Genomic DNA, 57,671 nt, shown 5'->3' on the forward strand with positions numbered 1-57,671 from the left:
AGACGCCTTGGTCGCAAGAGCATCACTTGCAACGGCGAGGCTGCGACCAAATGCCCCTTTTCTCAATCAATCCCGCGACCATTGCATCCCAAAACACACCTTGGTCGCAGGGGCATCACTTTCGACGGCGAGGCTGCGACCAAATGCCCCTTTTCTCAATCAACCCCGCGACCATTGCTCTCCGAAAGACGCCTTGGTCGCAGAGGCATCACTCATGGCGGCAAGGCTGCGACCAAGTCCCGGGTTTCCCGACAAATCCCGCGACCATCGCTCCCCCAAATACGCCTTGGTCGCAAACTCTTGACCTACAACAACGATAAAAACCACCTGAGTGCTTCTCCCACAGCAGAAGCACTCAGGCGGTTTCCCTTGTTGTCATTTTAACATCGCTTTTACTTTTTGTCTGGACTGTACCCCGACTGAGGTGCCCACCAATTCTCCGTTTTTGAAAAGGGCCAGAGTGGGGATGCTCATGATACCGAACTGCGCAGCCAGTTGGGGCTGCTCGTCGATATTGACCTTTCCGATCTTGGCGTCCGGCTTGTCGGCGGCCACTTCGTCCAGAATCGGGGCCATCATTCTGCATGGTCCGCACCACGGGGCCCAAAAATCCACCAGTACCGGTTCCTGAGAGTTTGCAACTTCCTGATTGAAGTTATCCTTTGTTATGTTCATTATAGCCATTTTAAATACCTCCTTTGATTTTGTGACTTTAATATACCACGACAGGACACTTTCCTTCTGTGACTTAGTTACATATATGCTTTTTTTCTCAGCCGGGCAGATTTTAGGTTGCCATTGGCAGCCCCGGTATATTATTCTAGTAGGGAAGGAGGGCTTATGCGAAAATTTAAAGGAGAATTATGTCTGCTGCTGGCAGCCCTGATCTGGGGGTCAGCGTTTATTTTTCAAAAGATGGGGATGGATCATGTCGGTCCCTTCACCTTTGGTTTTTTCCGCTTTACTCTGGGTTCGCTGGCTTTGCTGCCGCTCATCTGGGGCTATGGAAAGATCAATGCCAAAAGGCCCGAGCCGAAAGAAATTACGCCCTTTCGGAATCGCGTCCTTTTGCTGGGCGGGCTGCAGTGCGGCATCGCCAGCTTTGTCGCCGGTTCTCTGCAGCAAATCGGCATTGTCTATACGACTGCCGGGAAAGCCGGTTTCATCACTTCGCTGGACATCATCATCGTGCCCATCCTGCTGCTGTTTCTCAAGCGAAGAGTCGGTACTTTCACCTGGATCGGAGTGGCGATCGCCGGATTCGGCCTGTACCTGCTCTGCATTACGGAAGGGTTTACCATTCAGCTGGGAGACGGCCTCGTCATGGCCTGCGCCTTCTGTTATTCCCTGCAGATTCTGCTGATCGACTATTATTCCGATAAGGTGGATGCCATCAAGCTTTCTTTTCTGCAATTTTTGATTTCCGGCCTTTTGTCCGGGGTCTTCATGCTTTTTCTGGAAACCGTGTCCCTGCAGGATATTATCGACTGCGCGGTTCCGATTTTATATACGGCTATCCTGGAGGTAAGCATTGCCTTTACCCTGCAGATCATCGGCCAGAAGGATACGCCGCCGGCCATAGCCGCACTGATTATGAGCCTGGAAGCTTTTTTCTCCGCTGTATGCGGGGCGCTTTTCCTGGGTGAAGTCATGAGCGGGCGGGAAATGCTGGGCTGCGCCCTGATGCTGACCGCTTTCATCATATCGCAGATTCCCGATAAGAAGGAACGGGCGCAGCGGAGAGAGCTGCGTTAGACTGCGAAAAGGAGCCTGCCGCAGTCGTTTTGGTATGCTCCCGTTTGTTTGGATGGGGCCGAAAGTTAAAATCTGGTTTTGCCGGATTCTCCATATTAACGAACCGCAAAGATCATTACAAAATTACCCATATCCTCCTTGAAACAGGGGAATATGGGTAATTTTTATTATATGAGAAGTTTGGGCGGGGAGCTCCTATCTTTTCCGCAGCACCTTTGGTAATTATTTTCCGGTCTGCGCGGATTCGGTCAGCTCCGCCAGCTGCTGGGACAGCTTCATGTTTTCATCGTAGTCCACTCTGCAGTCTACGAGAGTCGGCACATCCTGCGCCAGTGCGTCCTTGAGCATTGGAATCAGGTCCTCCGCCTTTTCCACGCGGTAGCCCTTTCCACCCATGACTTCCGCCAGTTTCACAAAGTCCGGATTGTTAAAGTCCACATAGCAGTGATGATTGAAGTGCTCCATCTGCTTCCATTTAATCAGGCCATAGCTGCTGTCATTGAGAATCAAGGTCGTAAAGTTGCTTCCGATACGGGCCGCGGTCTCCAGCTCCTGCATATTCATCATAAAGCCGCCGTCGCCGGTAACTGCCAGCACTTTTTTATCCGGGTTGACCAGCTTCGCCGCCACAGCGCCCGGAATCGCGATTCCCATGGATGCAAAACCGTTGGAAATGATGCAGGTGTTGGGTTTGTAGCAGTTGTAATGCCTTGCGATCCACATTTTATGCGCACCCACGTCCGAAAGCACAATATCTTCGCGCCCCATGACCTTGCGCACGTCGTGGAGAATCCTCTGAGGCTTCATTGGAAAAGCATCATCGTTTTCATACTGATCGTGGTCAGCCTGAATTTTCGCCTTGATTGCCAGTGCGTAATCCGGCTCCGTTTCCCGCTCCGATCTGCGGAGTATTTCATAAAGGGAGTCGGAAATATCTCCGATGACCTGCACCTCCGGCTGATACCGCTTGTTGATATGAGCCGCCTGATTTCCGATATGCAGGATTTTATGGTTGTTGTCGGGGTTCCACTTTCTCGGGAAACATTCTACGATATCGTAGCCGATTCCGATAATGGTGTCCGCTTCATCGAAGATCTGGTTGATGTAGTCCCGCTGGGGAATTCCGATGGTCCACATGGAGTACGGATTGTCAAAGGGGATGATGCCCTTGGCCATCATGGTATTGGCTACCGGAATGTGAAGCTCGGTGGCAAAGTCGGTGATCGCCTGAGCCGCGCCGCCTCTGACAGCACCGTAGCCTGCCAGGATCAGCGGACGTTTTGCTCTGGATATCCGCCGGGCCGCACGTTCGATGTCCTTGTAGGAAGCGATGCCCTTCTGCGGCGACACTCTGCGCATGGGTACGCCCTGAGCCGGCATCTTGGCTACGTTATCAGGAAGGTCGATATGAACCGCTCCCGGTTTTTCCGATTCCGCATATTTGAAAGCAATCCGCACGATTTCCGGCACAGTGTCCGGCCTGAGAATCTGCTTGGATTTCTTGGTGATCGGTTCAAATACTTTTTCCAGGTTCAAATACTGGTGGGCGGTCAGGTGCAGTCTGTCCGTGGCGATCTGCCCGGTGATAGCCAGCACCGGCGCACCGTCCAGATTGGCATCGGCCACGCCCGTCACCAGATTGGTCGCGCCCGGCCCCAGAGTGGAAAGGCACACGCCCGTCTTGCCGGTAAGTCTGCCGTAGACATCGGCCATAAAAGCCGCGCCCTGTTCGTGCCGGGTAGTAATGAACTGAATCGACGATTTTTCAATCGCATTCATCAGATCCAGCGTTTCCTCACCGGGTATGCCAAAGATGTATTTTACGCCCTCCTGCTCCAGACACTCGATCAGAAGATCCGCAGTCGTCCGTTCGAAATCCGGCGGCGTTCTCGGCGCCGCATCGCTGTCATGCAGGATTTCAAGATAACGGTCGATCTGTTGCTGTCTGTGCAGTTCGTCTTCATTTTTCATTATTCTTGCCTCCTATTTTCATAGTTGGATCGTGCCTGCTCCGAAAAAAGAAAAAGGCACTCGATTCATCCTTAGTATGAAGTACCGGGGCCTTTTACGCAAGATTTATTTTTCTATACCGGTCAAAACTTTCTTTGACACTATCAGGGACGGGTCTTAAACGCAGGCCGGCTTACTTAGCCGCGCTGCTTTTGCCTGTTTTTTCTTCTCCATCCGTTCTTCCCGGTCCCACTTGTCTCTAAGCAGCTTATTGATGATGGCAATGATGAGGATCATTTGCAGCTCCATGATCGCAAAGGGGCTGTGCAGGAAAAGGATGTACCTTCCGATATACGGAATGTGCTGCACATAGGTACCCACCAGGTCGCTCCGATAAGTCTCGTAGTCATCGTACCTCTCGGCGGACGCCCCCTGCGTCCGGTAGCGGGTCTCTCCGTTTTTCCCCTTTTCCTTTGCCCTCAGATAATGCGTGAAAACCGCCTGCTCTCCCAGGCGGTCCGCACGAAATGTAACGATTGTATTCAGTTCAGGTTCCCGGCCTTCCTTCAAGTTCTTCACAAGAACGACAGATCCGGTTGGAATCACTGGTTCCATACTGTCCGTGCGAATGACATAGAGCTGGTATCCCGCCGCATCTTTGATCTGCTGCGGGCACACCTGCATCAGCACGATGTACGCTGCTAAGAGTACGATTATGGAGTTCAGTAATAATTTGCCTGCTGTTTTCATGGTATTATGTTAGTTAAAATTCTACTTAAAACTAGTTAGTTGGTGTAGCTGATGCTGCATCTGTTAACTCTGCTGACAACGTCACTGTCAAATCTTTTCCCGCTAAAGCTTTTGCGGCATCACTATCTTTCGGCGTAATTGTAACCGTATATGTATTCTCACCCGTGCTTACATTGGCATCGGTGTATACACCGCCGGCCGCAGTCAGTTCTGCTGCTCCTTTTGAAATGGCAATGGTGAAATTAGAACTGTCAACTGGGTTTTGACCGTCTTTAACTGATGGCGTTATAGCAACCTTTGGCGTCACACCAGTAGGTACATTCTCTACCTTATAAACCGCAGCGCTTGTATATACCGGTGCATTTTCACTCAAACCCGAGCTACTGGATTTCGTAAAGTCAGGAACCGTCATCGTGGCTGCCACTGGCTTATCAAAGTTCAAAGTTCCGAAGCCATCCACCTTCAGCTGATCCCACGCCGCATACGATCCGGCCATTGTTACCACGACCGCCGCCACTGTTAAAAGCGTTAATAATTTTTTCTTACCTATTTTCTTAACCATAACTTTTCCTCCTAAATGAATTGCTCAAATATTTTTTTCGACAAGTTCATTATAGGCGCGGAGGCGCTGTTTGGCTAATGCTTATAACTGATTGTTCTGTGATAAGTTTTTGTTATCGCTGGGCAGGGTCGCTGTAGCAGTCGAGTATGAGCTTCAGGAATTGTTCTGCCTTATCGGACAGGGTTTCCCGTTTGCGTTTTACCCACAGAAGATAGTGGGAGATATCGCAGTTGTTCAGCCTTATGCTGCAAATCTGTCCCTTTTCCAGCTCGTCCTTCTGCCATTTGTTCCCGAAGATAAAAGCGTCCGTCCTTTTTACCATACTGATAATGGCGTGATAATTATTCATAATGATGCTTTTCTTAAAATCCATCATGTGAATTTTGCCGTCGAGATTCGTGGTATAGTTCATATTGGAAAAATAGTCCTGCGGCACCTGCACATGGCTGTATGGCAGCAGCTCTTCGGCATCAATCCATTCCCTGCCGTACAGGGGATTCTTCTTTCCCACGTGGACATACAGGGGACCGGTTCCGATCTCGTGAAATTCCAGGCCCTTCAGCTCACAGATTTTATGAAAAGCCGCCATTTGAATATGGTTGATCGACACAAGGCCGATATCCGCACCGAGGGCTTCTACAGATTTCAGCACTTCCTCCACGGACGTTTCCACGATATAGATGCCCGTGCGGTTGGCGCGGATCGTCTCATAATATTGCAGCATCATATCGTCGCGGAGGATACAGCCGCCGATGGCAATGCTGATCTTGGCCTCCACGTACTTCTGGTTTTCCAGGCGCATCTTGGAAATTTCATCAACCTGCTTTAAGATGGAATTTGCATAATAATACAAACCTTCCCCTATGCTGGTCAGCTCTACTCCGTGATTGGTCCGCTTCAAAAGCTCGGCTCCCACCTCGTTTTCCAGGTTTTTCATGGATCGGGTCAGATTGGGCTGGGACACGTACAAGCTGGCCGCAGCCTTACGCATGCTTTTCTGGTCCGCAATCTCAACAAAATATTTTAAATCCTTCAGTTCCATACTTTTACCTTACCTCCTATGGAATCAAGTAAAAACCAATCAGCCCGGACGCAATGCCCAAGGCCGCCCCTGCGATAACGTCCCTTGGAAAATGCACGCCGCCCAATACCCGCACAACTGCCATAAAAATTCCCGCGATGCCGATCAGAACGCCGATCCAGGGAATCAGCCACAGAAAGGTCATGGAAATGATAAAAATGGAAAACACATGTCTGCTGGGAAAGGATTTTCCTTTGGTCTGTTTCGGTATGACCGGCGGCATTTCGAAAACCTCGTAGGGCCGGGGCGCACAGTACAGATAGCGGAAAACGCTGATTACGCAAAAGGAGATTCCCGGTACCAGGATCGTCCGCAGAAGATGAGCGTCCTTCTGCACATAGAGCATTGCCAGGAGAATCGGGTAAGCGATATAGGCGATTTTCGTCAGTATCGAATCGGTCACAACAATTGCCTGAAATTTTCTCGGGTTATCGCGGAAAACTCCGGTCATCGTTATATAGGTCTCTTTCTTCACAGTTCTTCTCCTCCTTTTGCGGCGATTTCCCACAGCTTGCGCGTCAGTCGCTCCACGCTTGCCGCCGGCCGGTAAGCCATTGCGGCGAGCCCTGCCAAAGCCATTCCCCAGGGGATATAGGCCCAGAGTCCTTCTTCCATAAGCCAAAGCGCCGTTCCGATTAATAACAATAGTCCGCACCAGATTGCCGCAAGAAGCTTTACAGCCGGAAATTTTGTAATCCGGTATTGAATCCGCAGTCTTCCATCCGGCAGCTCCTCTGTCTTTCCCACCAGCCGCAGGACAAAGCTGTTTCGATACATATACCTGGGCTTATATACAAACCAGAAATGCCCGTCGTTCCACTTTCCCACAAAGAGGTCCCGGCGATGAAGCTCTTCCTTATAGTAGGTTTTTACACCGGCCGGCACGATCTGCGCCGAAAAGCTGCGCTCCAGCTCCTCTCTGTTTAATGATGTATCAACGTGAAATTTCATTCATCCTCCTGTTACAGCTTTTTGAAATACTCGATCAGGATATCCTTCATGTAATTATATCTTCTGGCATAGGAGTTTTCCACCCGGATCAGTTCGAAATTGTATCTCTGGCACAGCTCGTTCTTTTTCTGATCCCGATGGCGGACCGCCTCGTCCTCGATATGCTCCTTTCCGTCCAGCTCGATAGCCAGCACCGGCATCTCTTTTCTGCCCCGGCTGCGCTCGTAGACCACAAAGTCGAAGCTGCCGGTGTAAAAGAGATCGTTGTGCTCCTCGCTGCCATTGAACACATGGGAAATGGGGACTTCTCTGTGAACGGTGTATTTGCTTCCCGATACCAGAATGTTGCTCAGAGCGTGGTTGAGGGTAGTCAGGAAAGCCGCCTCTGTTTGGGTGCTGTAGGGCTTGATTCCCAGCGCTCTGGTAGCTGCCGCTTTGGGCGTCACCTGGGAAGTGCCGTTGGTGCGGATGTATTGAATCAGCTCATAAAGATCGTCGTCCTCTCCTGCTCCGTGGAGGCGGGAAAGGTTCCGGCTGCTGGAAAGAAGCACCAGCTTTTCCTTGGCTCTGGAAGTGGCTACGTTAATCAGCTCTTTATTGTTTTTCAGCCAGTTATAGGTTTTCACATGGGTCTGGTCCGTAACCGCCAGGGAAAAGAGAATCACATCCTTTTCATCCCCCTGGAAAGCGTGCACCGTTCCGCATTGTATGTCGCGGATGCCGTTTTCCTCAAGCCTGCTGTTGATGTATTCTTTTTGGCTGACAAAGGGCGTGATGACGCCGATCTTCTTGTCCCGGTTCTCAAGGATGTATTCCAGAATCTGTTCTGCTTCCGCAGGGGCGGTGTTTTTCCCATCCGCCGATTCATCGGCCAGATCCATGTAAACCAGCGGCTGCGCTTCCGGCACCTGGCTGCGGACCTTCAGCTTATCGTTGTAATACTTTTTGTTGTTGAAACCGATGATCTTTTCATGGCACCGATAATGGTAGCTCAGCAAAATCTCGTCGCTGACCGAATCGCAGGCCAGGTAGGTCTTGTATATGGAATTCTCAATGTAGTCGTATTCCTTGCTGACGCCGTATTTGTTTTTCAGGGTCTGATTGGCTTTCGGATCCAGCACAATGACCGGGCTGAGCTGCTGGGGATCGCCCACCAGCATCAGGTTTTTTCCGCGGATGATCGGTACCAGGGAAACCGCCGAATTGCACTGGCTGGCTTCATCCATGATGACCATGTCAAAGTAAGGCTTCGGTTCTCCCAGCCTGTGGGCGGAAATGCAGGTCGTTATCACGACCGGAAAAATCCGGAGAAACTTTTTCAGGTTTTCTTCCTGGGACAGATGGCGGTTGAACTCTTTTACCTGCTCTGTCTTCGGCCCTTCCATAAGGAGAATATCCAACAGCTCCTCATTTTTAGGCTCGTCCAGCCTCTTGATATATTTTGCGGAAATATAATATAAATATTTAAGAAATTCCTCTTCATTCTGGTTCAGCAGCGGCAAAGCGTCCTCTTCATGGACTTCGCCGATCTCCTGTATCCGTTTTTCCACGGCTTTCAGCTGCCTGCTCTGCAGTTCCACCCGGAAGGTCAGGTTCTGCTCGCTGCTGATCAGGCTTTCAATGGATTCCTTTCGTTCTTTCAGATCCAAAATCTCTTCATATCGCTTCAAAAGCTGGGAAAGCTGCCGGGTCTTTTCGATCTTGTCATCCCGGTTTCTCTCCAATGTACTGGAAAAAACCTTGATCTCCTTGACCTTGAGGTACAGCTCTTTCATCTGATCCAAGGCGTCTTCGACTTTTTCCCGGTTTCCCAGGCGCACGGCCGGGAAAGGAATTTGATTTCCTCTGTATTTGATGTTCTGCAGGGTTTCAAATACGCTGTCAATGGGATGGTTGTTGTAGGAAGCGAACAGCACGGTCTTTTCATTGAAAAAAGCCGTGGTGATGGTATTGATAATGGTGTTGGTCTTGCCGGTTCCCGGGGGTCCCTGGATGTAGGACAGGGGGTACTTGAGACCGTGGTGAATGGCCAGCAGCTGGTCCAGGTTTACCTTTTGGTTGAGCAGCGCCAAAGGATACTGCTTTTTTCGCACCGGCTGTTTCACCAGCTCGCCGAAAAATGCCTTGATGGGCACGGTGACCGTTTCTTCCTGATACATTTCTAAAATCGCGCCGTATTCCCGGTCCAGATCCAGAATCTGCTCCCGGGCAAGAGTCAGAATGTAGGGCATGTCATCGACGCCCTTGATATGCGGATTTGCGCCAGTGATTAAATCTTTGATCTGCTCCTGATTTATCTCAAAATCATCCAAGAGATAGGAATATTCCTCGGGGAGAAAACGGCGGACGCTCTGCTTTTCCCCTTCAATGGTAAATTCCCGGCAAATGGTGGCCTCATCATCTGCGATCAGCCGGCGGCGCACAACGTCAAAATTCATTCTGCGGTAAGCCAGCACGTAAAGCCCCTTGCTCGTGGGCACGCTCATCAGGTTCATACAGATCTGCAGAATTCGTTTGCCCGGACGCTCCCTCCGGTTTCCTTCCTTGACGGTCCTGTACTGGAATTGGTTGATGATGCTCCGGTACTGCTGATCGTCCAGCCGGTACACGCCGTCCTCAACGTCTTCTCCGTCCAGCCCTTCGACCAGAGCGTATTGGCTGCGGTAGGGCGTGGAATCCAGCCGGTTGCAGTCGGCCAGGTAATTGAGAATTTTCATGTTCACCGCATGGTGAAACAGCTCTTTGTATTTCTGCGGATTCAGGTGGATATCTTCTACAAGCTTTTGATTGATCGGGTGATAAGAGCCCTCAACAATATCGGAGGATAGGATGGAGTCGATATAAATTCTGGGGAAATCGCCCAGCGTATGCTTTGACAGGTGAAGCCCTGCCACGCTAAGGGACCGGTCCTTTAGATTGATATCATTGATACCGATCCAGTACCGGGTAGTCTCCTTGTTTTTATTCTTATATTCAATGCTAATCCATTTTCCTTCATGGACTGCTTTAAAAATGTCTCGGCAGACCGTATTCATGACAACCCTCCGGGATTTTTGCCGCAGCGCTTCTTTCTATTTATCCTGTTATGTTGGTCCGGCGGCCCCTCTTATCCGACTATTCTGAGGCGGCCCCTTCTGTCTAATTATTCTGATTCTGTGGCCTCTCCCATCTAATTATTCTGGTCCGGCGGCCCCGCAGCAGCAAAAAATCGGGATTTATGTTCCATTCGGCTCGATTTTAAGCGGATGCCCACATAAAATTTGAGAGAATTTTTACTTGTTACCGTTTTTTGAGGGCGTCGGAAGCACATATAAGCAAACAAATTCTATTCTTTTGCAATTTTTAAGCAAAATCATTCAAGTTTTTCGCTTCGGCCTGCTTTTTTATGTGGGCATTGAGGCATTTTCACCGGATCTGGAACATAAATCGGCATTTTTTTGTTTTTCAGCCCGTCTGCAGAGAAAAATCAGCTTAATGAAAAAGCCGCACTCTATTTATTCATTTCAATGGCGATCTTCATCACGCCATCCAGCCTCTTCTCAAACAGGTCATAGGCCTCTAAAATGTCCTCCATGGCAAAGGTGTGAGTAATCAGCCCCGTGGTATCCAGCCTGCTGTCTGCGATAAGACGCAGCAGCCGGTCACAGTGGGCCGCATGGACGCCTCCGGTTTTGAAAGTCAGATTTTTCCCGTACATATGAGGCAGCGGCAATATCTGATTTTCTTCATACATCGCCACCAGACAGACGATTCCCGATGGACGGGCCAGCTGCCAGGCCAGGTCAAAAGTCCCCGCTCCCCCAGCCGCCTCGATCACCGAGTCCGCTCCCCGGCCTGCGGTTTTGTCCGATATGACAAATTTTAAATCCTGCGGGTCAACCACATCCGCGGGAATACCAAGCTGTCTGGCAAAATCAGCCCGCTCACAGTCGATCTCCGCCAGAATCAGGTTTTTCGGTTCGTACAGAGCGGCGCACATTGCCGCACACAGCCCTGTGGATCCCGCCCCTAAAATGACAACCGTGTCGTCTTTTTTTATCTCCGCCAGATCCGCCGCCCAGTATCCGGTTGAAAGAATATCGCCGGTGAAAAGGGCTTGCTGATCGGTAACCGAATCCGGTATTCGATTAAGGCCGTTATCCGCATAGGGCACCCTCACATACTCCGCCTGACCGCCGTCGATACGGCAGCCCAACGCCCAGCCGCCGTCCGGGTCCTGACAGTTATTCACCAGTCCCCGCCGGCAGTAGAAACATTCTCCGCAGAAGGTTTCCACGTTAATCGTCACCCGGTCTCCCGGGCGCACCTTACTGACCTCTGTACCTGTTTCCTCTACAACTCCAACCATCTCGTGTCCCAGAATCACGCCGGGAATCGCTTTGGGGACGGCTCCGTGCTTAATATGAAGATCGCTGGAACAGATGGAGGCCAAAGTAACCCGCACGATGGCATCTTTTGGACTCTGAAGGCGCGGCCGGGGCCGTTCCTCCAGTTTCAGCTCATGATTTCCTTTATACACGAATGCTTTCATTTATGGTTTCCTCTGTTTACTGTTCTTTTACCGTCTTTAAATATCCGGAAATATCCTCTTCTATCCACGGGTCCGGCTGCATATGAACGAGCGCGGCCTGTTTGTTTCCTTGCTCATCAACGCCGATCAGCTGCGCATCGATAGCCACACGCCCGTATGGGAATTTGTATCCTTCATCACAGCTGTAGGACACCGTGCAGGTATCGCCTTTTTCAAGCTTGATGGGGTGCTTGCTGTCGATCTCTGCAATGGGAACCTGGTTGATGGTAATGTTGGATATAATCGGCTCCAGCTTCTCCTGATAAGGGATGTTGACGCCCGTAATGTTCAATTTCTTTTCTGCCTGGAAATCGGATGAAGTCCATTGCAGGGACTTCCCCTGCTGATCGTTCTTCTCTTCGCCGATGAGCTGCAGCCCCTGCTGTTTGACGCTGCGGATTTCAATGGTTCCCACGTCCGCAACCGTCTCAGTCCCATCGTCCCAGGTAATATTCAGCCGGCTGAAAGCCAGTGGTTCTGCTAAGCCGGAATCTTCATTGAGATTGTCGCTGCTTACGCCCATATGTATGGTGTGCAGTGAATAGCCGCTGATCGTTTCCGACTCCTCATCGTAGACAACGGTCTCTATTCCCTTGGGAGCATCGGGAATTTCCACGGATTTTACCTTCTTTTCTCCTGTCATCCCGGAAATATACATGATGTCTACATCCATATCCTCCGTGCAAATGAGGTTTTTCACAAAGACCGGCTCCTCCATCTTGACGCTGCATCCGGAAATCATTATTGCGGCAAAAACAATGGCGCATACGCACAGTATTGCCCCTGACCGTTTTTTCATAGGTTCCTCCTCTTCCTGCTTTCTCTGAAAAGCATGTTCACACAATACGTTCTTATTTTTATCAGTATAACATATTGGCACACGGGATGGCAGTCCTGAATCCGTGCGCAGTGGGTCCCGGCGGCAACTTTTTTTGAAAACCGTGCCGTAGTTACGCAAGCTGCGGCTTGGCGAGGCCCGACAGGCTTGCTTTTCTAAAATGCCTCGATCCCACGTCCTCCCATTGAAAAGCGGGAGCATTTCGCGCATTCGGTAAAGGGCTCCGCCCTCTGGACGCAGCCCTTTGCAGTGTGTTAGAATAATTGCACGGAATGTGCCGGGGTATAGGAAGAAGTGGGATGCGTTTTTTGGGAAAAGGTGGCCGGGGGGGTTACAAGAGGAAGCCAGCCGCGGGTTTGCAAGAGGAAGTGGGCCGCAGGTTTGCAAAAGGAAGGGGGCCGCGGGTTTGCGACCAAATCGATGCTCTCTTCATTTTTTCCGCAACCATTGGGAAGAAAAAAGCCCTTTGGTCGCAAGTAATCTCAGGAAATTGATTAATTGGTCGCAGATTGTGTGGGGAGAGTTTCCGCGGTACTCAGCTTCCTGGGAAGCAGTACCCGCTGGGAGAATAATTGGGTGATATCGTGCAGAAAGGATATGCAGATGAGCTATTATATTGAATTTTGGAAACGCTGTTTCGACTATAAGGGCGTCACGTCGAGAAAGCAGTATTGGCTGACGCTTCTCATAAATTGCGTGATTACTCTTGTACTTTTCTTAGCGGTGGCGGCACTGGAGACCGAAGTGGGTTTTTCCTTCTCAGAAAGCTCCTTCTTCATATATCTGACGCTCATCTTGGATCTGGCAGCAATGCTTTATCTGTTTGCTTCTATGCTTTGCTCCATTGCGCTGAGTGTCCGCAGACTGCATGATACCAATAAGTCCGGCCTGGTGCTGCTGCTTTCATTGATCCCTCCGGGCAGTATCGTTGTTTTGATCCTTCTGCTGATGGGCAGCGCCTATGAGGATAATCCGTATCGGGTGAAGGATATACGGATTGGGTATAGTGATCGTTTAAAGTTCTGAGGAGAGTTTCATTAAATTCTCGACTAACTTTACATCCGCTGGAAGCCATTCTACGCTCATCAGTTCATTATTTTTTAGCCACTTTGCCGACTGGTGTTCCTTAAGAGTGATCGACCCTGACCGGAGGCTGCACCAATAACAATACATTGTAAGATGAAAGTCGGGATAATCGTAATTTACGATATCTACCAGATCACCCACGTCAATCAATACATCCAATTCCTCTTTAATTTCTCGAACCAAGGCTTCTCGGGGGCTTTCGCCCTTCTCAATTTTACCGCCAGGAAACTCCCATCCTCCTTTGAATGGTCCGTATCCACGCTGGGTAACAAGAATCTTTTCATCAAGTTTTATAATAGCCGCAGCCACTTTAACAACCTTCATATCTATTTACCATATGCCTTCAAAATATCCTCAAGGTCTTTAACTTTAATCCCAGCTTTTATGAGTCGTTGTCTTCGTTTTTGATATAACGTCTCAATCGTTTGTCGAACCTGCTCATGCTTGCCATGATGAACAAGTCTATGGCAGACCGGGCACAAGCTGACCACATTGGCTTCAACATCTAAGGAAACATCAAACTCATCCTCACAGCTTATGGGCAGCAAATGATGCGCTTCTACGTAATTTTTTCCCGTGCGGTGTGAAAGAAAAAACGAATGGCTCTCATCCACTTCACACTTAAAGCCAGCCAACCTAATGGCGTTGGCGGAAACCTGCGGATCTCTCTTATAAACTCTACGGCTGCCAGAAAAATTTTTTTGTGTCTTTTCCTTTGGGCAATCCTCAATTGAAGAAGTCTTCTGCCGATTGATAGCCGACTCCACTTCCTCCATGTATTCATCCTCTGCAATTACTCGATCTAAAGAGGCCTTTCCATTACATTTTTCATATTCATACCCTGCGCTTAACAGGCTTAAAAGCTCCAGGCCTTGCTCTTCTATTTTCTGGCAGGTGGCTGTCTTTACGATTAAAAACTCAAACAGATCCTTGGAAGCGCGAAAAAGATATCCAGTATTCCCATTTCCTGCTCGATTAATTGGTGAATTTTTATCAGGCTGTAGCTTCATAATTTGCTCAATATAATCCTTTGTCCGTATAGTTTGTGCCGGAAAATAATATTCACAGTCAACCCTCCATCCCTGTTTTTCCCAATCACCAAAGCCTTGGGTTGCCGGCCGCTGTGCTACATAGCAATCTTCCTTTGCGAAACTAATGGCTGCAATTTTACCATTGACACTATGGACAATCGCATCTCCTTTTTTCACTTCTTTCATCAAAGACCAATGGCTTTTATTATGCCCAAGCTTGTCTTTTTGGGGTGCCCACAAAAACCCGCCTTGGGATTCTTCTCTAAAAGTTTTGTTTTGAAATACCCAAAAATAATTCATTTTATTTTCTCCATTTCCGCGCCACAAAATTCAGCCATTTCTCGCCTTCCCGCCCTTCCCTGACATCGCCGGTGATGCTCCACTCCACGCAGCAAAATCCGGTTTCCGGGCAGAGCAGAGAATCCAGGTCTGCTTCTGTGTAGTCGTTAAAGAAGCGCAACCCTTTTGTCCTCTGTGAATCGCCATATTTAAAAGACGCGTACAAAACGCCCTCCCGTTTTAATGCAAGGGACAGCTTTCTCAGTATCCGAGGCATGTCCTCTTTGTTCACGTGAAGCAGAGACGCGCACGCCCATATGCCATCAAAGGAGTCGCAGAAATTCAAGTCCTCAAATTTTCTGCACAGGACCTCCTGTCCGATAAACGCAGAAGCCAGACAGCATAGCTGCTGTGAGGCGTCAACAGCTGTAACCTGGTAGCCTCTGTCTAAAAAAGCTTTACTGTCCCGGCCGCTGCCGCATCCCAAGTCTAAAATCGTGCCGTTCTTTGGTATGTATTTCAGAAACGAATCATATAAGTGGGACATATTGGAACTGCAGGTTTCATCGAAAAAGGTTTTTGCGTTCTTATCATAATATTCTATGGTTTTATCGTCTGTCATAATGTCCACCTGCCAAATCCCATTTTCTGTGCCGATTGATACACCGGTTGGACCAAGTCCTCCAGTTGCCTGGTGAATTCCGCTTCATTATGCCCCCTTGCGTAAAGCCGCAGGGCTTCCGTGCTGTTGAGATGCTCCTTTTGGCACTTTTCAAACTCGACATGGATTTTATCATATTTCCATATGAGCTGGTAGGAATAAAATTCCAAGCCGCAAAACCTTGAAAAGTAAGTTTTCCAATCGGGCAGATTGTTATTTTTGCTGCTGTTTATACCCTTAGTCGTGGGGTGCAGGTTCCAGAGCTCATCATGGGCCACATACGACCAGGGGACAAAATGGTCGATGGAAAGATTGGTTTTGCTCAGCGGCTCGAACCCGTAAATCTCCCTCAGGGGCTTTACCTCCGTGATCGCACGCCAATACTTTTTCACCTTTTCCAATTTTCGCTCCTGTGGAGGATAAAGTTTGTTGACAATTCCCGGAACACTTGGGTTCCTTCTCTGCAGGTATTCAATGAGGTTATATTGAATCCAGCCACGGATAATTTGCTGGTTTTCCTGCAGATATCGGGCCCAGTCGTCCTGCATTTCAATTTGACTGCTAAGGCCGGAAATCTGAACAAAATAATACATCAGCCGCTTTTCATAATTGATCCTCTCAGCAAGAAGTTGCTTCGGTCCTTTCCAATCATTTCCTTTTATAGCCTCTATGAACGGCGCTTGCAAACGGTATGGCACTTGCTCAGTCAGGGTCCGCTTTTTCTTTAATAGCTCCTTGTCCCGGCAATTTTCAAGGAACTTGAGGATCGTTTCCTTTTTTTCACTGGATTTCAGGCCGCTGATCTGGTGTACATGGTGTACGGCAGCTTCCAGTGTATCCGACGGTCCCAGATTCAATTTGTATTCCGATACCATATACCAGGCATCCGCGATCATTTGATTAATAAGTTCGTCATAAGTCAGGCGTGTTTTCCCTGCGGCGACTTTATCCAGGATCGCCCGGAACCAAAAGATTTTATAGGATTCGCTCATCTTATCGAACAGACGTGAAAGATTAGAAATCTCAAGCTCTGATGAATATGGCAATAGCATAGCGGTCTCTCCTTTTCGCTTTCCCCAATGGCGCGGTTTCAAACTCTTTGCCAGCTTAACCATCTCGTCGTCCGCAACCGGGCATGAAATCCTCTAACAACCACCAATAATTATACCATATCTTCCGCAATACACTGCAGGCATTTTCCCTGAAGCGCATTGCTGAGGGGATTATCCTACAGCTGCATGTACCCGGACATGCGGCAGGCGCCCTGCGCCCCTGCCGCCCGAATCTCGCCCTCATTTTCATCTGTGATGCCGCCCAGAGCAAAGACCTCCATAGAGGTTTCGGCGCAGATTTCTTTCAGGAAAGCCGTTCCCTTTCCTGGAAGGCCTGCCTTGCAGCCGGTTTCATAAATATTGCTTGCCGTCACATAATTGGCTCCGGCCTGCTGAGCAAGCCGTGCTTCTTCCAGTGAATGGACCGATGCGCCGATCAAGCTGAAATCTCCCAGCTCTCCCTGTTTTTCCAGGAGCAGAGGCAAGGGCAGATGAAGGGAGCCGCAGCCGATTTTTCTGGCCGCTTCCGCAAAAGTATGGCAGATCAGTTGGATTCCGGCGGCCTGGCAGGCTTCCTGCACCCGGCGGGCCAGAATCTCGTACTCATCCTCCGAAAGATCCTTCTCCCGTAGGATCAGCGCATCCACCTGCCCGGAAAGCCGCAGTACCTGCCGGGGCAAGGGGCGCAGGCAAAGATGGCGGTTGGAAATCGCGATGCGTTTAAAGGAAGACATAATCATTCATCACCGGCTGCAGCCCTCTTTGCTTGATGGCCGCCACCATTTCCTCCACATTTCTTCCGTCCGCGATCTCAAACTGATCGTCCCCCTGCTCAGCGCTGTCATCGGCATGGCTTCCTATACCCGTGCTGACCCCGGCGGAAATTTTTGTAGCCGCAAGACCGATGACATTGTCCCGGAAGCCGGACCGTTCTCTGGTGGAAATGGTCATTCCGGCAAAGGGCATAAACAAACGGTAAGCGCACATTACCTGCAGCAGCTCCTTCTCATGAACGTCCTTTGGATTGATATCCGCGTTATTGACAATGGGCCTCAGCCTCGGGCAGGAAAAGGAGATTTCCGCATGGGGGTACTTTCTCTGGAGCAGATAAGCGTGCATACCGGTGGCAAAGGCATCCTTGCGAAAATCGTCCAGACCCAGCAGCGCGGCAAAAGCGACTCCCCTCATGCCGCCTTTCAAGGCCCGCTCCTGAGCATTGAAGCGATAGGGAAATACCCGTTTGTGCCCCGCCAGATGAAGGGTTTCGTATTTATCGGAATTATAGGTTTCCTGAAAAACAGTCACGTAATCAGCCCCGCACTGATGGAGATAGGCATAGTCCTGCGAATTCATGGGATAAACCTCGATTCCCACCATTTTAAAGTATTTCTGCGCGATTTTGCAGGCCTCCCCGATATACTCGACATCGGATTTGGCGCGGCTTTCTCCTGTGAGAATCAGGATTTCCTCCAGCCCCGTGGCAGCAATGGCCTGCATCTCCTTTTCAATCTGCGCCTCATCCAGGCGGGCGCGCCGGATCTTGTTGTGACAGTTGAAGCCGCAGTAAATACAATAGTTTTCACAGTAGTTGGAAATATACAGCGGTGTGAAAAGGCAGACGCTGTTGCCGAAATGTTTCTGGGTCTCCTTTTTCGCCAGCTGCGCCATCTCCTCCAAAAACGCTCCGGCAGCGGGCGACAGCAGTGCCTTGAATTCTTCCAGTCCCCGGTTTTCCTTCCTGAGGGCGTACTTCACATCTGCCGCAGTATAACGGCTGTAATCGTAGCTCTCCATCGCTTGCAGGACCTCATCCATAATTCTGGATTCCTCCAGCACTTCCATTTCCGGCCAGTATTTCATATGATCGATCTTCTGGTTCATTTCAGCTGCCTCCTGTCTATTCCTGCAAAAATCCGGTCAGCGGCGACGATGCTTCTCCGCCTTTTTCCACTATGCGACCCAGACCGGCCAGATATGCGGCCCTGCCGGCCTCGATGGCTTTTCGGAACGCTTCTGCCATTGCCGGGATATCCCCCGCTGTGGCGATGGCCGTATTGGCCATGATGGCGTCCACTCCCATCTCCATAGCCTCACAGGCCTGGGACGGGCGGCCTATCCCCGCGTCTACGATAATGGGCAGGTCCAGCTCATCCACCAGTATCTGGATGAAATCTCTGGTGCAGAGTCCCTTGTTGGAGCCGATGGGCGCTGCCAGCGGCATGATGGCCGATGCTCCGGCATTGGCAAGATCTCTGGCCGCATTGAGATCCGGGTACATATATGGCAGTACCACGAACCCTTCTTTGGCGAGAACTTCCGTGGCCTTTATGGTTTCATAATTATCGGGGAGAAGATATTTGGAATCGTGGATGACCTCTATTTTTACGAAATCGCCGCAGCCCAGCTCCCTGGCCAGTCGTGCGATGCGAACGGCTTCTTCGGCGTTTCTGGCCCCGGAAGTGTTGGGAAGCAAAGTCACCCCCTGAGGAATATGGTCGAGAATATTCCCTTCTCCCGATGAATTGGCCCGGCGCAGAGCCAGAGTGATGATTTCCGCTCCCGCCTGCTCCACTGCCGCCTTGATTAATTCCACATTATACTTTCCTGAACCCAGAATAAATCTGGAATGGAATTCGTGTCCGCCGATCACTAATTTATCATGTTTCATACTGTTACCTCTCTTCTAAAATCAATTGCACAATCTTATTTGCCTGATGGCCCGCGCATACCGCTACCCGGGGCGCCATCAAGCCTATTCCCTCTGCGATATCCGACTGCTCGTCGCCGCACACATAAAAACGGCGGCTTACCTTTCTGGTGCGAATCCGGTCCGCGTCATCATATCCCGCCATGCCCGAACCTGCCACCAGATATGCCCGCGGCAGACAGGAAAGCACCTGCTGCGCCAGCATGGCCTTATCCTCCGGCCCGTCAAAGGCCTCGCAGATGTAACGGTATCCGGAAAAAACATCGCCCACCTGAGCCTCCGTTATGCGCCCATTATATAATTCCAAATCTATGTATGGATTGATTTCCCGCAGCCTTTGAGCCAGGGCTTCTGTTTTCAGCTGCCCTAAATGGCGTACGTCATAGACCTGGCGGTTAAGGTTGGAAAGATCCACCCGGTCGAAGTCGATCAGCTTGAGCCTTCCGATCCCGGTTCTGGCCAGCATTACCGCAATGTTGGACCCCAGGCCTCCCAATCCCGCTACAGCCACCGACGACTGCCGCAGCTTCTCATAGACCGCCGGGGAAAAACGGCTGTCACAGATAGCGCGAATTTCTTCTTTTGATGGAATCAAATCACCCACCCCCTACAAAATGTACGATCTCCAGCGTGTCGGCATCGCTCAGCTCCCGGTTCTGAAATTCGCTTCTCGGCAGAATTTCTCCGTTCAGCTCAGCCGCAACCCGTTTCAGATCGTAGCCCTGCTGCTCCAGATATTGCCCCAGCGTCATCCGGGACTCCAGCTTCTTTTCCTCACCATTGACTTTCACGGCCATTCCTCCTTGTCCAATTTAAGGCAACTAAAAAGGCACACGAAGTTCCACACCCGAGGTGGTGTGCCCCTTCATGTGCCGTAATGCCACAATCTCAAAATTTTTATTCTTTTTTCAAATCGGTATTTATTATAGCACAGCCTTCCTCCTCAGGCAAGGAATTTTTCAGCTTGCTTTTCCAGAGTCTGCGGTAAAGCACCAGAGCCACAGCCGACGCTGTCACCTCAGCGATGGGGAAGGTAATCCATACCCCTGTCAGACCCATATCCGTAAAACGAACCAGTACGAAAGCCAGCGGCGGAATAATCGCCATCTGCCGCAGCAGGGAAACAGCAAGGGACCGCCCGCCTTCACCCAGGGCTTCAAAGGCTCCTGCAATAATCACGCCCACTGTGGAAAAGATGAACCCGCAGCATATGATCCGCAGGGCGCTGATCCCGATGTCCAGCATTTCCTGCGACCCTCCGAACATCAGCAGAATCCATTCCGCGCCGAGGAGAAAGAGAATCGTTCCCACTGCCATGATGGTAGCTGTAACTGTCAGGGAGCAATGCAGCGTCTTTTTCATTCGCCCGTAGTGCTCCGCACCGAAATTATAGCTGATGATCGGCCGCATCCCCTGCACCAAGCCGTTGACCGGCATGTAGACAAAGGTCTGCAGTTTGAAGTATATGCCGAAAACAGCCACTGCCAGCTGGGAAACTCCGGCCAGAATTCCGTTGAGAAGGCCCACCAGCAGAGACGGCATGGACATGACCATGCAGGAAGGAATGCCGACGCTGTACAGCTTGCGAACTACCTGCCGGTCCCAGTGAAAGTCTTTCACCTTGATATGAACGCCGCAGTTTTTCTTTCGATAAAAGAGTACCGCCAACCCGCAGGCGCAGCACTGTCCGATAATGGTAGCGATTGCCGCTCCCTTTACGCCGAGGGACGGAAACCCCAGAAGTCCGAATATGAGGATGGGGTCCAGTATGATATTCACTCCCGCGCCCACAATCTGAAACAGCATGGGCGCAAGCATTTTTCCGGTAGCCTGAAAGATCTTTTCAATCAAAATATGAATGAGACTGGCCCCCGACAAGCAGATGACGATATGGCTGTACTGGCTGCCCATTTGCAAAATCTCCGGGGAATCGGTAAAAAGCCCGACAAACCAGGATGACCCCAGGATTCCCAGAACAACGAACCCGGTTATATGGAAAAAAGTAAGGAACAGCCCGTGGCTGGCCGCCTGGTCCGCATCCTCCTGCCTCTTTTCTCCCAGGCTTCTGGCGATGTTGGCATTGACCCCGACGCCCAGCCCGACCGCCACCGCCAGGACCAGATTCTGGAGAGGAAAAACAATGGATACCGCAGTCAGGGCTTCCTGGCTGAGACGGCCTACGAACAGGCTGTCTACGATATTGTATAAGGATTGGATCAGCATGGAAACCATCGCCGGTACGGACATGGTCATTAAAAGCGGAAATACCGGTTTTGTTCCCATGGGATTTTCTGCACGTGTCATATAAAAAGCTCCTTTAACGATTATTGTCATTTGTATGCGGCGTGCGGATCCGCACAAAAAAAAGACTACAGGATGCCTGTTTATGATTCAGAAACAGGTAAAGCTATAGCCTTTTCAGCCGTTCTATGGTAGCACGTAAGCCGCATTGTGTCAACGAGAAAAATTGTTTGTCCTGGCCGTCTTTTGTGTTCCATTCACTTCGGTTCATATATGATAATTTTTCTTACATAATAGATTTTTTCTTAGTTTTGTGATACAATATCTGTGGATTTGAAGCAGTGAGCCCCATCGGACAAGTTTTATCCAGATTTCATTCCTTGGCGGCACCGCATCGATCCGGTTAATATCGTACAAGGAGGACCAATGTTAAAACAAAATTTCTGCAACACTGTATTACGCTATTTTTTATTTTTGTTAGGCATTTTCACCATTTCTCTGGGTATTGCCTTTTCCACCTGTTCCAGTCTGGGAACCACGCCGCTGGCGAGTCTGCCCTATTCCCTGAGCCGGGGATTCGGTCTCACGATGGGGAACTTCATGATGATGCTCAATTTAGCCTGTTTTATCGGACAAGTTATTCTGCTCAGAAAACAATTTCCTAAGCTCTGGATTCTGCAGATTCCGGCCGCTTTTATCTTCGGCTGGATGACGGATTTTTCAAATACTCTACTGTCCTGGCTCCATCCGGAGACGTATGTCGCTCAGCTGGGATGTCTGGCCATGGGAATCCTGCTGGTCGCCCTGGGGCTCAGTATTGAGGTTTCGGCCAATACAATCATGCTCTCTGTCGATGGATTTGTAAAAGCCATCGTAATGGCCGCTCATAAAAACTTCGGCAAGACCAAAGTGGCCCTGGACATTACGCTGGTCAGCCTGAGCATCATCGTTTCTCTGACGATGCTCCACAGCATTGAAGGCGTTCGGGAAGGGACAGTTTTAGCCGCATTGCTGGTGGGAACGCTCAGCCGGATCTTTGCGCCGCTGATCGGAAAATGCGTGCCAAAACCGCGGGAAAAGGTTTCCGTAGGGCTATCCCCAAGCCATGCTGTTTCCGCTTCCGAATCGGAGGTTGTATAAACCATTTGTTTGGACGCAGCCCGGCAGTTCAGATTTAAGGTTGGTTACCCATATTCTCCTGTTTTGTGGACAATATGGGTAACTTTTTTATTTTAAGAATATGTATTCCTTTTCCGACGACAGTTCCTCGCAGAAGGTATAATGGGGCGAGTCAAATTCCTTCAGCTCTTCCGGCCGTCTGACTTGCCGCTCAGCCATAAAACGAACCATCTCACCTCTGGCCATCTTAGCCTGTGTTCCCTTTTGAACCACCTTCCCATTCTTCCATTCTCCGAAGATACAGGTGATAAATTGGTCCTCTGGTCCAAGATAGGCTTCAATACAGCGGGAATATTCCTTAGAGGCAAGGTTGATGACTGTCCGGTCGCCATCCATCACCTGTTTATACAGCTTGTCGCCCCAGAATTCGTATAAATTCTTCGTCCCGTCCACCCGTGCCTTTGCCTGCATTTCCAGACGATAAGGGGTGACCCCGTCCAGCGGTCTCAAAACTCCGTAAAACCCGGACAGTATCCGCAGGTGCTCCTGCACGTACTGCCAAGCACTCCGGGAAAAAACTTTAGGCGCCATATATTGATACTGGATGCCTTCATAGGAGAGCACCGCCGGAGTCAGGTTTTTATTCAGGTCCATCTGCGCGAAGCGTTGGAAGTTCAGGCCGGCAATTTTATCGTTGCAGCCCCACAGCTGCTGCGCCTCTTCAAAGGTAAGTCCCCTCATCCAGCCCATGATCCTGCCCGTCTCTTCCGGAAAACAGGGTTCGCTTTCCGCCGCGAACAGGTCGTTATCCACATTCATTTTCTTTGCCGGTGAAATAATAATCTTCATGTTCTATTCTTCCCTGCAGGTTTCCACCGGGTACTTTACCCCGTTTTTTTCGATCTTTCGCAGCATTTCCTTCTTTATATCAATGCCGATCTTGTCGCTGAGCATCAGGCAGTACAGCATCACATCGGCAATCTCATCGCTGAGAGCTTCCAAGTCATAATCGCTGTCCCACTGGAAACATTCCAGCAGCTCGCCCGCTTCGATGGCAATGGATTTTGCTAGGTTTTCCGGGGTGTGGAAGGGTTCCCAGTTTCGGGCTTCGTTGAATTCCCGCAGTATCTTTATGATGTCGTTCATAGTTAATGTCCTTTCGTACTCATAATCTTTTTCCCTGCCGTATCTCCTTATTTTATCATATCGTTTCTATTTTCGCCCGCCTTTGGACAACAAAAATCCCTGTGCAGGACATTGGAAAGTTCCGGCACAGGGATAAAGCCTATTATGCATCTGTAATCAAATGTTTTTCATCAAATCATCTCATCCACCGAGTCGAGCACCCGATCCATGATTGCCATTGCTTCCCGCAGCTCTTCCCCGGCGATGATCAGCGGCGGAGCCACCACAATCATATTTTCGTGGGAATAAGTAAAGAAGCCTTCCTTCATCAGCATACCTATGATCTTGGGCATGACCCCCTCCGGGTCATTGTTGAAGGATACAATAGGCGCGCCCGATTCATCTTTAACGATTTCCATAGCGGAGAACAGGCCGATCTGGCGGATTTCGCCGACACATGGATGTGTCTTTGAGAAACCTTCTAAGAACTCTCTCAGCAGCTTGCCCTGCTTGGCTACGTTTTCTTCGATGTTCAGGTTTTCATACTCCTTGATTGTGGCAACCGCTGCCGCACAGCCCATAGGGTGAGCGTTGTAGGTCAGACCGCACATCATCTTATGGTCGTCAAAGTATTTCTGGATTTTTTCTGAGACAATGACGCCGCCGATGGGAACGTACCCGCAGGTTACGCCTTTGGCAAAGGTCACCAGATCCGGTTCTATGCCGTAATTCTGGAAAGCAAAGGCTTTACCCGTACGATACCAGCCTGCCATAACCTCGTCGCACACCATTACAATTCCGTATTTCGTGCAAAGATCCCGCACGCCTTTTATCCATTTTGCAGGCGGAATCAAAATACCGTTGGACCCGACTACTGTTTCCAGGAAAATTGCAGCGATGCTTTCCGGTCCTTCATAGAGAACCTGATTTTCCAGCAGCTCCAGATAGAAATCAGCCGCATCATCTTTGTCCTTGAAGGCAACCTGTTTTGGCGCTCTATAGGCATACGGGCCGTCATATTTGATGAAGCCTGCCGGTCCCGGCTCGTTGGCAAAGTGCCGCGGTTCACCAGTGAGCATGCCCGCGCCTGCGGAAGATCCGTGATAGCAGCGGTACATGGAGAAAATCTTCCATCTTCCAGTGTATTGTTTTGCCATTTTAATTGCGTTTTCATTGGATTCAGCCCCTGCGTTGGTGAAAAATACCTTTGCGTTTTTCATCCCGGACATCTCCACAACCGCCTCCGCAGCATCCGATCTGACATCGATGGCAAAGGCCGGACTGATGAACGGCATCTTATCCGCCTGGTCCTTGATAGCCTGGATAATGGCTTTATTGCCGTGTCCCAGATTTGAGTTCACCAGCTGGGAGGACATATCATAATAGCGGTTTCCCTCCTCATCCCAGAAATAAATACCTTCGGCCTTTGTTATGACCTTAGGGTTAATGGCTTTCTGAGCGCTCCATGAATGCAGGTTGTACTTTAAGCTTTTTTCTTTAATTTCGGACATTTGGTTCTTCCTTTCTTTCCTAATATAATTGCGAAACGAATATCAGATAAACTTCATAATTGCTTGCGCCAGTCCGTCGCAGTCATTACTGGCCGCAACGAAGTCCGCACGCGCTTTTACATTTTCATCGGCGTTTTCCATGGCAACAGCAATATCGGCCGCAGCCAGCATTTCCAAATCGTTTTGGCTGTCTCCGGCGGCCATAACCTCATTCAGGTCTATGCCAAGGTTTTCGCATAATTTTTCCAGAGTTCTTGCTTTACTGCAGTTCTCTGCAATTAACTCCACATTGTTCTTTGCGGAAGATGTTATATGCGCATGCTTCACATCTGCAAGAGCTTCCTTGATTTTACTCTGCAGTGAATCCGGCTCGAAATAAACGGCGACCTTTTCGATCTGAGTTTTATGTACATCCAAAAGATGGATGACGCCTCTTACCGGAACTCTGGTTGTAAGGACATAATCACGGCTCCGGTAAGAGATCTGTCCCTGCTCAAGCTTCTCGTAATAGGACCGTTCAATATGGGCGCTGCCTTTGACGTATATTTCTATCATCAGCGCCTCTTTTTGGAGGATATTTTTTATCTCTTCTGCGCCCAGGGGGTCAATGTAGTTTTTATAGAGAATTTCTCCGCTTTGCGCATCTCTTATTTCTGCGCCATTGGACACAACCGCATAGCGAATACAATTGCCGCCGTCCAGCTCTAAAAGCTCCTGCGGCAGTGATTTATAGCACCTTCCCGTTACCGGCACCACCACAATGCCCAGGTGTGCGGCTTTGATTAAAGCTTCTTTTGTTTTTTCCGTCAACTGATTCTGCGAATTTAATGTCGTTCCGTCCAGGTCCAGGGCAATCAGTTTTACATTCATTCAAAACTATCCTTTCTATACTTGTCAGGCAGACTTCCCAGCATAAATTCTTTCTGGTAGCCCGCATGGCTCGCTGCGCTGCAAGAACCGGCTCATATGAAAAGCTGCCCAAAAGGTAAATTGTTTCAAAGGCCGGCGGCTGGTTGAAACCCCTGAATATCAATAGACAGCCCGCAGCAGCACAATATTGATAGTTTCACAGTGGTTTTGGAAAATAAAAGCATTAAAATATCAATAGCGCATATTTTATTGTGCTATTTTGATAATTTCGTGCGAATTTTATCGTATTTTCTCCTGAAAATATCATTGAGTCTTGATATAATTATATATTTTGATATTCTTCCTCATTTCCGGGCGATTTCCGAGCGACAGTCCAGGCAACAATCCGGGTGATATATTGATAATTTACAATGGTATATTGGAATGTTTTTTATATGGCATCGCCGGCTTTTTGTTGCGGATAATCCTCAGATCTTTGATGATTCTGCTTCGCAGCTCCTGCGGATCGATCACATCGTCTACGATACCGTATTCGGCTCCTTTATATGGGTTGAGGAACAGCTCCTTGTATTTTTCGGTCAATTCTTTGCGCTTGGCTGCCGGGTCCGCGGCGTCTGCGATTTCGTGTTTGAACACGATATTGGCAGCCCCCTCAGCGCCCATGATAGCCAGCTCTCCTGTGGGCAGAGCCAGGACGAAATCCGCACCCATGCCCTTGCCGCACATGGCCGAATAGGCGCCGCCGTAGTCCTTTCTGACCACGACTGTGATCTTAGGAACCGTGGCTTCCGAATAGGCAAAGAGCAGCTTGGCCCCATTGCGAATGATGCCGTTATGCTCCTGCATAACGCCCGGAAGATATCCCGGCGTATCTGCCAGAGTGACGAGCGGGATGTTGTAGCAATCGCAGAAACGCACGAATCTGGCGGCCTTCCAGGAGGCGTTCACATCGATACAGCCTGCCAGCATTTTCGGTTGGTTGCCTACGATTCCTACCGTTTCCCCGCCCAAACGGGCAAACCCCACCACGATATTCTGTGCGAAGCTTTCCTGAATCTCCATAAAATCCTGGTTATCCACAAAGCTCCTGATTACGTCCTTCATATCAAAGGATTTCTGCGCATCGACGGGAATGATCGTTTTAATTTCCGGCGTTTTGCGGTCGATGGGGTCGTTTTCCAGATACTTGGGCGGCGCTTCCTTGCTGTTTGCAGGCAGGAAGGAAAGGAGTCTTTTTGCCACTGCAAAACCTTCCTGCTCTGAATTTACTACAAAGTGCGCCAGACCCGTTATTCTTCCATGAACGCCCGCGCCGCCGATGTCATCAAAGGTGGTTTTTTCTCCTGTCACCGATTCAATTACCGCCGGTCCGGTAACAAACATCTTTCCGGTCGGGTTTACTTGAATGATGAAATCCGTCAGGGCCGCACAGTAAGAAGTTCCGCCGGCACAGGTTCCCATAATCAGAGAGATCTGCGGTATCCACCCCGATGCGATGCTGGTCTGCCCAAAGGTGGAGCAGTACGCATGGAGGGCCGAAACGCCCTCCTGAATTCTTGCCCCGGCAGCATCGTTAAAGGAGATGATCGGATATCCGCCCTCCATGGCCTTTTCAAAGCAGTTCATGATCTTATCCCTGCCGGCCTCGCCCATGGAACCGCCCATGACCGTCACATCATTGGCGTAGGCGAAAACCGGTCTGCCGTCTACATTTCCGTATCCACAGAGAACGCCTTCATTGCCCAGGTCCTTTTTATTCAGGTCAAAGTCAGCGCAGCGGTTCTTTGTCCAGGGCTTCATCTCCGTATAGGTGCCGGCATCGAAAAAGCCGTCAATTCGCTCTTCCGCCGTCAGCTTCCCTGCCTTGTGCATTTTTTCTACCCTTTTGGGATTGTTTTTTATTTTTAACGCTTCTCGTTTTTCATGATATTTTTCATAGATGTCAGTCATTCTCTTCTCCATTTACAGTTCCGGCCCTTTAAATTCAAGCCTGTGGCATTTGATGAGCTGGCCGTCTCCGCGTTTGCCCAGGAACTCTCCGTCTTTGAACACCAGTCTCCCTCTGCTGTATGTGGCCTGCGGATAGCCTTTCAGCTTTACACCTTCCCAGATGGTATGATCCGTATCGCCGTGCATAGCTTCATTGGTAATGGTGAATTCTTTCTGCGGATCGTAGATAACCAAGTCCGCATCCAGGCCGACACGGACAGCGCCCTTGCGATGGTCCAGCCCAAACAGCTTGGACGGATTCAACGCGCATAGCTCAACCGCCTTGTTAAAGCTGATCCTTCCTGCCACTGCCTGCGAAAGCACATAAGGGTACATATTTTCCACACCGGCGCAGCCGTTGGGAATGGTTGTAAAGTTGCCGGGGCTTCCGTCTTTTTGGGTAATGCCCCAGTCCTTTTCCTCCTGCCTGAAAGGACAGTGGTCGGTGGCGATAGTCGTAATATTTCCGTTGGCAATCCCATCCCAGAGAGCGTCCTGAGATTCCTGATTTTTCATAGGCGGGGAGCAGACAAAATCTCTGCCGCGTTCCCGCTTGTAAACTTCATTGGTAAAATGCAGGTACTGGGGGCAGGTTTCAGCAAAGATCGGGTAGCCCTGCTTTCTTGCTTCTGTGACCGCTTCCATACCCATTTTATCCGCCAGATGAACGATATAGAGGGGCGCCTGCGCCATTTTCGCCAGGTTGACAGCCCGCACGTCTGCCTCTCCTTCTACCAGCTCATTCTTAGACATATAGTGCCACCAGGCGGAAGTCTTTCCCTCCGACAAATAGCGGTTTACCAGCAAGCTGTTCACGTCCTTGTTCTCTGCATGGACACCTACCAGCGCTCCCAGCTCCTTGGATTTCTCAAGGACCTTGTAAAAGGACCCATCGTCTACTCCAAAGTCATAGACCATATATACCTTGAAAGAGGGTATTCCGTATTCAACCGCTTCCTCCATGGAATCGAGCAGTTCCTCTGTGGATACGTCGCCGACTCCAATATGGAAGGAATAGTCCACGGCAGCGTCTTTACAGGCAATGGCATCTCTGCGTTTGGCAGCGTCCAAAAGCCGTTCGCCCGCTTCCTGCTGAGCAAAATCAAATACTGTAGTCGTACCGCCGCAGGCAGCGGATCTTGTGCCTGCATAGTAGTCGTCGGAGGAAATCGTTCCCCCAAAAGCCAGCGCCAGATGGGTGTGTCCGTCAATCGCTCCCGGGAGAACAAGTTTGTCTTTCGCATCTACTACTTCCGTAAAATCGGCTTCGTCAAAATCCGTGCCTATGGCTGCGATCTTCCCGCTGTCCACGGCAACGTCGGCCTGATAAGTCTCGGCGGCCGTAACAATCGTTCCGTTTTTAATCAGTAAATCCATAACAAATCCTCTATTCAAATTTTTCTTTCAGGATCAGCTCTTCCGGCTGACACCCTTCTCTCCATACCAGCTCGCCCGGCAGGATACAGTCGGCCACAGGACAAACCTTCTGACAGAGATGACAGCCTACGCAGTGATCCGTATCCAGCTCAGGCCTTCTTTTTTCTTCATTCCATTTAATAGCCTGGTGACCGCCGTCATAGCAGGAGACATAGCATCTGCCGCAGCCCACGCATTTTTCTTCATTAAAGTCCGGACGGATCTGATAAGTCCTGGTAAGCTCGGAAGGAGAAACGATATTCGGCAGTGCTTTTCCCACCAGCTCATCCAGAGAATTGAATCCTTTTTCGTCCATATAGTGCTGCATACCGGAGATCATATCTTCAACAATTCGGTATCCATATTCCATAACGGCAGTGGTAACCTGAACGTTTCTTGCTCCCACCAGCAGATAATCCAGCGCATCAGACCAGGTGTAAATACCGCCCACGCCTGACATGGGCACGCCCTGGAGGTCCGGACAGTTGCCCATTTCCGTCATAAAGCGAAGGCAGATCGGTTTTATGGCCGCTCCCGAAAAGCCGGATATAGCGGATTTGCCATTGATGACCGGCTGGGTGGTAAACAAATCATGGTCAATATCAATGACGGATTTTACGGTATTAATGGCTGAGATACCCGTTGCTCCGCCTTTCATGGCAGCCAGAGCGGAAGGGACCATATTGGTGACATTGGGAGTCATTTTGGCGATGACCGGCAGCTTGGTTCCGCTGACCGATGCTCTGGTGAAGGATTCCACCAGCTTGGGATTGGTTCCCACGTCGGAGCCCATGTTCTCTCTTCCCATATGCGGGCAGGAGAGGTTGATTTCAATTCCATCAGCGTCAGCCTGCTCGGCGTAGCTGCATAGAAGCTTCCAGTCATCTTCTGTTTGTCCCATGAAGGAAGCGAAAATAACGTGATCCGGATAGTCTCGTTTGAGTCTTCTCATATGCTCCAGATTTTCTTCCAATGTATTTTGAGAAGCGTGCTCGCAGTTTTTGAATCCGGTCCACGGTTCGCCGGCGTTGCCATAGCTTCCGAAAATCGGAGAAATCTCATTTTCGTTCCAGAGGTCGATGGTCTTATAAAAAACGCCTCCCCATCCTGCTTCAAAGCATTTTGAGATCATATCGTAATTGTTTCCTACCGGAGAGGAGGAAAGGAAATAAGGGTTTTTACACTTAATTCCCGCAAATTCAATTGACAAATCTTTCTTCACTGACATTATTTCACACCTGCTTTCTTCTCAAGATAATCGATCATGGCTGCCGCCGCTTCCTTGCCTTCCGCAACTGCATCCACCACAGTTTTTCCGCCGTTGGCAATATCTCCGCCAACGAAAACGCCTTCTGCGTCCATGCCGCCTACTGCTTCTGCGCTCTGTCCAATGGCAAAGACAACTGTATCGGCCTTTACCTTTGCCTCTGACTGCCCGTCTCTGCCTTTGAACTGAACAAAATCAACTTTTCCGTCCTTTTCAAGAATGGCCGCCGGGGCGAATTCTGTGGTTATGGTAACTCCCATTGACTGGACATACTTGATCTCAGCCATTTCTGCAGGTGCCTCTTCAATGGTTCTTCTGTAATAGATCATTACCTTTTCCGCGCCGGCAAGCTTTGCTGTTGCTGCGCAGTCCATGGCTACGTCGCCGCCGCCGATGACGATTACTTTATTGCCAATTTCCGATTTTCCGCCAGACTCTCTGGCTTCTTTCAGATAGTCCAAAGCGTAGCGTACGCCTTTTGCGTCCGCGCCCGGAAGATCGACTTTCTTCGTCCCCCACAGACCGGCTCCGACAAATACTGTGTCATATCCTGCTGCTTTTAAAGCTTCTGCTGATTCCACCTTTTTGCCCAGTTCGAATTTTACCCCCAGGTCCTTGATCAGCTGGATATCGTAATCTACTGTTTCCTGCGGCAGTCTGGCGGGCACGATGCCATAGGTCAGCATTCCGCCGGCCTTTTGCTGAGCGTCATATACAGTAACCTCGTATCCGGCGCGGGCCAGTACAGATGCCGCTGCCAGGGATGCCGGGCCAGCTCCGATGCAGGCAGCTTTTCCGGCTTTCTTTTCTTCCGGTGCTTCTACATTTTTCATGCCAAAGGCCTTTTCCTGCTCCACGAGGAAGCTCTGGAGTCTGCCGATTTCAATTGGTTTGTCGATCCCGCACCGGCTGCAGGCTTCCTGACAGAGCTGGTCGTAAGGGCAGACCTTAGCGCAGCTTCCGCCAAGGGGATTATTTTTTCTGATGGTTTCCGCAGCGCCCTTTACATTGTTGAACCGCAGAGAGCGGATAAACCTCGCCGGATCGGTTCCGGCAGGGCAGGCCTCACTGCACGGCGCGTCATGACATACCAGGCATCTTCTTGCCTCTTCTCTGGCAGTCCGCAGATTGTATCCCGCTGCTGCCTCTTCCAAATACTCTTTTTTAACAACCTTACTCAATGCATTTGCCTCCTATCTCAATTAAAAATCCAATTCTTTAAAGTCTTCCTTTTTCATTTCGCTTGCTGTCAGGAAAATTGCCGCGTTTCCGGCCAGCGCCTTTTCGATAAAGTCTGTTCTGCATTTATCATACGGCGTATGGGCAAACTGTTCCTGCATTCCGGAATAGCCGATGGTCGGTTTTCTGTAATGCCCTGCGGTAACAGCCGCATCTGTGGCAAAGGACCAGTAGCCGTATTTTACAGGCTGTCCGATATTGGAAAGGGCCTGTGCGCAGGCTTTTGTAAAGGGGTGATCCTTTTTGATCTTCCAGGCTTCGGTAAACTTGTAGCCTTCCATTACTTCTCCCGTATAGCAGGTATCGATACACGGTTTTACCTGAATATCCGCTTTGAATTCCGGATCCTCCGCCGCTATATCATCCAATACCTTCTGCAGGATTTTCATTGCGCTGTCTTCTGTTTCTCCGATCATGGTCCTCCTGTCAAAGGAGAGGAAGCACTGGTCGGGAACGATAGACAATGCACCCGGAGAACATTCAATGATATTCAGAGAGATGGATGCTGGTTCTACTTCACCGTCCGGGTCCTTCGGGAGATTCGGAATCACTTCAGTTCTGATTTTTTCAATTACCGGGATCGCTTTATAAATGGCGTTGATTCCGTTCTGCGGGCAGCTGCCGTGGCTGGTTCTGCCATATACGGTGATCAGATATTCAATTCTTCCTCTGTGCCCCAGATACAGGCTGAGGCTTGTCGCTTCCGATGAAACCATGGCGTCAAAATCCAGGCCTCTTTCCGGGAAGGTTTCCGCCAGCATACGTCTGGTACCGCCGTTTTGTCCGGATTCCTCATGTACCACGCCTGTATACATGAAATCGCCTTTCAGCTTCACTCCCTGCTCACGCAGTTTGAGAAGAATCGCACCGGCGTAGATCTGAAAACCGTGGCCGCTCTTGACATCCGACGCGCCTCTGCCGTGGATGCATTCCACCATTTCTTTTACGGTTCTGTCTTCGTTGTCACATTCACAGATATCGATCTCGCCGCCGTAAGGGTCATAGCCCTCCCAATTGCTCACATCTCCAGGGGCCACATGGTCCATGTGGGAATTGTACATAATGGTCGGTCCCTCTTCATCACCTTTTATAATCCCGATTACATTGCCGTATTTATCCCGGCTGACATCATCGTATCCCAGCTTTTCCATTTCCGCGATCAAAATCTCCGTCAGCTTATATTCATCGCCGCTGATAGACGGTGTCTGCAGCAGCTTTTGGATAAATTTGATGCAATCCTCTTTGAGCTCTTTTGCTATTTCATTGATCTGGTCATATATTTTTTCATCATACATTTTGTAAGATATCCTCCTTTTTGTCTTCTGCGTATTTCTTTTCGGTGATTTCCTCGAATTTTTCTTCGGAAACATAAGATTTCTTTTCGCTCTTCATAAACAGGATGTAGAGGACGAAAGCGATCAGGAATCCGACTATGTAGCTGTTGGCATCAAGCCACATGGTAACCGTACCGCCGATTCCGAATTTGCCCAGCAGCGGAACAATGAATCCCAGAACCCACGCCGCAATGGCCCTTATGTTCCAGCCTTTGTTGTAGTTGTAGGTATCGTCCTTTGCGTCGTACAGCGCTTTGACATTGATTCTCTTTTTCTTGATTACAAAGTAGTCAGCCACCAGGATTGCCGCTACCGGGCCTAAGATTGTACCGCAGGTGCCCAGCCATGCGAACATGAACGCGCCGGCGTCGCCGTACATCCACCAGGGCCGGTATACGATGCACAGAATGCAGGTGATGACGATTCCCACTTTGTAACTGATCTTTCTTGGCGCCAGGTTCGCGAACCCATTGGCAGGAGCCACTACGTTGGCAGCCATATTGGTCGTCAGAGTCCCGATGATAACGCCCAGTGATACGATCAGTACGACTACTTTGTTGTTCAAATGCAGCAATACTGCCGTCGGATCAAATTGAGCCTGTCCGTAAGCAACTTCGGTCACCTTGGCGAACATTGCGCCGATGGTAGCCAGTACAATAACGGAAGTCGGCATTGCGTAGAGCTGTCCTCTGAACTGTGCTTTCTGGGATTTTGCGTATCTTGAGAAATCAGGAATGTTCAAAGCCAGTGTCGCCCATACGGCGATGTTGCTTGTAATACCGGCAAGGAACACATACAGGAAACCGCCGTTGGCTGCTAATGTGGCTTCCTCATTGCCTGCCAGGAACATATCTCCTACCGATACGCCGCAATCGTTGCCCAGCGATACGATCCAGCAAACCAGACCTATGCAGAGCACGATCAGGATTGGGCTTCCCAGGCTTTCCAGCTTTTTGATCCCCTCTGAGCCTCTCAGGCCCAAAATCAAAGTCACTACCAGGAACAATCCAAATCCAATAAATCTTCCCATGCCTTCCGTATCCCAGCTGCTGCTGAATATGGAGATAATCGACGAAAATGCCGCTCCTCCTACCCAGCACTGTACCGCGCACCAGCCTGCGGCAACGACAGCTCTCATCAGTGATGGCAGGTGAGAACCCAGCCGGCCAAAGGAAATTCTCGCAAATACCGGGAAAGGAACTCCATACCTCGTCCCTGCATGGGAGTTCAGCTGCATTGGAATCAGTACGATCAGGTTTCCGATGAGAACGTTTATCAGTGCGGGGATGGGGCCCATTCCCAGGGCAATCAGTGCCGCCGCGTAGGAAAAGCCGGTAATGCAGATGACCATACCAACCCAAAGCATTCCAATGTTATAAGTGTTCCAGGTTCTTTCAGTCGCAGATGTGGGAACCAGGTCCGCATTCATATATTTCGAATCAGCCAGTTCCTTAAGGGTCTCCTCGTTTAATTCAAAGAGCCCTTTTGAAAATTCCGTTTGTGTATATTTCTTTTCCATATTTACTCCTTGTGGCGAATTTAATACGATTTCACCTTTACTCGTTTCAGGAATAACGTTTTACAACATCGGCCGCTGCTGCATCTATATATAAGGCAACTTCTGTGCCAATCTATTTCGAATTTTCAAATTAAATAACAAATCCCGAAAGCCCGCTTTATTTCAACAAATTTTGCTGGTAAAAGCAAAAAGAAGACGAGTCGCTTTTTGCTTTCGTCTTCTTTTCGTTCCGTTTTCGTAACTTGTAAAACAGTTCTCGTTCCGATTCGGTAACAGCTCACTCTCTATTGATCTTTCGAAAAAGGGTGGTCGGCGAAATGTTTAAAAGTTTGGCGGCTTTTCTTATGCTCCCGCCCTTTTTCATGGCCAGAGCGATGTATTCATCCTCCATTTCCTGGACCACTTCCGTAAGCTCCACCGGCAGCTTTTCTGAGGAAACGATCTTTTTGTCCTTTACGAGCACATCTTCCTGCGGCAGATCCGCCAAGGTAATCTCTTGGTTCAGGCTGAGCACAACGTACCGCTCGATGGCGTTTCTCAGCTCGCGGACGTTCCCGTTCCATTCGGCTTTTTTCAGCACCTCCAGAACCTCCTGGCTGATGGTCTTATGCAGGCCGTTCTTTTCATTGAGTTCCTTCAGAAAGGTAATGGTCAGGGGGATGATATCTTCCCGCCTTTCCCTGAGGGGAGGTATTCGGATGGGAATTACGCTCAATCGATAATACAGATCTTCCCGGAATTCATTTTGATCGACCATCTCTTTCAGGTCCCTGTTTGTTGCGGCAATGATGCGGCAGTCCACTTTTTTGTTTCTTGTGCTCCCCACACGCATGATCTCTCCGGTTTCCAAAAAGGAAAGGAGCTTTGGCTGCAAATTGAGAGGCAGCTCACCGATCTCGTCTAAAAACACCACACCGCCGTCAGCGACTTCGAAGAGACCCATTTTCCCTTCGCGGCTGGCCCCGGTAAATGCTCCCGGAGCATAGCCGAACAGCTCCGATTCCAGCAGCTGCTCCGGAATCGCTCCGCAATTGATGGAAACCATCGGTTTGCTGCCTCTTTTGCTCATGTCGTGAATCAGCCTGGCGATCACGCCTTTGCCGACGCCTGATTCGCCCAGGATCAAAACAATGCTGTCGTTCATGGCGGCCCTTTCGGCAATTTCCAGAACGCCTCTCATCTGGGTGCTTTCCGCGATCAAACCTTTGTGGGCGATGTTATTATGTTTTGTAAGCTCGCTTCGGTAAGCGTCGATCAGGGTCTCCTGTTTTAGCTGTTCTTCAAAGAGGGCGTTCAGGATGGGCACGTCCCGCAGGTTATTGATGATTCTTTTGATGTTCCCACTCTCGTCAAAGATAGGCGTGGCGGTGACCAAAATGGTCTTTCCGTTGGGAAGCTTCTGGGTTATGGTCTCCTGCTGCTTTGACTCAAATACCAAGGCGGAAGCCGACTGCTGAAAAATACCTTCAGTGACCAGATCCTTGGTATTCTTTCCCACAATCGCTCTTCCTTCCATGCCCATGATTTTTCTGTGGGCGCCGTTGCACAGGATGGTAACCCCGTTCTCATCCACCACCGTCATGCCGTCTTCCGTGAAAAAGCAGGATCTGAGCGCTTCGATGATAAACTCCTTATCATCTTCAATATTTCCCGAGAGAACCTTTTGTTCAATTTCTTCGAATTTGTATAACCTGTCCTTAAAAGTAACCATAGAGTACCTCAATAGTTTTCTGTTATCTCTGTTGTTCGCATATCCTTCAATAGTTCATTATATCAGACACGTTTTTGGAGTAAATAATACCGTCTTAGTATTTTCTTTCCTATATTTTCTATTATGCGTGCTGCAGTGGTGCCTCATAACCTGGAGAGTCGCAGCCTCTTTAAGCAATTGCCTATTTGTTCAACAGCGGAGTTATTTCGGCTTTGTTGTTGATGTATTTCCAAGGGTTTGCGGTTTCTGCTCCTGCTCAAAGCCACATGTTGATCGGGTTTTCGTGCCCACATGCTCCGTATCCTTGAAAAAAGACCAACAAGAGCTTGGTTTTTCGCTGCATGTTGATAAAAAGGTCACGCATCTCTCAGCGCTCCTACAGCTTTTAAAAGAGTCGGCAGCGCAAATTTTCATTTTTTACGGTTTCGAGTGCCTGTGGGTGGAAATTTCAACAGCCGCGGGCAGGAGCGGGCAGAAGTCCCCGAATATCAATGGATGTCCGCCAGCAGCGCAGTATTGATATTCTTTCTCATTTCCGGGCGGCAATTATACGATTCTACCCAATTTGTACGGCGTTGCCGCAAGGCGTAGAATCGTGAAAGGTGCTCAACGTGGCTCATTTCTTATAACCTGTGAACCGCTCGCCAAAAGGGCAGTTCCGGTAACTTTTCCTAATTTTTTTTAAAAGTTACGCATTTTTCAACGATCCTGCAGTCTTCAGAACAGCTGGTAACACAAATTTTCATTTTTTGCAATTTTGAACACCTGCAAACCCACAACTTTGCGTAACTTTGCATAATTTTTTTGAAAAGTTACCGCAGCAGTGAAAGTTTTTTGCCACAACGAAAAACTTTCACTGTTTTCTACTTTACGGCAACGCCGTACCAACCCGGTCAATATCGTACAAAAAAGCTGCCGTTCTAATAGGTTTACCTGTCATTAGTGCGGCAGCGGATTCCGGCTCAATTTTAAAGCGGGTTTGAATTGTTTTTAATAAATTCCGCGGAGAACAAGTCTTCTTCCTTTGGAATGTTGAGCGGCAGAGTTCTGGATACGTGGGTAATGTTGATAAGATCTTTCCAGTTAACGTTATGGGATACGCTGTTATTTCCCCAGGTGCCGCATCCCAGGGTCATGGTCATCGGCATGCCGTTTTCCCAGGAACCGCTGTTGCCCACGCCCTGCGGCTGATTTACCATCATTCTGGCAACCGGCATTCTCATAGCCATTTTTTCAACCTTTTCATCGTCATTGGTGTGGATTCCACAGCCGTGTCCTTTACCCATATAGTTCATAACGGCTTCCATCTTGTCCATCGCGTCTTCAAAGCTATCAATCTTGACTAGTGTTGTAACTCTTGAAAGCTTTTCCCCCGTAAATGGGTGGTCGTGACCGATACCGTCGTTTTCTTCCACAAACAGGAACTGGGTATCCTCGTTGATTTCAAGCTCTGCCAAGGCTGCGATCTTCGCTACCGGCTGTGCGACGATGTGCCTGTTCAGGTTGTGGTTTTCAGGCCACTGCGGCCAAAGGGTCTTCTGCAGCTTTGCCTTTTCTTCGGACCCTTCCTTGATAAAAAATCCGCCGTTGTCCTGCAGTGCTTTCACAAATTCATCGTAGCATTCCTTTTGCACAAGAAGAACGTTTTCTGTGGAACAGCTGGTGGCATTGTCAAAGCATTTGGATGTTCTGACCATGCCGGCAACCTTGCCCAGATCCGTAGTCCCATCCACGTATACCGCATCATTTCCGGTTCCTACTCCAATGGCCGGCGTCCCTGATTTGTACGCGGCTTTTACCATCCCCGCACCACCGGTAGCAAGCACAAAGTCGCACTGTTTCATCAGTTCGCCGGAGCAGTCGATGCTTACGTATTCAGGCTCGATTGCGATGATCAGATCTTCCGGAGCATTGAATTTTTTCAGCACTTTTCTCAAATAGTCGACTACGAACAAATTCACCTTTGCAGCCTTTGGATGCGGGGCCAGGATGATCGCATTCCTGCCCTTGATTGCATTCATCGGCTTTACGACAGCCGTGTTTTCCGCATTTGTCACCGGGGCCAATGCTCCGATGACACCCATGGGCTTGGCGTATTTAGCGATATTTCTTTTTTTGTCATATTCGATGAGTCCTACGGATTTTTCGTCTTTCATTTCACGGTAATGCCCAATGGTTTTGTTCCATATCTTAGCAATCTTATCCTCCACATCTCCCATGCCGGTTTCTTCTACTGTCTGCTCAGCCACCTGCCGCATAAAATCCGGGCGCGTGCCGTAAAAAGCGATGGCGGCGACAAGCTCGTCCACCTGCTCCTGCGAGTATCCGTTCAAAACTTTCTGTGCCTCTCTGGCTCTGGCTACCAGTCCGCTCATGTACGCTTCATAATTAATTTCCATAAAACCCTCCTCAATAATGGTTATGATTAGAGAAAATAAAGTTCCAATTGAAACCTGTGTAATTTTACACGCAGGTTTCGGCATATCCCCCCCTGCGGCTATGTACCGTCCTGCCGGCCGGGCGATATATCATCCTTCTCTATAATGATAATTGCAACTCTTGTGCCATTTAAGGGGGCCGGCGTCAAATCAGGTTTTGCGGCATGAGAAAAGCGTTGAAAACAAATGGCGGATTTCACCTCATGTTTCGATGCATTTTATTGACGTACCCGTTTCGATTGTTTCATTATCGGAATATATGGAACGTAATTCGTTCCGATATCGGAACATCATTTCGTTTTTATCATACCTATGGTACAGTTTTGCCTCAAAAAACTCGAATACTTCTGCCAGAGTTTCTTCGAAGCTTATGCCTCTTTCCAAAATATATTTTAAAAAGTATTGACTCCCACGTAACGTGATAGTATATTCTTTTCTTTAGAAACCAAAGTGGAAATCCTCCTTGCAGTAGATTAACAGGAAAGGTTGGCAAATATGAAAACAATCAGCCAGGTTGCGGAATTAACAGGCGTCAGCACGCGCACATTGCAGTATTATGACGAAATCGGCCTGCTCAAGCCAAGCGGATTCACCTCGTCCGGTTACCGGTTATATGACGACAGCGCTTTGCAGGAGCTGCAGCAGATTTTGTTTTTCAAGGAATTGGGCTTTAAATTAAAGGAAATAAAAGAACTTATGCAGAGTCCACAGTTTGATCGTACTATGGCCTTTAAAAGGCAGAAACAACTGCTCTTATTGAAGCGAAACCGTATTGATCGATTAATCGAGCTTTTGAGCAGACTGGAAAAAGGAGAGAAGTGTGTGAGTTTTAAAGAATTTGATCTGTCGGAATACATCGAGGCCTTGGAGTGCTTTAGAAAAAAGAGTCCCGATGATATTATCAAATATTGGGGAAGTGTGGAAAATTTTAATCAGCTTGTACAAAAATTGAGGGAAGATGAGTCCGATGTGGCCCAGCTCGCCATTAAACATTTCGGCAGTGTTGAAAAATATACGCAAGCCATGAAGCATAACATGGAGCATTTCTCGGAAATAATGGCCCATCAGCAAAAGCTCGCAGCAGACAAGGAGGAACTGCTGCAGCGAAACGATGCCTGGTTCTTAAAACTGACCGCTGATATGCAGAAAAGCCCTGCCTGTGGGGAGGTTCAGGACATTGTTCGTGAAATCATTGATTTTACGCAGGAAACTGCCTTTGGCATGGAGCTGGGCGAAGGTTATTGGGATACGGTTATAGAGAGCTATTCCGGGGATGTCGCCAAAGAAATCGTCGATAAAAAATATGGGGACGGCGCGGCGGAGTATGTTGCGCGGGCTTTGAGGTGTTACTTTTATGGGTGATGGCGGAAAATGAAGGGGCAGGATATATCCGCGCTTTCTGTGATAGATGAAGATAAAGGAAATTGGTATTGCAATCCGGCAAATTTGAGGTGTAGGCCGCCACATCTACTATCCATGAATATACCTTTTACAGCATCCCACACCCTTTGAATTTCGCTAATGTGTAAATCTAAATATTTCGGATTTTATGGCCACAGGGAGCATCACTATATATTTATATTCCATTTTGTATTGATTCAAAAAAATCAGATTCTAACATAGCCGAGCAGCATTTTCAGGTTTGAATTGCCATCTGATAAGATTCATCCCGAAGTGCTTTCCCGGTGCAATTGGGCTCCATTCATTTACATTCCAATCTACTAAGATTCATCTGCTGCATGGTGTAAAGTTCCGGCATGCTATTGCTGATATTTACATTCCAATCTGCTAATTACAATAATGTACTGAATTTATTCAATATAGCTATCGGTTATAATCAGTTAATTACACCGAATAACCTTCACAAAATTCGGCATAATTAAAAAATCATAACTTAGATCGTTTTTGTTTCAAGGCTTCAATATGAATATTAGCAAGCAACGTTCAAAAGCTACCATTGCTGATGTAGATATATCTTGACTTGAGAATAAAAGGTTTCCGCATTCATAATTTGTCTTCGCACTTCCTCTTTTGATATTACGAAATAGTCATCATAATCACTATCGCTTCTCACATCAAAAGCTTCCCTGATGATATCGGAAAGCTCTACATCAAAGATTCCCGACTTTATATATTCCTTGCGAAAATACGCTGATACTCCGCTGTGCTTAGAAAAGTCCACCTGATTCAAAGCAAGGACACTTCTCATGCAATGAAAAATCGCATAGTATGACCGGTTTGCCGCTCCTTTGTAATCATCGTTCTCAGCAAGTAGTTTTGCCGAACGGATACACTGTTCCGCTTGCTCTAATCGGTATTTTGACAAATCAGCTAATCGCTCATCCATATAATTCCACTCCTTCCCCTACAACATTTCGATAAAAGGGTAGAATCTGCAACCCGTCTTCAAAGGTCTCACGGTCTCTTAAAAGCAACGAAACTTCAATATCATATTTCAATCCGATTCTACTGGCCAATCTGCTGACCTGGGGACGATAATTCTGGGTTTCCTCTTTGCTACAGTTCAGTAAAATCATAAGGTCAATATCGGATTCGTTTGTAAAATCGCCCCTAGCATACGAACCGTATAATACGATTCGATAAACTTTGTCCTTTAACAGCTCTAAGACGGCTGCTACAATCTCTTTTGTAATCTCGTCTAACCCCTGATTTTTCTTCAATCCTGACATACTACCACCTCTTTCCGTTAATTAAAATATATCATATTTCACTTCAAATTACTATACTACACTCCTCTTCATCATCAAGATCAGCAAAGGATAAATTTCGCCAATTCTTCCTAGCTTTATTATTTAGTCTTTTAAAATTTATTTATGGACACTCATATCTAGGTAAGCAAAAAATTTCAATCTGATACGATTCAAATCAAGGTGACTATATCCCGGCCTATTCTACCAGCACAGATTTAAATTCCAATCTGATACGATTCAAATGAAGCAAGTTCCGAAAAAAGTTGACTATGAAGGCGAATTTAAATTCCAATCTGATACGATTCAAATAGGGGATGTAAAAAAGGGCCAAAAGATTGCAAAGGTATTTAAATTCCAATCTGATACGATTCAAATGTAATGCGGATTTTCCATAACCTCCTTGTATCGCTCATTTAAATTCCAATCTGATACGATTCAAATTAACTTTTCATACCCTGCGATAAATTCATCAATAAGCATTTAAATTCCAATCTGATACGATTCAAATGTCGGTAGATATTTCTTAGAAGAGTAAAGGAGAGTATTTAAATTCCAATCTGATACGATTCAAATTGCAGCATCAAGCTCTTTCTCGAACTTTTCAATATATTTAAATTCCAATCTGATACGATTCAAATGGCCAACAAATATGGTCTTTCTCGGGGAATACCGATATTTAAATTCCAATCTGATACGATTCAAATCCGACAACTCAAAAGTCACTAATTTAAGCTTTCTCCCACGCCATTTTTGTCGACCTCTCATATAATACATTTAAAAACGCAGCAGTATTATATGGACATTTTATATTTATAATCCTAACCCAGATTACTTGGCTCATTGTCGACCTCCCAGTATTTTTACAGCATCAGGGGTCGACAGTGGAACATCCTATCTGTGAGCTTATATCATTTTACAAGAATTTGGAGGTCTTATCATCCTCTTTTCCCCAAAATTCTTTGCTAAGCCACTTTTGATCTCTGCTGGAAAATACAATTAATGAATCCTTATCCTTGCGCAGCGATTTCTGCAATTCAAGTTTCAACGCCATCATTTGCGACTTGGTCATATCACCTTCAAAGACCGAGTTTTGAATATGGGACAAATATTTCTTGCAGCTTTTAAAAACTTTTGGTAAAATTTTCTTGCCTTCATCATCTACAACAATATCATATACTAAGATTACATACATCTATTTTCTCCCTTTGATTTTGTGCCTGCATCACCACCAGATCTCAAATCCGCTATACTCTTTTTCTCCCAGCAAATGTTTAATCAGTTTGTATGCCTCCAATCGGATTAAGTATTGATAAGATACGGACTTTCCCAACTCTTTATGTTTAATCGTTTTCTTCATACGCTCATCGAGCTCGGACAAAATAAGTTGAGAGGCTTCCTTTTTCAATTTCAATCCTTCCAGGTCGTTGAGAAAACTGCTGTCAGTAATCTGTTTTCTATTAAGCAGCGAAAAGATTAGCCGGTCGCCAATCAGTGGTTTAAAAATTTCCGCCAAATCCAAACAAAGAGAAAATCGTCTTGTCCCGGGCTCATGCAAATAACTGATAGTTGGATTCAGCTGTGTATGATAAATCTCTGTTAACACTTTTGTATAAATTAGAGAATTGACAAAAGAAATCAAGCTGTTCATCCGGTTATCCGGCGGGTGCATAATACGCCTTTCAAATTCAATATCCTGATCTATGATTGTACTCCATGTACTATAGTAAATCTTACGAATATTTCCTTCTATACCCATCAAATCCTTTATTCCCGCCTGTTTATCAATCTGCTTGCGATAATGCTCAATTTGCTTCATTGGCAGTTCCAGATCCTTACCCCTTCCATTGTAATATCGCAAGTTTCGATAGATATTTGCAGAGGCTGCCTTAATAAACTGTTTTGCAAGTTCCAAACGTTTGTCGAAATTCGAATAAGCTTCCGCTTGTTTTACTAGGAGCTGGCCGGCCAATAGCTGCTCTCTGGGATAGAAGCTTCCTGAATAAAACTGATAATAGTTAAAGAAATGCAGGACAATCCCATTTTGCGCAGCAAAGTTTAACAACTTTGTGTTTAAAGTCATTTCAGACATAATATAAATATCTTCAATTTGCTCTACCGGCAAATCTCGCTTTTCTCCCTCGCTATTGACGAATTGTAAGGTATTATCTTTTCTTGAGAGTTTTCCACTTGAATAAATATAATAGCTTCTATTCATAATACACCTGCTTTTAAATAAAACACAAATCAAAATATGCGCAGGACTTGCAAATATTTTTTCGTCTTGCTTCATCAGGAAGCGATTGACCAATAATCTGCTTTATATCAGAAAGTACCTCTTCCATCTTCAAAACATCCTCATCCTGCAGTTCAACTGTAACAGATTTCTTCAAAAGTGGGTAATCAATTTTTCCGGTTACGCAATCCATCCCCTTCTTTTTTAAGTAATATAAATAATATTTCACCTGCCATACCGAGGCTTCTTCTATTTTCTTACTTTTCTTTACTTCATGCAGAACGTTGCTCTCTCTGATAAAATCAATATTAATCGTCTGGTCAATGTTAATATGCTTGTTTTCCCTACCATAAGAGGTCTCATCTAACAGCTTGCCGATTTTAACAGCTTCATTTCCCTGTTCCATCTGAATTTCGTGTTTAAAATACCACAGCTTTCGCTTGCAAACAAAATAGTAGTAAACCATGACTCCTGTGATTCTAATATCATCATCCATTTCTATTTCTCCTCATATTATAGAGGATTGCGACCTGGGCGCAGGTGTCTTTTCTTTATTTTTAAATACCAACCCGGTCTTCTTTGTATATTCGCAATCCAAAATGGGTAATTTATCCCATCGCCCTAAAGATAAATGATCTAAAACTATGCTATTCTCAAATTGGTATTTGGGAATCGAGACTGTATGTTGATAAATCGCATCGCGGTTCTCAATTCGCACTTTTAAAGATACTTTTTCTGCATTTAGGGTCTCGCTTTTTTTGTCGAGATACTGCTGATATTCTTGATAGATCGGCCCCGGAATAATGGTAACCGACTGGATATTGCGCAGACGAGCTTCATTTTCTTCTTTTTCATTTACAAACAGCTCATCTATATATCCATACACTTCATGATATTTTTTTGTGTACTCACTGTTTTCCAAGTTTTCTGCGGAAAGGGCCCTCTCAATCATTGCGGTCTTTTCTTGCTCTGTCACAATTCCATCCACCTCCAGCAAGGCATTTCTTGAGCATTGGTAAATTGTTTCATCTACATATTTCATTACTGCGCCTTGCTTTTCCAGATAAACAAAACAGTTATATCGATCGGTCGGCTTTAAGCCTTTCCGGTTACAGCGCCCCAATCTCTGGAACAGAGAAAACAAATCCATCAGTTCTGTAAATAAATAATCAAAATCAATATCAAGACTGGCTTCTACGATAGAGGTCGCAATCCATATCTTTATTTTGTCCGCAGGCTTTTCTGTTTTCCAATCTTCTAAAATCTCTTTTTCTTTTTCTGCCCTGTCCATTGCCGTAAAATGTGCGTGTAAGAGCTTAATCTCCGCATCATTTTTTCCAATTTGTTCATCTAGTTCATCCTGCATTCGCTGCGCAGTTTTAATGGAATTACAGACTACTAAGATATTGTTTCCCGGGATCTCAGCGGCTTTTATTTTTTCAAAAAAGGCGTAGATATCGTGTGAATTCAACTGTTCATCTAGTACTTTTATGTTATGCCGCTTAATTCCCTGATGAGAAAAATCCGCAGAGGCAAAATCTTCTTCCAAAGCTTCCTCAAGCATTTTTTTAGCAAATGGCGGCATGGTCGCAGTGAGTACCGCCACTTTTCCTCCCATCTTTCTGATCCAGGCAATTCCAAAAATCAGATATGCCAGCAGCTCCGGGTCGTACACTTGGATTTCGTCGATTACGATCTTTGAATATGATAAAGTAGCAAGCTTGTACTCATATCCTGGATATTTATAAACGAAGTTAAATAGCTGGTCCAGCGTGCATATGGTAAGAGGCAACGACATTTGGCGGCTACGGGTATAATAATCAATCGGATCCTCCGAACCGTCGCTTTTGGCCTGCTGTTTCAGATAGTAACTCATGGCATCTGAATGAAGTAAGGCCACACATTCACCCTTGTTGCCCCGGATAATGTCTTGCGATATCCTATCATACATAGCATTTATAGCGGTACGAAGTGGTAATACAAAAAAGCCCTTATGATTGCCAATCCACAAAAGGGCAGCCTCCGTCTTTCCCATTCCCGTCGGTGCGGTTACGAGTAAATTATCCTGTTTGCGCTCTGCGCAGAAAATCTGTAAATCGTTCCACTTGGCGTTTGCATTTGTACTCTTCCACGTATTTAATAAGGCTTCCATATCCTGCTTGAGGAAGTCGTGAGGGTATTCGCATCGGATCCCTGCGCTGGCGCTGTAGTCGCATCGGTGCAAAAGGCCCTTTACTAGAATTGCGTCGGGATGACGCTCTGCAAGGACCCGGTAGCACCGCGTTTCCTTGTTCTTTTTCTTCACATATTCCTTAAAAGGTTCCAGAAGTTTATCAATTAATTGGCCTTTATTCTTCACTACCGACGTGATATCTCCATGATAATGATGGTACAGTACGGCAGCAGCAACCACTTGATAATCCTCTTTATTAAGACCCGCCTTGTCCACGAAGAAGTAAGACAAAATGTTATGAGCAACTTCTCTGTTCTCTTGAAAAACAAACTTGTTTTCAATTCTATTCTGAAATTCATGATTTACTTTACCGTAATCATGATATTCGCAAGCCAGCATCAAAAGATTTTCAATGCGTTTATCTTGCACACAGCCCAGATCTATCAAAATCTGGGCTGCCTCTTTTACTTTGTCCGTATGCTGGCGTATTGACTGAGTGTCTTTGGCTTTACACGTTTTCAGTAATGTTTCGGGAAGCATATTCTCTCCTCAAATGAAATTCACAATATATTTATCGCCTGCATCATCTAAATAAATGTTTTCGATATCATCCTCTAATTCTACACAGTAGGCCGAAGTATAGACGACCGCTTTTTTACTAAATTGCCGTTTCCCATCAACAATCCGGTAGTCTTTATTGAGTAGATACTTAGTTCCCATTGCTGGGATCCCCTCTTTCTCAGGAACAATGAACCATTCTTTTTCTACTGCTTTAGCTGACAGATAAGCATGGTACTTACTTTCAATTCCTTCTTCCGGCTCCTTTAGGTCCACCATCTCCGCTTCCAGGACTTCCACTGCATCCTCGCTTCTGCCAATGGCTTTCAAATCGAAAATATGATCCAGAATATCCTGCAAGGTCTGATGCTCCGCCCTCACATGAATGACAAGCTCTACATCGGTCAAAATTTCATAGTACTTTGGCCCTTTTGTCAAGGTTCGGTAATGGGAGTAAGGGATCGTATAGTTCTGCTCCTCGTATTCCAGCAAGCTTTGCTTTACCCGTTTGTCCAGGGCGCTGAGTTCCTTTTCCCGTTTCTTGATCTGTTCCAGACGCTCTTTGTCTTCTTTGTAATAGGCCTTTCTTGCTTTCAAAGACGCCCGCAATTTTTTCAGTTTAGGTTGAAAGCTTTCGCTGATACGAGTCTTTCTAAAATCGCTAATCTGCTTTTTCAAATCCTTCAGATCCCGGTATTCCTGCAAATAGGCCTCATGCTTCACGTCTATGGTAATACCCTTGTAAAAATCATTCCCTTGCGATTTCTTTGCCTGGGCTACTTCTACATAGGCATTGGACAGCATGTCCGGATTTACCATTTTTACTAAAGTTCCACGGTCATTTTCCGTTCTGTTGAGAAAGCAATGGTCCGTATAAACCTTCTTTTTTAAAGCCCCATAATTGCCCTGGATGCTGATATCCATGGGATGATATTCCCTATAGCCGCAGGCTTTATGGAGTGCGCCAATCACTGTTGAGAAGGGCGGAAGCGGATAAGTCATCTTATTGTCCACCGTTTCTTCCCTCCGGTAATTGGCAGAGGCCTGTCTTAGTTTTAATCTTACAGCTTCCATTGCGATTCTCCTTTATACTCCATAGTAGGACTTCACCTGCTCTGTCAGTTTGTCAAAAAATTGTTTCATAGAAATCGGGCAAAGTTCTTTTACAACCTGGTCTTCATTGGTAAAGTTATCGCCTTTAAGAAGCGCACAGGAAAAATCTTCTGACAGCTTGTCTTTCAAGTCTTCTGTAATGGAAAGGGCACCATGTTTAACCCGTACTACATTTTCAAAGTAATGGGTTTTCCGATCTGACAGGCCGCCGGCAATAAAGAGAGGCTCTGCATTATCCAGGTTGCCTTTCACTACTAGAGAAAGATTTTTTACTGCATTCAATAGATTTAAGACGCGTTCTGCTTTTTCCTCGCTGTCGGCCTCAGCGTTGAAGTTTTCATCTTTTCCTATCATTTCCAGATCAATGGTCAAGCTGTAAGTCTTCATGGATTTGTCATACTCATATTGATAAGGCATCAGTCCTGCCTTTTTGGCATTCCCTTCCTCTTGTAAATTCAATCCATTCGCTTTTGCATTGTTGGAGGCCAGATATAAATTGTTGTGAAAGCGAGTCTCATTGACAAAGGTATCACAGGCTACGGCATCTGTCAGATAGAAAGAACTATTTCGTATGTAGGTCAGTCCTTCTGTTGACATATATCCACCTTCCAGCGCTCTGCAAGTTGCCGCGTTGTTTTTTTCCGAAACAAACTTCTGAGCCGCTCCGTCTACGGAGGTTTCCAAATCATCGTACAGTCCGGCCTGTACGCAGATAGCATTTTTCAGGCTTTCTCGGCTTCTCATCGCGTAAACGTGCTGCCCCTTAAACACTTTCTGGACGGAAGATATATTTCCAAGTCCTTCGGAATAGTTGCTTGTCATATTGGCAACGACTGTCAAAGTTAATGCTTTTTTCATCTTATTTTTCCTCCTGTTTCCTCTCTCCGCTGCTTGGATCAAGCGCATTGATAAATGCAAATGCAATTTCCTTGTTTCCTTCGCCGTCTTCAAATAAAGAATACGCAAATGGGTACGGCAGTTCTGCATATGCGGACAATTGCAGCAAAATTTCATTTACACGGTCATAGTCGTGAAAGACAATAGCGCTGGTTAGTTTTTGCCGATAACTCTTCAGTTTATTTTCTTTCCCTTGGCTGCGAAGTTTTTTCACTGTATCAATTCCACATTGTTTTGCAACATAAATACTTGTTTTTTTCTTTTCCTTTTCCATATCTTCACCCCACTCTAAACTCAGGTTAATCAGTTGGCCGATAACGACGTTCAGGTATCCGGTACCTTCTTTTTCTTTTATTTTAAATAATGTTTCAATCAAACTGTCCAGCGAAACTTGGTTAATACAACAATCCACAACCTCTTTTTGTACATCCAGCCAATACTCCGGAGCAAGTTCCCTGCGGAATCGCAGCAATGATAAGTCGGAGGTTTTTCCCAAGGCTTTCAATGCTTCTCGTCTTACAAACAGTGATTCAAAATACCCTTTATCTTGACTTTTGCTGATAACTTCCACATCAAAGTCAATAAAATCCTGGGCCTGAGCCATGGATTTGAGAAGCGTGGTACGGACTCCTTCTTTCTCATCTCTGGTCTTCTCCATAATTTCTTTCAGCCTATCAGCCGTGCGGCACAGGGACTTAATGGAAGCGTTATTATGAATGAAAAAACTTTCATAGGTATCCGAAAACGCAAACGGAATCCAATCAAATTCCCATATATCCGTTTCTTGAAAAGCATTTTCCTCAAAGCCATATGCGAGGCTTCTTGTTTTTCTTCCTTCGTCGACATTGTATCCCACCAGCCGGCAATGGGGATTTTCCTCGGTGAAAAGCAAGTTTGTATTAGCGAATTTCGCATACATGTTTTTCTTATTTTTAAAAGAATCTCTGATAATAGTCTCTCTATTATCTTCCAGTATCTTGAGAATTTCTTCGCGGTTCCCACCATCAAATTTTGTTTTAACGGTCTTCTTTAGGATCGTATTGCCTTTTAACGTTTCATTGATTAGCTTAATCTGCTCGTCTGTCCATTCATCGCCTTGCAGCATTTCTTCGGCCTTTCGATGTGGAAATGCTTCTCCATAATAGTCTTCGGCAAATTCCAGGAATCGTTCTTCAGTTAACTCTTCCTGACAATACGCAATACCCTTCCAGCCATCATATTCATAGTCCATTTCAAAAGCAATTCCCTGGTTCTTAAAGTATCGAACAAGGCCTACGATTGCCGCCGAGTATCGCCATTCTGTCGGAAAAAGCGCGGTATCATATTTTTGATTCTCCAGTTTTATTTTCACGAGTTCCCTCCTCTACTTTAATTCCGGCATACCAAACCCAGCGCTGCACCTGCTGGCAAGTCCGGCCCGCAAGAGATAATTGAGAACTGCCCGGTCTCCTTCTAGCAGAAAGTATCCTAAACTGCAAGGAATCTTTCTTTTATAAAATTCCACCACTGTTTTTTTACAGTTGACCGGGGTTATTTTAAAAGTCTCGCTTAGCTCTTCAGAAAATCCGGCCCGCAGCAGTTTGTTCTTTATCACGTACAACGCTTTTTTCTGAAAGTCCTCATCGTCGTAAATGTAATATTGATCCCAGTTTTTTTCCCGTTTGTGTTCACGAACACACAGCGGACTGAGCATTTTTACCATGGCCTGAGATTCTTTTGTCTCTGGCTCGGCAACCTTTTTTACAGATTGAATCGTCAGGTGGTTTCCCTTTTCCAACGGAAAAGCTTTTCCCCTCTGTTCTAAAAATGCTGAGAAGAACAAAAATCCCGTGAATGTCTCAGCACAGGAAAAAAGTAATTTCCCCCGCTCTGCTTTCAGTTCTATATGTGTTTTACGAAACACCGGTTCTGAAAAAAATACAGCAAACGTAAAATCTTTTTCTTTTCCTGCTTCATAATACTTGTCCATATATTTACCATTATCGGCTTCGGCCAGGCATTTTTTAAGCAGCGCCAAGAATACCCGCCGAAAGTCAAGCGGAAATTCTTTTTTGGTCAGCGTAAATTCAATTGATAATTTCAAACAGTTCACCTCCTCGTTCGTATATGTTGCTCCCCTTTTTATAGGGAAGTTCCTACTTACTCTTTTTCTGTCTTTTTAACGTTTTGTTCCAGTGCCAGGAATCGATCGAAATCGCTTTCGTAAAGCCGATCCTGTACAATACGGTATTTTTCAAATTCACTTTCTGCGTGCGCCTTTGCCAAGGCCGCTGTTACTTTTCCCGCATCCATTAAAACCTCTCTATCCATGAGCTGCAGGAATCGGTTCAGCCGTTTTTCCCAGTCCTCCATTGTCATGGGTATATGACGCATTGCCTGCAATTCGGCCATATCAAGGTATGCGGAAACAATTCGCTCCAGCTGCTGCAACTCGAATTCTGTCAGGTAGTTTTTCGCAACGCTTACATCATATTTATGGATCTTGCTCTCCGGTGCGCCATCCCATGAAGTGAGTCCCATATGCTCCTTCTTTGCGTCTGCTCGATCGTAGATTACTTCTGCTGCGGTCTTACCATGAACAGAAAAATGCATCTTGTTCTGAACCGCAGCAAAAAAGCGTTTTGTCGCAGTCGCAGTTGGATCGTAATCCAATGCAGTAGCGTAAATATCGGTAATTTTCTGGTAAAATTTGCGTTCTGACATACGGATTTCACGGATTTTTTCCAGCTGCTTTTCAAAATACTCTTCTGTTAGCGCGGTCCCACCGTTTTTCAGCCGCTCATCGTCCATTACCCATCCTTGAATTGTATAGCTTTTGACAATCGTATTGGCCCATTTGCGGAACTGAACAGCCCGCTCATTGTTGACTTTAAAGCCGACTGCTATAATCATCTGTAGGTTATAGTGCTTTACCTGGCGGCTCACCTGTCTGCCGCCCTCGTTTTGAACTATCCGGAAATTCCGGATAGTTGCTTCCTCTTCTAATTCGTTATCCACATAAATCTTTTTAATATGTTCATTTATAGTACGTACATCGACTTCATAAAGCTGTGCCATCATTTTTTGCGTGAGCCATATGTTTTCATCTTCGTACCGCATCTCAATACTATCGGGATTATCTCCTGTTGCTGCCACAAAAATTAAGTACTCGGCAGCACTGGAACGAATGGCGATATCTTTTTTGCTTTTTTTCATAGCACTTGTCCTTATCCATATTTTGGGGATCATGTTTTATGGCACTAGTATACTCTTTAGGAATATAATTGTCAATACATTTCCAATGTATTAGAATATAAATTAACAATCGCATCTATATTTGACTTTAGATTTATTTCCTATATAATTAAAAGGCATTCTTTGAATCAGATACATTATTGGAATCTAAAGATGTATTAGAATATGTTTTTAAGAATCACTCCATAGTGGAAGGGGCAGAGGTTTCATCTCTGCCTTTAATCTTTGCAATTATTTACAATTGGGCTAATCTGTTTAGGCTCAAGGCAACTATGCGCTGCAAACGACAAAACTTTGATCAACTTTACGTTCCAATCTGATACGATTCAAATTTGGCGAACTCATCAAACCAGCAACCCACATCAATATTTAAATTCCAATCTGATACGATTCAAATTAAATTTAAGGCAGGGACAAACAAAGAGGATTTCATTATTTAAATTCCAATCTGATACGATTCAAATGAACTGCCAGAAATTGCGCCTGCGACAGCAGACATTCATTTAAATTCCAATCTGATACGATTCAAATAGGTGATTTTTAACATGCCAACCACCTCCTGAAAGTATTTAAATTCCAATCTGATACGATTCAAATGGCACTTGCGATCTCATCACCCTCAACGCTAAAAAGATTTAAATTCCAATCTGATACGATTCAAATGTTCAACCAGTATCACATCGAGAAGGTCTGTCCAAAAGATTTAAATTCCAATCTGATACGATTCAAATGTTACCTTAGATACGATCCAAGGGTCTTTGTTGTTATTTAAATTCCAATCTGATACGATTCAAATGTCAGGAAGACATTGAACTAACCAAAATGCTTACCAATTTAAATTCCATTCTGATACGATCCAAATGCCTGCCTGATCGAGTGCGGCTTTATGGACAGCAAGGATTTAAATTCCATTCTGATAAGATTCAAATGGAGCTAAAGGATTTAGACAACCAAGCCTATCAAGCATTTAAATTCCAATCTGATAAGATTCATCTCAAAATTTGCATTTGTGGTCTGTATAATGCTCCCAACATTTAAATTCCATTCTGATAAGATTCATCTTGGCGCGGTTGATTATGGAACCATGCCACAGAGCGAATTTAAATTCCATTCTGATAAGATTCATCTCACGAATGTGATTTACGCCATGTTTGACGATAACACATTTAAATTCCATTCTGATAAGATTCATCTAATCATGGCAAGCGCAGAATGCGAAAAAATATTACTATTTAAATTCCATTCTGATAAGATTCATCTCCGCTGTTCCCACAACACTGAAATCGCCAGGTCAAATGTATTGCTTTTGTCTACCTCATAATTATATCATACATTTTACCAGAAAAAACCCGTTTCCCATAAAGTGGTTCTGCGGTTATCCATAAAAATCAACATTGTCGACCCCCTACACATTTTACACCATTGGAGGTCGACAAACCGACATATTTATTTTATATGCTTCTTCCTCAATAAACACATATGTCCCAATCCGATCATTATAACACACTCTCACCTTCCTGGGTCCTTTGGCATTTCATGTCCACTCTACTTCAAAATCCGCTTTTCAAGCCGGATATAAACCCATCCGCCCTTTTAATGCTCCTTGCCTCCTTCTATACATTAAACATACTCTTCTAAAACCACGGACCCTATCAATTATTTTTTTAAATTTTTTCTTCATAAGAACTCTTATATTTAAATGTCCTTAACAAGACTCCTCCTCTAACGAATCTTTATTATTTCATTTGTTTCCCAAAAGAAAAGTGTCATGGATTCTTCCCTTTTGAAATTATTTCACCTATAGGTTTGTGTCTTATGCCCAATGAGTCTGGTGCTTTTCGTCATTCTGTAACTCTTCCTTTCCACTGTCCAAGCTACGCCATCTCTTTCGGCACAATGTAGCCACTACAGGCAGCATTTTAGAGCAGCGACGCATCGCTACTACGGTATCCCCGAAGTCAACGCTGGTATCGTTGTAATCGTCAATGTGGACTACTACCAAAGCCTTGCCCTTGCCCAATTCCTTTAGACTTGCATAGGTACAGGTATTCTCGCCGTCGGTGGTCAGAGAAACAATACTCTTATCCCTGAAGGTTGTGTACAAATCAACAATTTCCTCTAAGTCAGTTCTCAAGCACCGGACACAACTGCTACCGATGCAATCCGCCCCGTAGCGTTACCAGAGATATTCCACCCGCTATAGATAATACAAACACTAGCAATAGAACTGGCCTTCCATCCAGCGATCAAAATGATAGGTATCACCTTGAACCAGATACATATCTGAATATAAAAAGGTAATCAAATCCATGTCATCAAAGATATCATATATCCAGTCATCCCATCCATCACATTCCTCCATATCCGATCCCATACTTTCCATTAGAAATCGTGATTCCTCCACAATTAGATATAATGCCAATTCCTCTATCGCGCTATGGGCTACCATGGGATTATCCTGTGAAGCCTGTGATCGAAATCGACCAACGGTAGTACGCAAAACGTATAGAAAATCATAATCATACCTCATAAGAAACTGTACTGGCAAAAGTGATTCTAACCACGATACGCTTATTTCTCCAATGTGTGTGCCCCGCGGCATTGAGGAGAGCGCCGCCATATCCTCCTCTATATGATCCAGCAAAATATCACTTCCAATTACGAATGATACTGCTGCATACTTTCCAAATTCAGCAGCAAGAAATGGCGACCACGCCTCGTGATTCACATAATCGCCAAAATCGATTACATTTCTACCATCCACACTTTCTTTCTCTGGGAAGCTAGGCCAGTTCAGCGCTTTGCAGACCCCCTTGTATTTGTCTTTTCTTATGGACTCCCCAGCTTCATATCTACTCCAGGTTTTCGTCCCTATTCCTGCTTTTAATGCGGCTTCTTCAATTGTAAGATTTAATTCATTTCGTCTGCGTTTTATCGCTCCGGCGAGCTCCAGGCCGCCTTTAATAGATTTTTGTACCATTTTTCTTCCTTTCCAATTTCATTCTGACCGGTCACTTTATGGTAAATTTGTCATATCGAGTGGATTATGTCAAGAATAAATTTGTGTTTAGTTTTTATATGTTGTTCGGAAAAGGTACAACAAAAATGCACGTACTTGGTTCACACGTACATTTTTTCATAATAATATCTATTAATTTTCCTTTCAAGCGCACCTTAGATGTCTTGCGCCTACAACATTTACATCCTCAGGGATCAAATATAATCTAAGCGACATAAGAAAAAGCAGTCTGGAGCAGTTTTCATAATGGGGCTGCAGATGAAGCAATTATATGCCCCACATAAGTTGCACAAGAAAGGCAGGCCATCATGCTTCTGAGATGTCCGTGAGTCAGAGATGAAACATTATGAATGATTTGAACCGCCTCATCTTCCGAAAGCTGCATCGCAGTCCTCCCATACATTCCACACCCTGTTTTCAACATTTAAAATCCGCGGTTCTGCTTTCACATTCACCCGACCCCCTCCTGCTCCAGCTTTATCCCCTTTTCCAGCATATAATCCAGCACATTCAGATAAGGCGCGTCCGCATTCTTTTTCCGTAAATTCCCCAGCCGCCTGCGATCATTCTGTGTCAGCGGCCGGGTGTAAGCTTCATATTTTCTCAACGTTTCCAAATCCATATAGTAGGGCTTAAAGGGGATGCCGGTTTTCCGGCGAAGGTCCTCATAGATCTCAAAACCACCCACGTCAATATCGCCAAAATGCAGGTAAGACGCCCCCGGAAGCTGACGATAAAGTTCCTTTAGGAATGCTCTGCGCACGGAATTGAGGTATCCGCCCAAATAAATAATCATGCACCCATCTTCCTGCCAGCGGAAAAAGGTGGTCAGATTTTCAATGGTGAGGACCGTTTTGACGTTCTCCGTTTCCGCAAGCTTCATGCGCCGCAGGTCTTGGCCGGAGACTCCGATTCCATGGGCAAAGGCTTTGAGATCGATGATCTCCTGTCCGAAACAGAGCCGTCCCTGCCCTTTGAAGTATACGTAATTGGGCGTGTGATAAATGGAATACTCCGCCAAAACATCGAAAGGCGCCCAGCCTTCAAAGCGGGGATTGAAGTCCCGCATCACCTTTGTCACAGCGCCAAGCATATTTTCCAGAGCTTTAGAATCGGAAAAATGGCGAATTGAAAATTCCCGGATATAGCATTCGTCCTCATTTGTCTCAACAGCAGCAATGGCTTCGATCAGCCGCCTGGTGCCCGGCAAATCGGAGAGATCGACGTACTCTTTCACCGATTTTCCATCATGTATCCTCTGCTCCATGGCTTCTATAAAAGCCGCGGTAATGGGCGTGATAGGAGTAATGGACGCATTGGCAGTCCCGTACTGGTTTTGCAGGTCCGTCAGCAGGTTCAGGTTCTGCTGCAACAGCTGAGCCTTGGGTGTGCGGCCCAGATACGCATAAATATCGCCGACAGCTGCTTCCACCAAAAGAACCTTTTCGATGATGTGTCCTGCTTTACCCTTCTTCCAGACAGGCTCAACAAAGCCCCTTTGCTCCAGCTCAGCTGCGCAGGCGTGAATATCCTCGTAGGCAGTAGAGCTTTCATCAAAATACTCGGGCAGGCTCTTTGCGGAAAAGGGAAAGGAAATGCGGACCTCCACCTTATTCTTGCCGGTGAAAAGCAGGCTTCTCTCATAGGAATCCAGCAGTGAATTAAGAATACGTCTGTCGTACTTCTTCATTATGATAACCCTCCACATAGCTTACACGCTCGTCCGTCATCACCAGCAGGGTCTGGTCCATCTCCGGCGCAATGTACTGAATCTTGTCCGGCGGCGCGGCAATCACAAGCTGCAGTGGCAGGCGGTGGAGAAATTCCAGCACTCCGCCGATTCGCTCGTCATCCATATTATTGAACGCTTCATCAAACATAATCAGGCCGATGGCCTCACCGCCGATATTGTTGCTGTACAGCTGGACGAAGGAAGCCGCCACCGTTACATAAAACGGAGTCTGGGTTTCGCCGCCGCTCTTTTCTTCGCAAACCTTGGAATAGAAGGAATAATTGCCGTCCGTATGGATAATTTTGATGTCATAATCCATGTAGGTTCGATAATCAGTAAACTCGTCCAATGCCCTGGTCTCATTTTCGCTGTCCAAGGCAAGCTTTTCAAACAGCTCATCAATCACCTCTTTATGGGTTTCATGGAAGGTTCCGCTGAACAGGGATTCACCCTGCATAGCGTTGAAATCGTCCATAATCATCTCATAGTAGCTGCGGAATTTCCTACTGGGCATGAAAAGGAATTCATATTTTTCGTTGCTGAAAGCAATATCCTTGAGCGCTTTATTCAATTCCTTGAATTCACTCTGGGCCTGCTTCATGTTTTCCTGCAGTTTTGCCAGGAACTGTTCCCGGAATTCTTCTTCCGCAGAAAGTCTGGCCCGCTGCACCTTTTCCTCGTATTCCAGAAGCTCCGACGTTTTCAGCCGGTCGTAGACAGCCGCAAATTCTCTGAAACCGTCCAGAGTCGGAGGCGCCCCGAAATCGTGCTCTGTCTTGTACTGAATCATGGCGTCCATCATCTTCCGCTCCGCTTCCTTAGTGGTGGTTTCGTTAGCCTTTTTCCGCCGGTCATAATTAATCTGGAACTGGGTAAAGGACTTCTGGCTTGTCAGCTTCTCATATTCTTTTTTCCACAGAGCATAGTCGTCCTGGGCCGCGGCAATGAT

Annotated in this window: 51 protein-coding genes and 1 CRISPR repeat array (1 of these 52 running past the window's edge); of the genes, 4 read left to right on the plus strand and 47 right to left on the minus strand. The window is 46.8% G+C overall.

Annotation, left to right across the window (positions count from 1 at the left end; all coding sequences use genetic code 11):
• Positions 1–375: 375 nt before the first annotated feature.
• Positions 376–684: a thioredoxin gene (gene trxA, locus NE619_RS04805; protein WP_256131238.1), complete on the minus strand. Its 309-nt coding sequence runs from the start codon at positions 682–684 to the stop codon at positions 376–378.
• Between the two features lie 156 nt (positions 685–840).
• Here trxA and NE619_RS04810 point away from each other — a divergent pair, with 156 nt between their 5' ends.
• Positions 841–1,755: a DMT family transporter gene (locus tag NE619_RS04810; RefSeq protein WP_256131239.1), complete on the plus strand. Its 915-nt coding sequence runs from the start codon at positions 841–843 to the stop codon at positions 1,753–1,755.
• 222 nt (positions 1,756–1,977) lie between these two features.
• On the opposite strand, the gene NE619_RS04815 is transcribed toward NE619_RS04810, so the two are convergent.
• The 9 genes from NE619_RS04815 to NE619_RS04855 form a co-directional block, all read right to left on the minus strand.
• Positions 1,978–3,726 (minus strand): acetolactate synthase large subunit, encoded by a 1,749-nt coding sequence (locus NE619_RS04815; RefSeq protein ID WP_256131240.1) that lies wholly within the window; start codon positions 3,724–3,726, stop codon positions 1,978–1,980.
• A 156-nt stretch (positions 3,727–3,882) separates the two neighbouring features.
• Positions 3,883–4,455: a S26 family signal peptidase gene (locus tag NE619_RS04820; RefSeq protein ID WP_256131241.1), complete on the minus strand. Its 573-nt coding sequence runs from the start codon at positions 4,453–4,455 to the stop codon at positions 3,883–3,885.
• Positions 4,456–4,486: 31 nt separating this feature from the next.
• The gene (locus NE619_RS04825) at positions 4,487–5,017 is read right to left on the minus strand and encodes a hypothetical protein (protein ID WP_256131242.1); all 531 of its coding nucleotides are present in this window, start codon (positions 5,015–5,017) and stop codon (positions 4,487–4,489) included.
• A 112-nt stretch (positions 5,018–5,129) separates the two neighbouring features.
• Complete coding sequence (locus tag NE619_RS04830) at positions 5,130–6,059, minus strand: LysR family transcriptional regulator (protein ID WP_256131243.1); 930 nt, start codon at positions 6,057–6,059, stop codon at positions 5,130–5,132.
• Positions 6,060–6,075: 16 nt separating this feature from the next.
• Positions 6,076–6,573 (minus strand): phosphatase PAP2 family protein, encoded by a 498-nt coding sequence (locus tag NE619_RS04835; protein WP_256131244.1) that lies wholly within the window; start codon positions 6,571–6,573, stop codon positions 6,076–6,078.
• Positions 6,570–7,049, minus strand: coding sequence for a hypothetical protein (locus NE619_RS04840; RefSeq protein WP_256131245.1), 480 nt, complete (start codon positions 7,047–7,049; stop codon positions 6,570–6,572). The genes NE619_RS04835 and NE619_RS04840 overlap by 4 nt, the downstream gene beginning before the upstream one ends.
• Before the next feature lie 11 nt (positions 7,050–7,060).
• Positions 7,061–10,084 (minus strand): AAA domain-containing protein, encoded by a 3,024-nt coding sequence (locus tag NE619_RS04845; RefSeq protein ID WP_256131246.1) that lies wholly within the window; start codon positions 10,082–10,084, stop codon positions 7,061–7,063.
• Positions 10,085–10,539: 455 nt separating this feature from the next.
• Entirely contained in the window at positions 10,540–11,580 is a 1,041-nt protein-coding gene (locus tag NE619_RS04850; RefSeq protein WP_256131247.1) for an alcohol dehydrogenase, read from the minus strand.
• Positions 11,581–11,596: 16 nt separating this feature from the next.
• The gene (locus NE619_RS04855; RefSeq protein WP_256131248.1) at positions 11,597–12,418 is read right to left on the minus strand and encodes a hypothetical protein; all 822 of its coding nucleotides are present in this window, start codon (positions 12,416–12,418) and stop codon (positions 11,597–11,599) included.
• A 537-nt stretch (positions 12,419–12,955) separates the two neighbouring features.
• Here NE619_RS04855 and NE619_RS04860 point away from each other — a divergent pair.
• Complete coding sequence (locus tag NE619_RS04860; RefSeq protein ID WP_256131249.1) at positions 12,956–13,483, plus strand: DUF805 domain-containing protein; 528 nt, start codon at positions 12,956–12,958, stop codon at positions 13,481–13,483.
• Here NE619_RS04860 and NE619_RS04865 read toward each other — a convergent pair.
• The 10 genes from NE619_RS04865 to NE619_RS04910 all read right to left on the minus strand — a co-directional run bounded on the left by NE619_RS04865 (position 13,472) and on the right by NE619_RS04910 (position 21,577).
• Positions 13,472–13,867 (minus strand): (deoxy)nucleoside triphosphate pyrophosphohydrolase, encoded by a 396-nt coding sequence (locus tag NE619_RS04865; protein WP_256131250.1) that lies wholly within the window; start codon positions 13,865–13,867, stop codon positions 13,472–13,474. The two genes, NE619_RS04860 and NE619_RS04865, sit on opposite strands and share 12 nt — an antisense overlap.
• Before the next feature lie 2 nt (positions 13,868–13,869).
• The gene (locus tag NE619_RS04870) at positions 13,870–14,874 is read right to left on the minus strand and encodes an HNH endonuclease (protein ID WP_256131251.1); all 1,005 of its coding nucleotides are present in this window, start codon (positions 14,872–14,874) and stop codon (positions 13,870–13,872) included.
• A 1-nt stretch (position 14,875) separates the two neighbouring features.
• On the minus strand, positions 14,876–15,475 hold the full coding sequence (locus tag NE619_RS04875) for a class I SAM-dependent methyltransferase (protein WP_256131252.1): 600 nt from the start codon (positions 15,473–15,475) through the stop codon (positions 14,876–14,878).
• Positions 15,472–16,566, minus strand: a complete 1,095-nt coding sequence (locus NE619_RS04880; protein ID WP_256131253.1) for an HNH endonuclease domain-containing protein — start codon at positions 16,564–16,566, stop codon at positions 15,472–15,474. The genes NE619_RS04875 and NE619_RS04880 overlap by 4 nt, the downstream gene beginning before the upstream one ends.
• A 176-nt stretch (positions 16,567–16,742) precedes the next feature.
• On the minus strand, positions 16,743–17,300 hold the full coding sequence (locus NE619_RS04885) for a thiamine phosphate synthase (RefSeq protein ID WP_256131254.1): 558 nt from the start codon (positions 17,298–17,300) through the stop codon (positions 16,743–16,745).
• A complete protein-coding gene (gene thiH / locus NE619_RS04890; RefSeq protein WP_256131255.1) occupies positions 17,287–18,447 on the minus strand; it encodes a 2-iminoacetate synthase ThiH in 1,161 nt (386 codons plus the stop codon). The genes NE619_RS04885 and thiH overlap by 14 nt, the downstream gene beginning before the upstream one ends.
• A 16-nt stretch (positions 18,448–18,463) precedes the next feature.
• Complete coding sequence (locus NE619_RS04895) at positions 18,464–19,234, minus strand: thiazole synthase (RefSeq protein WP_256131256.1); 771 nt, start codon at positions 19,232–19,234, stop codon at positions 18,464–18,466.
• 4 nt (positions 19,235–19,238) lie between these two features.
• The gene (thiF, locus tag NE619_RS04900; RefSeq protein WP_256131257.1) at positions 19,239–19,877 is read right to left on the minus strand and encodes a sulfur carrier protein ThiS adenylyltransferase ThiF; all 639 of its coding nucleotides are present in this window, start codon (positions 19,875–19,877) and stop codon (positions 19,239–19,241) included.
• Positions 19,870–20,064, minus strand: coding sequence for a sulfur carrier protein ThiS (thiS, locus tag NE619_RS04905; RefSeq protein WP_330640669.1), 195 nt, complete (start codon positions 20,062–20,064; stop codon positions 19,870–19,872). The genes thiF and thiS overlap by 8 nt, the downstream gene beginning before the upstream one ends.
• A 106-nt stretch (positions 20,065–20,170) precedes the next feature.
• On the minus strand, positions 20,171–21,577 hold the full coding sequence (locus NE619_RS04910; protein ID WP_256131259.1) for an MATE family efflux transporter: 1,407 nt from the start codon (positions 21,575–21,577) through the stop codon (positions 20,171–20,173).
• A gap of 363 nt (positions 21,578–21,940) precedes the next feature.
• On the opposite strand from NE619_RS04910, the gene NE619_RS04915 reads away from it, so the two are divergent.
• Positions 21,941–22,654, plus strand: a complete 714-nt coding sequence (locus NE619_RS04915) for a YczE/YyaS/YitT family protein (protein WP_256131260.1) — start codon at positions 21,941–21,943, stop codon at positions 22,652–22,654.
• A gap of 87 nt (positions 22,655–22,741) precedes the next feature.
• On the opposite strand, the gene yaaA is transcribed toward NE619_RS04915, so the two are convergent.
• The 12 genes from yaaA to NE619_RS04975 all read right to left on the minus strand — a co-directional run bounded on the left by yaaA (position 22,742) and on the right by NE619_RS04975 (position 39,013).
• Entirely contained in the window at positions 22,742–23,482 is a 741-nt protein-coding gene (gene yaaA / locus NE619_RS04920; protein ID WP_256131261.1) for a peroxide stress protein YaaA, read from the minus strand.
• 3 nt (positions 23,483–23,485) lie between these two features.
• The gene (locus NE619_RS04925; protein ID WP_256131262.1) at positions 23,486–23,779 is read right to left on the minus strand and encodes a nucleotide pyrophosphohydrolase; all 294 of its coding nucleotides are present in this window, start codon (positions 23,777–23,779) and stop codon (positions 23,486–23,488) included.
• Between the two features lie 170 nt (positions 23,780–23,949).
• A complete protein-coding gene (locus NE619_RS04930) occupies positions 23,950–25,293 on the minus strand; it encodes an aminotransferase class III-fold pyridoxal phosphate-dependent enzyme (RefSeq protein WP_256131396.1) in 1,344 nt (447 codons plus the stop codon).
• Between the two features lie 18 nt (positions 25,294–25,311).
• Entirely contained in the window at positions 25,312–26,139 is an 828-nt protein-coding gene (locus NE619_RS04935) for a Cof-type HAD-IIB family hydrolase (RefSeq protein ID WP_256131263.1), read from the minus strand.
• A gap of 405 nt (positions 26,140–26,544) precedes the next feature.
• Complete coding sequence (locus tag NE619_RS04940; protein WP_256131264.1) at positions 26,545–28,089, minus strand: acyl-CoA carboxylase subunit beta; 1,545 nt, start codon at positions 28,087–28,089, stop codon at positions 26,545–26,547.
• 12 nt (positions 28,090–28,101) lie between these two features.
• Positions 28,102–29,505: a dihydropyrimidinase gene (gene hydA / locus NE619_RS04945; RefSeq protein ID WP_256131265.1), complete on the minus strand. Its 1,404-nt coding sequence runs from the start codon at positions 29,503–29,505 to the stop codon at positions 28,102–28,104.
• Positions 29,506–29,515: 10 nt separating this feature from the next.
• Positions 29,516–30,772, minus strand: a complete 1,257-nt coding sequence (gene preA / locus NE619_RS04950; protein ID WP_256131266.1) for an NAD-dependent dihydropyrimidine dehydrogenase subunit PreA — start codon at positions 30,770–30,772, stop codon at positions 29,516–29,518.
• Complete coding sequence (locus tag NE619_RS04955; RefSeq protein WP_256131267.1) at positions 30,772–31,992, minus strand: FAD-dependent oxidoreductase; 1,221 nt, start codon at positions 31,990–31,992, stop codon at positions 30,772–30,774. The genes preA and NE619_RS04955 overlap by 1 nt, the downstream gene beginning before the upstream one ends.
• Before the next feature lie 21 nt (positions 31,993–32,013).
• Positions 32,014–33,345 carry a M20/M25/M40 family metallo-hydrolase gene (locus NE619_RS04960; RefSeq protein ID WP_256131268.1) on the minus strand — a complete coding sequence of 444 codons (1,332 nt, stop codon included), beginning with the start codon at positions 33,343–33,345 and terminating at the stop codon, positions 32,014–32,016.
• Positions 33,338–34,903: an NCS1 family nucleobase:cation symporter-1 gene (locus tag NE619_RS04965; RefSeq protein WP_256131269.1), complete on the minus strand. Its 1,566-nt coding sequence runs from the start codon at positions 34,901–34,903 to the stop codon at positions 33,338–33,340. Before NE619_RS04965 ends, NE619_RS04960 begins: the two co-directional genes overlap by 8 nt.
• A 277-nt stretch (positions 34,904–35,180) precedes the next feature.
• Positions 35,181–36,614, minus strand: a complete 1,434-nt coding sequence (locus NE619_RS04970; RefSeq protein WP_256131270.1) for a sigma-54 interaction domain-containing protein — start codon at positions 36,612–36,614, stop codon at positions 35,181–35,183.
• 968 nt (positions 36,615–37,582) lie between these two features.
• The gene (locus NE619_RS04975) at positions 37,583–39,013 is read right to left on the minus strand and encodes an aldehyde dehydrogenase family protein (RefSeq protein WP_256131271.1); all 1,431 of its coding nucleotides are present in this window, start codon (positions 39,011–39,013) and stop codon (positions 37,583–37,585) included.
• 534 nt (positions 39,014–39,547) lie between these two features.
• Between NE619_RS04975 and NE619_RS04980 the strand changes: the two genes are divergently transcribed.
• Positions 39,548–40,414, plus strand: a complete 867-nt coding sequence (locus NE619_RS04980; RefSeq protein WP_256131272.1) for a MerR family transcriptional regulator — start codon at positions 39,548–39,550, stop codon at positions 40,412–40,414.
• 589 nt (positions 40,415–41,003) lie between these two features.
• On the opposite strand, the gene NE619_RS04985 is transcribed toward NE619_RS04980, so the two are convergent.
• From NE619_RS04985 to NE619_RS05055, 15 genes are all read right to left on the minus strand, one after another.
• The gene (locus NE619_RS04985; protein WP_256131273.1) at positions 41,004–41,399 is read right to left on the minus strand and encodes a HEPN domain-containing protein; all 396 of its coding nucleotides are present in this window, start codon (positions 41,397–41,399) and stop codon (positions 41,004–41,006) included.
• The gene (locus NE619_RS04990) at positions 41,392–41,742 is read right to left on the minus strand and encodes a nucleotidyltransferase domain-containing protein (protein WP_256131274.1); all 351 of its coding nucleotides are present in this window, start codon (positions 41,740–41,742) and stop codon (positions 41,392–41,394) included. The genes NE619_RS04985 and NE619_RS04990 overlap by 8 nt, the downstream gene beginning before the upstream one ends.
• Before the next feature lie 167 nt (positions 41,743–41,909).
• Positions 41,910–42,467: direct repeats of the CRISPR family, unit length 30 nt; unit sequence ATTTAAATTCCAATCTGATACGATTCAAAT.
• Positions 42,468–42,676: 209 nt separating this feature from the next.
• A complete protein-coding gene (gene cas2 / locus NE619_RS04995; RefSeq protein ID WP_256131275.1) occupies positions 42,677–42,955 on the minus strand; it encodes a CRISPR-associated endonuclease Cas2 in 279 nt (92 codons plus the stop codon).
• Positions 42,956–42,985: 30 nt separating this feature from the next.
• Positions 42,986–43,978, minus strand: a complete 993-nt coding sequence (gene cas1b / locus NE619_RS05000; RefSeq protein WP_256131276.1) for a type I-B CRISPR-associated endonuclease Cas1b — start codon at positions 43,976–43,978, stop codon at positions 42,986–42,988.
• Positions 43,979–43,991: 13 nt separating this feature from the next.
• Positions 43,992–44,492, minus strand: a complete 501-nt coding sequence (gene cas4 / locus NE619_RS05005) for a CRISPR-associated protein Cas4 (RefSeq protein WP_256131277.1) — start codon at positions 44,490–44,492, stop codon at positions 43,992–43,994.
• A gap of 12 nt (positions 44,493–44,504) precedes the next feature.
• Positions 44,505–46,709: a CRISPR-associated helicase Cas3' gene (gene cas3 / locus NE619_RS05010; protein WP_256131278.1), complete on the minus strand. Its 2,205-nt coding sequence runs from the start codon at positions 46,707–46,709 to the stop codon at positions 44,505–44,507.
• 9 nt (positions 46,710–46,718) lie between these two features.
• A complete protein-coding gene (gene cas5, locus NE619_RS05015) occupies positions 46,719–47,801 on the minus strand; it encodes a CRISPR-associated protein Cas5 (protein ID WP_256131279.1) in 1,083 nt (360 codons plus the stop codon).
• Between the two features lie 12 nt (positions 47,802–47,813).
• A complete protein-coding gene (gene cas7i / locus NE619_RS05020) occupies positions 47,814–48,698 on the minus strand; it encodes a type I-B CRISPR-associated protein Cas7/Cst2/DevR (RefSeq protein ID WP_256131280.1) in 885 nt (294 codons plus the stop codon).
• 1 nt (position 48,699) lies between these two features.
• Positions 48,700–50,088: a type I CRISPR-associated protein Cas8a1/Csx8 gene (gene cas8a1, locus NE619_RS05025; RefSeq protein WP_256131281.1), complete on the minus strand. Its 1,389-nt coding sequence runs from the start codon at positions 50,086–50,088 to the stop codon at positions 48,700–48,702.
• A gap of 12 nt (positions 50,089–50,100) precedes the next feature.
• Positions 50,101–50,820, minus strand: coding sequence for a CRISPR-associated endoribonuclease Cas6 (gene cas6 / locus NE619_RS05030; RefSeq protein ID WP_256131282.1), 720 nt, complete (start codon positions 50,818–50,820; stop codon positions 50,101–50,103).
• Between the two features lie 56 nt (positions 50,821–50,876).
• Positions 50,877–51,932 carry a virulence RhuM family protein gene (locus tag NE619_RS05035; protein WP_256131283.1) on the minus strand — a complete coding sequence of 352 codons (1,056 nt, stop codon included), beginning with the start codon at positions 51,930–51,932 and terminating at the stop codon, positions 50,877–50,879.
• A gap of 1,852 nt (positions 51,933–53,784) precedes the next feature.
• Positions 53,785–54,075 carry a hypothetical protein gene (locus NE619_RS05040; RefSeq protein ID WP_256131284.1) on the minus strand — a complete coding sequence of 97 codons (291 nt, stop codon included), beginning with the start codon at positions 54,073–54,075 and terminating at the stop codon, positions 53,785–53,787.
• 111 nt (positions 54,076–54,186) lie between these two features.
• Complete coding sequence (locus tag NE619_RS05045) at positions 54,187–54,951, minus strand: helix-turn-helix domain-containing protein (RefSeq protein WP_256131285.1); 765 nt, start codon at positions 54,949–54,951, stop codon at positions 54,187–54,189.
• A gap of 490 nt (positions 54,952–55,441) precedes the next feature.
• Complete coding sequence (locus tag NE619_RS05050; RefSeq protein ID WP_256131286.1) at positions 55,442–56,680, minus strand: Wadjet anti-phage system protein JetD domain-containing protein; 1,239 nt, start codon at positions 56,678–56,680, stop codon at positions 55,442–55,444.
• On the minus strand, positions 56,652–57,671 hold the 3' portion of the coding sequence (locus NE619_RS05055; RefSeq protein ID WP_256131287.1) for an ATP-binding protein. The gene runs 2,235 nt beyond the window's last position; only the last 1,020 of its 3,255 coding nucleotides appear in the window; the start codon falls outside the window, past its right edge; it ends in the stop codon at positions 56,652–56,654. The genes NE619_RS05050 and NE619_RS05055 overlap by 29 nt, the downstream gene beginning before the upstream one ends.

The sequence above is a fragment of the Anaerovorax odorimutans genome (assembly GCF_024459955.1).
Classification (GTDB): domain Bacteria; phylum Bacillota; class Clostridia; order Peptostreptococcales; family Anaerovoracaceae; genus Hominibacterium; species Hominibacterium odorimutans_A.

What these genes read in the sequence shown, in the direction of transcription:
- NE619_RS05050 (WP_256131286.1), bottom strand. Translation starts at nt 56,680, where the DNA reads ATGAAGAAGTACGACAGACGTATTCTTAATTCACTGCTGGATTCCTAT.
- NE619_RS04815 (WP_256131240.1), bottom strand. Translation starts at nt 3,726, where the DNA reads ATGAAAAATGAAGACGAACTGCACAGACAGCAACAGATCGACCGTTAT.
- NE619_RS04870 (WP_256131251.1), bottom strand. Translation starts at nt 14,874, where the DNA reads ATGAATTATTTTTGGGTATTTCAAAACAAAACTTTTAGAGAAGAATCC.
- trxA (WP_256131238.1), bottom strand. Translation starts at nt 684, where the DNA reads ATGGCTATAATGAACATAACAAAGGATAACTTCAATCAGGAAGTTGCA.
- NE619_RS04940 (WP_256131264.1), bottom strand. Translation starts at nt 28,089, where the DNA reads ATGACTGACATCTATGAAAAATATCATGAAAAACGAGAAGCGTTAAAA.
- NE619_RS04850 (WP_256131247.1), bottom strand. Translation starts at nt 11,580, where the DNA reads ATGAAAGCATTCGTGTATAAAGGAAATCATGAGCTGAAACTGGAGGAA.
- NE619_RS04910 (WP_256131259.1), bottom strand. Translation starts at nt 21,577, where the DNA reads ATGACACGTGCAGAAAATCCCATGGGAACAAAACCGGTATTTCCGCTT.
- cas5 (WP_256131279.1), bottom strand. Translation starts at nt 47,801, where the DNA reads ATGGAAGCTGTAAGATTAAAACTAAGACAGGCCTCTGCCAATTACCGG.
- yaaA (WP_256131261.1), bottom strand. Translation starts at nt 23,482, where the DNA reads ATGAAGATTATTATTTCACCGGCAAAGAAAATGAATGTGGATAACGAC.
- NE619_RS04875 (WP_256131252.1), bottom strand. Translation starts at nt 15,475, where the DNA reads ATGACAGACGATAAAACCATAGAATATTATGATAAGAACGCAAAAACC.
- cas7i (WP_256131280.1), bottom strand. Translation starts at nt 48,698, where the DNA reads ATGAAAAAAGCATTAACTTTGACAGTCGTTGCCAATATGACAAGCAAC.
- preA (WP_256131266.1), bottom strand. Translation starts at nt 30,772, where the DNA reads ATGTCAGTGAAGAAAGATTTGTCAATTGAATTTGCGGGAATTAAGTGT.
- NE619_RS04975 (WP_256131271.1), bottom strand. Translation starts at nt 39,013, where the DNA reads ATGGAAATTAATTATGAAGCGTACATGAGCGGACTGGTAGCCAGAGCC.
- NE619_RS04855 (WP_256131248.1), bottom strand. Translation starts at nt 12,418, where the DNA reads ATGAAAAAACGGTCAGGGGCAATACTGTGCGTATGCGCCATTGTTTTT.
- thiH (WP_256131255.1), bottom strand. Translation starts at nt 18,447, where the DNA reads ATGAACCAGAAGATCGATCATATGAAATACTGGCCGGAAATGGAAGTG.
- NE619_RS04845 (WP_256131246.1), bottom strand. Translation starts at nt 10,084, where the DNA reads ATGAATACGGTCTGCCGAGACATTTTTAAAGCAGTCCATGAAGGAAAA.
- NE619_RS04820 (WP_256131241.1), bottom strand. Translation starts at nt 4,455, where the DNA reads ATGAAAACAGCAGGCAAATTATTACTGAACTCCATAATCGTACTCTTA.
- NE619_RS05045 (WP_256131285.1), bottom strand. Translation starts at nt 54,951, where the DNA reads ATGGTACAAAAATCTATTAAAGGCGGCCTGGAGCTCGCCGGAGCGATA.
- NE619_RS04970 (WP_256131270.1), bottom strand. Translation starts at nt 36,614, where the DNA reads ATGGTTACTTTTAAGGACAGGTTATACAAATTCGAAGAAATTGAACAA.
- cas4 (WP_256131277.1), bottom strand. Translation starts at nt 44,492, where the DNA reads ATGGATGATGATATTAGAATCACAGGAGTCATGGTTTACTACTATTTT.
- cas2 (WP_256131275.1), bottom strand. Translation starts at nt 42,955, where the DNA reads ATGTATGTAATCTTAGTATATGATATTGTTGTAGATGATGAAGGCAAG.
- NE619_RS04810 (WP_256131239.1), top strand. Translation starts at nt 841, where the DNA reads ATGCGAAAATTTAAAGGAGAATTATGTCTGCTGCTGGCAGCCCTGATC.
- hydA (WP_256131265.1), bottom strand. Translation starts at nt 29,505, where the DNA reads ATGGATTTACTGATTAAAAACGGAACGATTGTTACGGCCGCCGAGACT.
- NE619_RS04865 (WP_256131250.1), bottom strand. Translation starts at nt 13,867, where the DNA reads ATGAAGGTTGTTAAAGTGGCTGCGGCTATTATAAAACTTGATGAAAAG.
- NE619_RS04980 (WP_256131272.1), top strand. Translation starts at nt 39,548, where the DNA reads ATGAAAACAATCAGCCAGGTTGCGGAATTAACAGGCGTCAGCACGCGC.
- NE619_RS04830 (WP_256131243.1), bottom strand. Translation starts at nt 6,059, where the DNA reads ATGGAACTGAAGGATTTAAAATATTTTGTTGAGATTGCGGACCAGAAA.
- NE619_RS04985 (WP_256131273.1), bottom strand. Translation starts at nt 41,399, where the DNA reads ATGGATGAGCGATTAGCTGATTTGTCAAAATACCGATTAGAGCAAGCG.
- NE619_RS05035 (WP_256131283.1), bottom strand. Translation starts at nt 51,932, where the DNA reads ATGAAAAAAAGCAAAAAAGATATCGCCATTCGTTCCAGTGCTGCCGAG.
- NE619_RS04935 (WP_256131263.1), bottom strand. Translation starts at nt 26,139, where the DNA reads ATGAATGTAAAACTGATTGCCCTGGACCTGGACGGAACGACATTAAAT.
- NE619_RS04990 (WP_256131274.1), bottom strand. Translation starts at nt 41,742, where the DNA reads ATGTCAGGATTGAAGAAAAATCAGGGGTTAGACGAGATTACAAAAGAG.
- NE619_RS04915 (WP_256131260.1), top strand. Translation starts at nt 21,941, where the DNA reads ATGTTAAAACAAAATTTCTGCAACACTGTATTACGCTATTTTTTATTT.
- NE619_RS04880 (WP_256131253.1), bottom strand. Translation starts at nt 16,566, where the DNA reads ATGCTATTGCCATATTCATCAGAGCTTGAGATTTCTAATCTTTCACGT.
- NE619_RS04885 (WP_256131254.1), bottom strand. Translation starts at nt 17,300, where the DNA reads ATGTCTTCCTTTAAACGCATCGCGATTTCCAACCGCCATCTTTGCCTG.
- NE619_RS04825 (WP_256131242.1), bottom strand. Translation starts at nt 5,017, where the DNA reads ATGGTTAAGAAAATAGGTAAGAAAAAATTATTAACGCTTTTAACAGTG.
- NE619_RS04925 (WP_256131262.1), bottom strand. Translation starts at nt 23,779, where the DNA reads ATGAACGACATCATAAAGATACTGCGGGAATTCAACGAAGCCCGAAAC.
- NE619_RS04965 (WP_256131269.1), bottom strand. Translation starts at nt 34,903, where the DNA reads ATGGAAAAGAAATATACACAAACGGAATTTTCAAAAGGGCTCTTTGAA.
- cas1b (WP_256131276.1), bottom strand. Translation starts at nt 43,978, where the DNA reads ATGAATAGAAGCTATTATATTTATTCAAGTGGAAAACTCTCAAGAAAA.
- cas3 (WP_256131278.1), bottom strand. Translation starts at nt 46,709, where the DNA reads ATGCTTCCCGAAACATTACTGAAAACGTGTAAAGCCAAAGACACTCAG.
- NE619_RS04895 (WP_256131256.1), bottom strand. Translation starts at nt 19,234, where the DNA reads ATGAAACATGATAAATTAGTGATCGGCGGACACGAATTCCATTCCAGA.
- NE619_RS04840 (WP_256131245.1), bottom strand. Translation starts at nt 7,049, where the DNA reads ATGAAATTTCACGTTGATACATCATTAAACAGAGAGGAGCTGGAGCGC.
- NE619_RS04960 (WP_256131268.1), bottom strand. Translation starts at nt 33,345, where the DNA reads ATGTATGATGAAAAAATATATGACCAGATCAATGAAATAGCAAAAGAG.